A 57,671-nucleotide genomic window follows, 5' to 3' on the forward strand; every position below is an offset into this window, starting at 1 on the left:
TTTTTTTTCACCCCCCCCCCCCCGGGGCCAAAAAAACGGGGGGGGGGGGGGGGGTTTTTTTTTAAACCCCCCGGGGGGGGGGGGCCCGCCCCCCCCCGCCCCCGGGCGCCCTCCGCCCGTTCAGCGGTTGCCGCTCACCCGCCCCTGGAGCAGCCGGGACAGCGCCGCGTGCACGTCGTCCAGCGAGCGCTCCGGCTGGAACGCCTGCCAGTCCAGCGCCGCCACCAGCACCATGCCGACCAGCGCGGCAGCCGTGAGCTGGATGTCGATCTCCGGACTGAACTCGCCCGCCGCGACGCCCTCCCGCAGCACGTTCTCCACCACGGCGACCGCCTCCTGGCGCACCACCATGAGCGTCGACTGCCAGGCGCGGTTGGTGCGCCACAGCTCGGCGACGTAGAGCTGGGTGAAGGCGGGGTAGCGGTCGATGAACTCCAGACCCGCCCGGATCATCGCGTCCAGCGCGTCCACCCCGGTGCCGCCCCCGTCCGCCGTCCGCTCCGCCGCCTCCCGCAGCGAGGCGGTCAGCAGCCCGACACCGTGCCGCAGCAGCTCCTCGAAGAGGACCGACTTGCTCGCGAAGTTGTAGTAGACCGTGCCCTTCGCGACCCCGGCCCGCTCCGCGATCTCGTCCACCGTGGTGGCGGAGAAACCCTGCTCGGCGATGAGCGTGACGGCCGCCTCGTAGAGCTTCTGCCGGGTGGCCTCGCGGCGCGTGCTGCCGCCGGACGTGGCGCTGGTGCTTTCCATGGACCCGATTCTCACAGGTAAGCGCGTGTGCCGGACCGTTCCGGGGAGCTGGGCGATCACAGGCTCAGCTCCGGGTGCAGCCGGTCCAGCGTCCACACCTGGCGGCGCCGGGCGGCGACCGCGGTGAGCGCGAGGGCTCCGGCGGTGAACGCGAGCAGCACCGCGCACGCCTGCCACACCGGTCCGAGCCCGCCGCCCGTGATCAGCCGGCGCAGCGCCGCGACCACGTAACTCATCGGCAGGAACGGGTGGATGGCGTTGAAGAAGCCCGGACTGGTCTGCACCGGGTAGGTGCCGCCCGCCGAGGTGAGCTGGAGCATCAGCAGCGCGAGGACGAGGATGCGGCCCGCCGCGCCGAAGCGGGCGTTCAGCCACTGCACGATCGCCGCAAAACACGCCGTGACCAGGAACAGGAACCCGATCGTCCCGGCCGGACGCGCCATCCGCAGCCCGATCCCCCAGTGCAGCACCGCCATCAGCGCCAGCACCTGGAGCACCCCGATGGCGACCACCGGCAGCCACCCGGCCGGGGCGATCCGCCGCGCCGGGGCACCGGCGGCGAGGGCGCGCCGGTTGAGCGGCGGCATCAGCATGTAGGCGACCATGGCGCCGACCCACAGGGACAGCGGGATGAAGTACGGCGCGAAACCGGTGCCGTAGTTGGGCGCCTGGTGCAGATCGTGCGAGGCGAGGCGCACCGGGTCGGCCATCACGCCGGTGCGCTCGTCGCGGTCGTGCTTGTCGTAGTCGGGGATCTTGCGCGCCCCGGAGTGCAGCCCGCCCGCGAGCTTCCCGGAGCCGTCGGAGAGCCGGTACAGACCGCCGTCCAGGGTGCGGGCGCCCGATTCCGCCCTGCCGATGCCCTTGTGCAGGGTGGCGGCGCCGGACTCGGCGGTCCCGAGACCGGTGTGCAGCTTCTTGGCGCCCGCGGCGACCTTGGCCGCGCCGTCGTTCAGCTTGTTGATCCGGCTCACCGCGTCGGACAGGTCCTCGTGCAGATGCGGGGCGCGCTCGGCGAGGGCGCGGGACTGCGTCTGCAGCGTCCTGAGGTTCTTCCGCATGGTCGTCAGATTGTCGTCCTGGTCGGCGATCACGGTGTTGAGGTCGTCGGCCACCTTCGCCACGTCCTCGGCCGCCTGCTGCGCCTTCTTCAGGTCCGGGCACGCGGGGTCGGGCAGCGGGGCGGTCTCGCAGCGGGTGCGGTGGATCCGGGCGAGTACGTCGGCGGAGGCGTGGGCGGTCTTCGCCGCGCCGGGGGCGAGCCGGACCAGGGTGTCGAGGTTGTCGTCCACCGCACCGGCCGAGTCGGCCACCAGGCGCGCGGTGTCCCCGATCGTCTTCTCGTTGTCCTTGAGGAACGGACCGGCTTTTGCGTAGACGCCGTTGACCTTGTCGGCGAGGGTCTGCGTGCCGTCCGCGACCTGCCGAGAGCCGTCGGCCAGGTCGGCCGAGCCCTTGGTCAGCTTGGTCAGACCGGTCGCGAGCCTGCCGCTGCCGCTGTCGGCGTCCTTCAGCCCTGCGGTGAGCTTCCTGGCACCCTTCTCCGCCTTGCCGAGCCCCTGTTGGAGCGTGTCGGCACCGTTGGCGGCGGTCACCGTCTTGTCGTGGATCGTGGAGAACGACACGAAGATCTTGTCCAGGAAGGACCGGGACGCCTTGGTGGAGGCGGCGGAGCGGACCTCCGCGAAGACGGTCCGGGATATCTGCCCGACGATGTAGTTGTTCGCGTCGTTCGTGCGCACCTGGAGCGCGCCCGTCTCCGGCGAGTCGCCCGAACTGGACGCGATCCGCGCGCTGAAGTCGGCGGGCATCCTCAGGGAGAGGTAGTAGGTGCCGTCCTCCACGCCCTGGCGCGCCTCGGCGTCGCTCACCTCGTGCCACTCGAAGGTGTCGCTGCCGCGCAGCCCGCGCACCAGGTCGTCCCCGGCGTCGAGGTGCTTCCCGGCGACGGTCGCGCCCTTGTCGTCGTTGACGAGGGCTACGGGGACGCGGTCCAGGCGGCCGTACGGGTTCCAGAACGACCACAGGTACAGGGCGCCGTAGAGCAGGGGCAGCAGGAGCAGCGCGACGAGGGCGGCGCGGGGGAGACGCCCCCGCCCGAACCGCCTCAGCTCAAGCGCGGCGAGCCGGGGTGAGCGCATCGGGGTCCGCCTCCTTCGGGGTCTGTGCCTCGGTGTCGGTGTCGGGCTCGGGGTCGGGGTCGGGGTCGGACTGGGCAGCGGTGTCTGCCTCCGCCTCCGCCTTGGTCTCGCTCTCGGTCTCGGTCGAGACGACCACGCAGTCCTCCGGCGCGGTACGGCACACCGCGAGGACGGTCGTGCCGGTGCGGGTGAGGGAGCGCAGCAGGGTCCACACCTCGGCGCGCTCCTCCGCCGAGAGCCGCACCTCCGCGTCGTCCACCGCGAGCAGCCCGGGCCGGCCGACGAGGGCGAGGGCGACGGAGAGCCGCAGCGCCTCAAGGCGTTCCAGGTCCCGTACGGGCGTGCGCGAGCCCTTGGGCAGCGTGTCCGGGTCGAGCCCGGCGGCGGCCAGGGCGGCGTCGGCACGCAGCCGCGCCTCGTGCACACGGTCCGGGCGCGGACGCAGCGCCTCGCGCAGGGAGTCCCCGAACCGCCGTTGCAGCAGCGCCCGTTCGCGCAGATGCTCGGCGACGGTGAGCGCGGGCTCCAGATCGGTGACCCCGGCCATGTTGGCCACGGCGCTGATCTTCCGTACGGCCGCCATCCGCCGGGGCAGCGCGAGCCCGCCCACGACCGCCGTCCCCGCGCTCGGCTTCATCCGCCCCGTGAGCGCGAGCAGCAGACTGGTCCGCCCGGAGCCGGACGGTCCCTCGACCGCGACGAGCGAACCCGCCTCCGCGCTGAACCCGACCCCCCGAAAGGCCCACCCCCGCGGTCCCTTGACCCCGAAGTCCTCGGCCGTGACGTCCACGCCGTCCACAGGCCCCCCTACGTTTTTGAACTGACTGGTCAGTTCAAAAGTATGCCGGACGACGGAACGGGGGGAAACAGCGGGGGTGTTCGGTCTCCGTGTACCCGGCAATGAACCCGGCTCTCCTCGCCGGACCCCCGGAATCGCGCGTCTAGGCTGGCGCGGTGACTGATGAGCGGGAGCAGGAGCACATGCGGCCGTCGGGAGTGTGGGCCACGGCGGTGGGGGTGGCCCGGGTGCGGGCGCTGGAGACCGAGCGGGAGAACGCGCTGTTCCGCGACCCGCTGGCACGGGCCTTCGCCGCGGCGGGCGGTCTGTGGCCCTCCTCGCCGCCACCCGCCGACGAGGCCGCGCGCCGTCGCCGCCTCGGCGTGGCGTTCTCCATCGTCATCAGGACGAAGTTCCTCGACGACCTGCTGCGGGACGCCGTCGCGTCCGGGATTCGGCAGGTCGTGCTGCTCGGCGCCGGCATGGACAGCCGGGCGTTCCGGACGGACTGGCCCGAGGGCACCCGGCTGTTCGAGGTCGACACCGCCGCGCCCCTGGACTTCAAGGCTTCGGTGCTCCGCCAGGAGGGGGCCCTCGCCCGCTGCGAGCGGATCACCGTCCCGGTGGACCTGCGGGAGGACTGGCCACGCGCGCTGGCCGCCGCGGGACACGACCCGGCGGCACCTACCGTCTGGATCGCCGAGGGGCTGCTGATCTATCTGCCCGAGGACGCGGTGGAACTGCTGCTGACCCGCATCGGCGCGCAATCGGCGCCAGGCAGCCGGATGGGGCTGACGCTGGGCTCGCGCGGCGTGATCGAGCGCTTCGGCGCGGACGCCGCGCCGGGATCGGCGGCGTCCCTGTGGGTCTCGGAGATGCCCGACGACCCGGTGGACTGGCTGGCCGGGCACGGCTGGGAGGCGAGCAGCCACACCCTGCGCGAGCGCGCCGCCGCCTACGGCCGCCCGGTCGCCACCCCGCCGCGGGGCGAGGAGGGACCCGGCGGGCTGATCTCGGCGGTCCGGCGGTAGGACGACCGCTGCCCGTCCCGCGAGGGTCCGGTGATGCCCGTCCCGTGAGGGGGCCGGTGACGCGTCGCGACCGGCCCTCTCCGTATGCCCGGCATCGGTGTGAAAGCGCAGGTCGGGACGGATTGTCAGTGGCAGGGGTCACGATGGGCGCAGATGGCATCCGTGCCGTCACCGACGACAGGAGGTTCGTCATGGCCAGTTCGTCCGCGGCTGCCGCCCGGCGACGCACTGCCACCGGCTCCGTCCCGTCACGGACCGGCCCGGCGGCCGATGTGCACCCGGTGGTCCGCCGGGCCACCGCGCCGCCCGCCGCCGTCGCCCTGCTCGCCCAGGCCCGCGGCGCCCTGGCGGAAGCGGTCGCCGAGGAGGCGCCCAACGAGCGCTACGCGACGGCCCACCTCGCCGCCCTGCGCACCGCCGCCGCCGTGCTCGCCGCGCGCGGGCGCCCCGACCCCACGCCCCGGCGCCGCGCCCGCATCCGCAGCGCCTGGGAGGTGCTGCCCGAGATAGCGCCCGAACTGACCGAGTGGAGCGCCCTGTTCGCCTCCGGCGCGGCCCGCCGCGCCCGCGCCGAGGCGGGCATCCGGGGCGCGGCGACCACCCGTGACGCCGACGATCTGATACGCGACGTCGCGATGTTCATCCGGCTGGTCGAGCGGATGCTGCTCCCGCAGCCGGTGCTGCCCCGCGCCCGGGAGGAGGACGCGCGGGGCTGAGGCACGGGGGCCGTGTCCACCTCGCGAGACGCGTTCCCGCGCAGGCCGTCGGGGGTGACCCGGTCGAGGCCGCAGGCAATAGGGTGGACGTGCCTGCTGCCTCCACCCCGCCGGGACGGGCCGGGGAGGCAACCCCTTTCGCGCCGCCGGGCAACGGGCGGTGCCGCGCCGAGGAGTCAACTGCCGTGCCGGACCCGATGCCCCGCGCCTCCCTCCGTACCGCCGTGGTGTGGGACGTCCTGCGGGACGCCCTCGACCGCCAGGTGAAGGCTTCGGGACGGGACGCGCTGGACGTGCTCGACACCGGCGGCGGCAGCGGCCGCTTCGCGGTGCCGGTCGCCCGGCTCGGCCACCACGTCACCGTCGTCGACCCCAGCCCCAACGCCCTCTTCGCCCTGGAGCGCCGGGCCGCCGAGGCGGGCGTCGCCGACCGGGTGCGCGGCGTCCAGGGCGACGCCCACGGTCTCTTCGACGTGGTCGACCGCGGCGGCTACGACGCGGTGCTGTGCCACGGCGTCCTGGAGTACGTCGACGACCCCGCCGAGGGCGTCCGCAACACCGTCGCCGCGCTGCGCCCCGGCGGTGTGCTCAGCCTGCTCGCCGCCGGGCTCGGGGGCGCCGTCCTCGCCCGCGCCCTGGCCGGTCACTTCACCGAGGCTCGGCAGGCTCTGCGCGACCCCGACGGCCGCTGGGGCGACGCCGACCCGGTCCCGCACCGCTTCACCGCCGAGCAGCTCACCGCGCTGGTCGAGGGCGCGGGCCTGAGGGCCGCCTCGGTGCACGGCGTGCGGGTCTTCGCGGACCTCGTGCCCGGCGTCCTGGTGGACACCGAGCCCGGCGCGCTCGACGCCCTGCTCCGCCTGGAGGCGGCCGCGGCCGAGCTGCCCGCCTTCCACTCCGTGGCCACGCAGATCCATGTGCTCGGTGAGACTCCCGGGGCGTCGCGGGCCTGAGGGTGCCGGGTGACCCGCCGCTGATCAGGGGCTTGTCGGCAGATGGAGTACGCCACAAGCCCTCCGATCGAGGGGTTTGCGCCGTATGATCGAGGTACACCGAACCGGCATGACGGGTCGGCCGTTGGGGAATGGAAGCTTCAGCGGGCCGGGACGCCGTGGCGGCTCCGGTTGGTCAGAAGGCGCAGAGGGGCGGGTTTCACGGGGGCGATTCCCTGCCTATCCTGAAAAGACCCCCCGGGTCGCCCCGGCGACTGCACGATGAGGAGGACTCCGTGCCGCTCTCGGAGCACGAGCAGCGAATGCTCGAGCAAATGGAGCGAGCGCTGTACGCCGAAGATCCCAAGTTCGCGTCGGCGCTTGAGGGAAACGGGCTGCGGACGTACACCCGTCGGCGGGTCTACCAGTCCGTCGCGGGTTTCCTCGTGGGTATCGCGCTCCTCATGGCCGGGATGGTCGCGCAGATCATCTGGATCAGTGTGGTGGGCTTCCTCGTCATGCTGGGCTGTGCCGTCCTCGCCGTCACCGGCTGGCGCAAGACGCCCAAGCCGGGCGAGCGCCACGGTCCGGCGGCCAGGCGCCGCCGCCCGGTGCGCCGCAGACGCACCATGATGGAGCGGATCGAGGCCCGCTGGCAGCGCCGCCGAGACGAACAGGGCCACTGACCGCCCGCACACCGACAGACACCGCCCGAGGGGTGACCACCGACTGGTGGCCACCCCTCAGGCATGTCCGCGACCTGGGGCGACGTCCGGGCCCGACACCCCACCGATCCGGCGTCCTGTCGGGGCCAGGACCCAGCGAGACCGGGGGCCAGCCGTGCCCGAGCGTCCCGCCTGGGTTGGGGGACCTTCCCGGGCAGGATCGCGCGACCGCCCGGCGGACATCAGCCGTCGCGCCCCGGCGCCCCAGCCGGGCCGGGCGGGCCCGCGGCGCCGCGACACCGGCCGGAGCACCGCCGACGGGACCGCCGCGCCGTCCAGCGGTCCGTCGTCGCCGGTGACCCCGCGCCCTGCCCCGACCCCGCGCCCTGCCCCGACCCCGCGCCGTGCCCCGACCCCGCGCCCGGCGCCGGTTCTACGAGCCGCCCCGGCCCGCTGCCTCGCCGCCAGGCACTGGACGCACCGGTCGCAGCGCCGCCGCCCTGGCCCGCAGCGCCGTCCAGCGGTCCGTCGCCGTCCACAGGGCGCGAACGGCGGAGCGGGGGGCGAACAGGGCGCGCAGGCGGGTGGACCGGCTCGCGGCGGCGTCCAGGCCCGTGAGCGCACGGCGTACGTCCGCCGCCACTCCGGTGGCCGAACGGGGCCGGGGTGCGTACAGCACCTGCTCCACCGCGTCCGCCACCCGGTGCACCGCCGCCGCGGACTCCTCGTCCAGACGGCCCAGCCGCACGATCCGCTCCGCCGCCGCGCGCGGGGTCAGCGACTCGTCCGGCACGATCCCGTGGTCCCAGGCGCTGTCGGTCAGCTCCCGCCACGCCGCGAGCGTGTGCTCCGCCGCGCCCTCGTCGGTCCTGGGGTGCGCGCCCAGCCGCCGCGAGCGTGCCCGCAGCCGCCACAGCAGCGGCGCCAGCGGCAGCGCGAGGAGCGCCAGCGCGCCCACCACGAGCAGCGCCGCCCACAGCCCGCCCGGAGTGCCTCCGCCCCCGCCCGGCGACGCCACCGCCGAGGACGGTCCGGGACACACCGCCGCGGCGGCCGCACCTGCCGCGCAGCTCTCGCTCGCCGACGCCCGCGCCGACGGCGCCGCCGACGAGCCGCGCGAGGGCAGCGCCGGGTCCGGCAGCGCGCTGCTCGGGGTCTGCCGCTGGGTGTACGCCGGTGTCGTGCCCCGGCTCGGCGTCGGCTCGAAGCGGGTCCAGCCCACGCCCTCGAAGTACAGCTCCGGCCAGGCGTGGGCGTCCTTCAGGCTCACCGACACCGAACCGTCCGCCTGCGGGGTGCCCGGCGCGAAGCCGACCGCCACCCGGGCCGGAATCCCCAGCGTGCGGGCCATCGCGGCCATCGCGAAGGAGAAGTGCACGCAGAAGCCCTGCTTGTCGCGCAGGAAGTTCGCTATGGCGTTCGGACCGCGCCCCACCTGCACCTGGGTGTCGTACCGGAAGCCGCCGTCCAGCGCGAACCAGTCCTGGAGCTTCACCGCCTCCTCGTAGTGGTTCGCCGCGCCGGAGGTCACCTTCTTCGCCGTCCGCGCCACCACCTTCGGCAGCCCCGGCGGCACATCGGTGTACTGCCGCGCCAGCGCGGCAGGCGGCTTCGGCGCGGTGGCCAGTTGCCGCGCCGTCGGCTCCACGTCCAGGCTGGTCACCACGTACGTCGCGCCACGCGTCGTCTGCCCGTGGTCGCCGACCAGGGTCATGCCGACCGGTTCGTACCGCCAGTTGCCGCCGATCCGCACACCGGTCGGCGGATACGGCATCGGCAGCCAGTCCTGCGCGTACCACCCGGCCGCCGAGACGGTCGTGCGCACCGTGGTCCGGCGGACGTCGGGACCGAGCCCGACCGGGGTCGGAAAGCCGTCCGGCACGGCGACGATGTGCCGCTGGGCCGGTTTCCAGGTCGTGCCGTCGAAGTCGTCCAGGGACACGATCCGCACGTACATGTCCGACACGTCGTCGGCGTTGGTCCGCAGGGACAGCACCTGGCGGTCGCTGTCCACGTTCAGCGAGTCGCGCAGCGACACCAGCGGGTTGACGGCGGAGATCATGCCGCCGGTCCCGCTGCCCGCGCCGCCCGCGCCCGTGCCGCCCAGCAGACCGCCCCGCATCGCGGGCAGCGCCAGCGGCACCAGCAGCGCCACGCCCAGCGCCATCGCGCCGATCCGCCGCCCGGTGCGCACCGGAGCCGCCAGAGTGCCCTCACCGGCGCCCGGCGCGCGGGCCGTCGCCCCGAAGACCCGCCCCCACCGGGTCACCCGCTCACGACCCTCCGCGAGCAGCAGCAACAGATAACCGGCCGCCGCGAGCAGGAACCACAGCCAGTCGGCACTGCCCCCGGACAGCCCCGCCGCCACCGAGTACAGCGCGAGCAGCGGCAGCCCGGCCGGCGCCGCCGCGCGGAAGGTCACCGCCAGCGTGTCCACCAGGAGATGCACGATCAGCACCCCACCGATCAGCATCAGCCGGATGCCGTCGGTCAGCGGCGCCGGAGGCGCGTACCGGCTGACGTCCTCCGAACCCTGCCGCAACAGCTCCGAGAAATGCCCGAACGCCTCCGGACCCGGGAACAGCCCGGCGAACCCCTGCTGCCGTGCGAACACCAGGGTGAGCAGCAACAGCGTCACCACGAGCTGCGCCAGCACGGTCAGCGGCCGTGCCAGCGGCACCCGCCGCGCCACCGCGCCCACGCCCGTCTGCACCCCGATGAGCAGCGCCGCCACCACCAGCCAGACGGGACCGTCCACCAGCGGCAGCAGTGAACACGCCGTCATCAGCGTGGCAGCCGCCGCGCACCCCGCGAGCCGCGCCCGCCCGCTCATCCCCCCGCCCTTCCGCTCGGCGTGACCAGACCGGAGCGCTCCCGGTCGGCCCGCCGCCACAACTCGTCCAGCGAGGCACCGCGCGGCACACCCAGCGCCGTCCAGCCCGCCTCGCGCAGCACCCGCAGCCGCTCCTCGCACGGGTCGCCCGGACCCGCCGCCGCGGCCGGATCGCGCGTCCACACCCCCGGGTCCATGACGAAGGCCAGCGCCGCCCCGCTGCGCCGCCGCATCCGCGCCACCGTGCGCACCTGCTCCTCGTCGAGATCGCCGAGCAGCGCGACCAGCAGCCCCTCGTCCCCGGCGCGCAGCGCGTCGTACGCCCGTGTCAGGCCCGTGCCCTCCGAGTGGTCGACCACCGCGAGGGTGTCCATCATCAGCCCCGAGGACGCCGCCGTCTCCTGACCCGTGCCCGGGAACCCGCCGCCGCCCTCGCCGGGCACCGTCGCCCCCGTGTCCAGGAGCAGCCGCACCGAGAAACCGCGCTCCATCATGTGCGCGAGGACCGACGCGGCGGCGGAGACCGCCCACTCGAAGGCCGAACCGGGGCCCGCGTCCTCGTAGCCGACGGCGCGGGTGTCCAGCAGCACCGTGCAGCGGGCCCGCCGGGGCTGCTCCTCACGACGCACCATCAGTTCGCCGTGGCGCGCGGTGGACCGCCAGTGCACCCGGCGCAGATCGTCGCCGTAGCGGTAGCCGCGCGGGATCACGTCGTCGTCCCCGGCGACCGCCAGCGAACGCCGCCGCCCGTCGCCGTACCCCTGCGCCTCGCCGCCCAGGCGCACCGGCGCCAGCGGCTCCACGCGCGGGACGACCGTCAGCGTGTCGTGCGCCGGGAAGGAGCGGGTCAGCTCGCACATGCCGAAAGGATCGCTCAGCCGCAACTGCAGCGGCCCCAGCGGATAACGCCCGCGCAGATCCGAACGGACCCGGTAGGACACCTCGCGGCGCCCGCCCGGCTCGATCCGGTCCAGGACGAAGCGAGGCCGGGGCCCGAGCACGTACGGCACCCGGTCCTGGAGCATCAGCAGCCCGGTCGGCAACCGGGAGACGTTGTCCACGGCGAGGCTCACCCGCGCCTCGGCGCCCGCCGGGACGCGCCCGGGGGAGAGGTGGCGCTCGGACGCCACCCGGTGCCTGGTGCGGTGCACCACGCCCGCGCAGATCAGCGGCAGCGCGGCGAGCAGCAGCCCGACCCGCAGCAGATCGCTCTGCCCGAGCACGTACGCGCACACCGAGGCGGCGATGCCCGCCGCCAGGAAGGAGCGGCCCCGGGTGGTCAGCCCCGCCAGGGCCGTACGGAGCCCGGCCGCCGGGCCCGGCGTCCGCTCCGGCCCCCCGGCGGACATCACAGACCCCGCGGAGGCTGCTGGGGATAGGCGGGCACGGACCGGCCGAGACCGCCGAAGGCTCTCTCCCGCTGCGCGGCCGAGGGCACGGCGGTGTGCCGCAGGATCTCCAGCACGACCTGCTCGGCCGTACGACCGCTCATCTGCGCCTCGGTGGTGGGCAGCAGCCGGTGCGCGAGCACGGCCACGGCCAGCTCCTGCACGTCGTCCGGCAGCGCGTACTCCCGGCCGGACAGGGCCGCCGACGCCTTCGCCGCGCGCAGCAGATGCAGCGTCGCGCGCGGGGAGGCGCCGAGTCTGAGGTCGGGGTGGGAGCGGGTGGCGGAGACCAGCTCCACCGCGTACCGCCGGACGGCGTCCGAGACGTGGACCTCGCGGACCGCCTCGATCAGCTTCACGATGTCGTGCGCGTGCGCCACCGGCTCCAGGTCCTCCAGCGGGGAGACCCCGCCGTGCACGTCCAGCATCCGCAGCTCGGCCTCGATGCTCGGATAGCCCACCGACACCCGCGCCATGAACCGGTCGCGCTGCGCCTCGGGCAGCGGATACGTGCCCTCCATCTCGACCGGGTTCTGCGTCGCCACCACCATGAAGGGGCGCGGCAGTTCGTAGCTCTGCCCGTCGATGGTGACCTGGCGCTCCTCCAGCGACTCGAGCAGCGCCGACTGGGTCTTGGGCGAGGCGCGGTTGATCTCGTCGCCGATCACGATCTGCGCGAAGATCGCACCCGGCTTGAACTCGAAGTCACGGCGCTGCTGGTCCCAGATCGACACCCCGGTGATGTCCGAGGGGAGCAGATCGGGCGTGAACTGGATACGCCGCACGGTGCAGTCGATGGACCGCGCCAGCGCCTTGGCCAGCATGGTCTTGCCCACGCCCGGGACGTCCTCGATCAGCAGATGCCCCTCGGCGAGCAGTACGGTCAGCGAAAGCCGTACGACCTCGGGCTTGCCCTCGATCACGTCCTCCACCGAACGGCGCACCCGCTCCACCGTCGCCGTCAGATCACTGAGGCTCGCTCGATCGTCATAGGTCGTCACCCGGCCCTCCTCGGCCCGTTCTCACAAGGGCCGGGGCCCGCGACACCTCGCGACGCGGCTCCGGCCCACCCCGAAACACGGACACCGTGCGGAAACCAGATCCGCGCGCCGTCACACCCGCATTCTTGCCGCCGTTATCGATTCGTGTCACGGCCTGTGGACAACTGCCCGGCACGGGCCTGTGGACAACGCCCTGCCCGATGCCGGTCTTGCACCCTTTGGCCACGCCATACGGGACCGGTCATCCGCCGCCGGGTGGGCTGCCCGTCGCCGGGTGGGCTGCCCGCCGCCGGATCGGTCATCCGTCGCCTGCCCGGACACTTGCTGCCGGTCCTGGCTGCCCGCGACGGACCGGCTGCCCGTCGTCGGATCCGCCGTCCGTCACCGGACCTGGTCACCCGCCGCCCGCGCGGCCACTTGCTGCGGGCGTGGCCACCGGCCGCTGGATCGGCCGACCGCCGTCGGATCGGCCGCCCGCCGCCTGACCGGCCCACTCGCTGCCGAGCGTGGCCACCCGGTGCCGGATCGGCGATCCGGTGCCGGGCTGGTCGCCAGCCGTCGGATCGGCCGCCCGTCGCCGGACCAGCCGCCCGTCGTCGTATCGGCCATCCGTCACCTGACCGGCCACCAGTCGCCGGATCCGATCGCCTGCCGCCGGGTAAACCACCCGCCGCCTGACCGGCCACCCGTTGCCCGAGCAGCCACTCCGCGCCAGTCCGGCCAGCCACCCGCCCCCTCCCCCTGATGGAGAGGAGTGGGGCGGCGGGCAGCGGTCGGCAGACCTCAGGCAGACCTCAGGCGGACGCCGAGTCGGAGGCTCGCTCATCCGTCGGGTCGATCTCGCGGAGCAGCCCGCTGCGTACGTCGAAGACGAAGCCGCGTACGTCGTCGGTGTGCGGCAGGAACGGTGAGGTGCGTACCCGCTGCATCGACTGGCGCACGTCCTGGTCCACGTCACGGAACGCCTCCACCGCCCAGGCCGGGCGCTGGCCCACCTCCATCTCCAGCTCGTGCCGGAACTCCTCGGTGAGGGACTCCAGACCGCAGTTGGTGTGGTGGATGAGCACGACGCTCTGCGTGCCGAGCGCCCGCTGACTGATGGTCAGGGAGCGGATCACGTCGTCGGTGACGACGCCGCCCGCGTTGCGAATGGTGTGGCAGTCGCCCAGCTCCAGACCGAGCGCCGCGTGCAGATCGAGGCGGGCGTCCATACAGGCCACCACGGCCACGCGCAGCACGGGGCGCGCGTCCATGCCGGGATCGCTGAAGCCCGCGGCGTACTGCTCGTTGGCGTCGACCAGGCGGTCCGTCACGCTGCCGTCGCCCTTTATGGCGCCCTCGGGTCCGGTGGGAACTGCTGCGGAAGTCGTCATGGTCTCGACGTTACTGGTCACCCGCCTCCCCGGCCTGCTGTGAGAGGGGACAAAGAACGCCATCGTGGCTTGTTGTGAGCTAACCCACACGGAGCGCCAACCTCGGCCGGACGGGTGAGGCCGAGCCGATCACCGCTCCGGCGTCGAAGCCGTACGCGACGCGCAGGCCGGTTGATTGACCGCGACACAGGGTGGACTAAAGTGACGCGAAGCGGGAGGCCCGGCTCTTCCCGCTGGTGAAACCACAAGGAGACGGCACGGCACCCACCCGGACCGCTCTCCCCGCGTGCGCGGCGCGTACGTACGGCTCGGCCCCCTCCCGCTCCCGGTCGGCTGACGCCTCCGGCGCAGGCCGGTCTCCCCTACATGGAGCAGCGGGCGGGGACCCGGCGGTGCGTGCGCCCGCCAGAACTGAGAGGCTCCCTTGACCGAGAGTCGACACGTCCCGGTGATGCTCCAGCGGTGCCTGGATCTGCTGGCACCCGCGCTGGAGCGACCGGGAGCGGTGGTCGTCGACTGCACCCTCGGCCTCGGGGGCCACAGCGAGGCACTGCTGACCCGCTTCCCCGAGGCCCGGCTGATCGGCCTCGACCGGGACAAGGAGGCGCTGCGCCTCTCCGGTGAACGCCTCGCCCCCTTCGGCGACCGCGCCACCCTCGTGCACGCCGTCTACGACGAACTCCCCGAGGTGCTCGACCGCCTCGGCATCCCGGACGTCCAGGGCGTCCTCTTCGACCTCGGCGTCTCCTCCATGCAACTGGACGAGGCCGACCGGGGCTTCGCCTACGCCCAGGACGCGCCCCTGGACATGCGCATGGACCAGACGACCGGCATCAGCGCCGCCGAGGTCCTCAACACCTACCCCGCCGGTGAACTGGTGCGCATCCTGCGCGCGTACGGCGAGGAGAAGCAGGCCAAGCGGATCGTCTCGGCCGTCGTCCGCGAGCGCGAGAAGGAGCCGTTCACCAACAGCGCCCGCCTGGTCGAACTCATCCGCGACGCCCTGCCGCAGGCCGCCAAGCGCACCGGCGGCAACCCGGCCAAGCGCACCTTCCAGGCGCTGCGCATCGAGGTCAACGGCGAACTCTCCGTCCTGGAGCGGGCGATCCCGGCGGCCGTGAAGGCCATCGGCGTCGGCGGACGCGTCGCCGTCCTCTCGTACCACTCGCTGGAGGACCGGCTGGTCAAGCAGGTCTTCGCGGCCGGAGCGGCCAACACCGCGCCCCCCGGGCTGCCCGTCGTGCCCGAGCGCTACCAGCCCCGGCTCAAGCTGCTCACGCGCGGCGCCGAACTCCCCACCGAGGAGGAGATCGCCGAGAACCGCCGGGCAGCTCCCGCCCGGCTGCGCGGTGTCGAGCGGATCAGGGAGGACGCCGAGTGAGCGGACGGGGCCGACCGGGCGCGGGGACCCTGCGGAGGGCCCGTGGGCGCTGAATCCGAACTGCGAGGGCGGGCCGCACGGCTCGCCCGGCTCTTCCCGACGGGCCGTGCCCGCGCCGCCCGTACCCCCTTCGTGTTCCTCGTCGTGCTGCTCCTCGGCGGCGGTCTGCTCTGCCTGCTGATGCTCAACTCCGCGCTCAGTGAGGGGTCGTTCCAGCTCGACGACCTCCAGAAGCGCACCAAGAACCTCACCGACGAGGAGCAGGCGCTCCAGCGGGACATCGACTCCTACTCCTCCCCGGACGCCCTTCAGCGCCGGGCCCGTGAACTCGGCATGGTCCCCGGCGGCGACCCCGCCTTCCTCGGCCCCGACGGCAGCGTCAAGGGCGTCCCGAGCGCCGCCCCCACCCCCGCCGTGCTGAGCGGCCCGCGCGCGCCCGAGGCGATGACCTCGGGCACCGCCCCGAGCGGCAGCCCCACCGGCAGCCCGCCCCCGACCACCTCCGCACCGGCGTCCGCCTCGACGCCCGCTCCCAAGGCGACCCCCGCTCCCAAGGCGACTCCCGCCCCCAAGGCGGGCGCGACTCCCCGAGCGACCCCCGCCCCCAGGGCGACCCTGTCCGCGCAGAACCGGACCCGCACCACCCAGCCCGCCTCCACTCCGACCCACGGCAGGTGACGGAAGTGTCCGACAGGCAAACGCCGCGTCGCCGCGTGCCCGGGGCCGCCGGACCGCCCCGCCCCCGCGGCGCCGCCACCCGGCGCCAGCCGGGGCGCCCCGGCCCCGGCGCCCGCCCGGCCCGCCGCCCGTCCGGACCCCGGACCCCGTCCCGCCCCGCCTTCCGGCTCGGCAGCCCGCGCCCCCGGCTGCGCCTGGTCGGTCTCGCCTTCACCCTGGTGCTGTCCGCGTTCGTGGTCCGGCTGCTCCAGGTCCAGGCGGTGGACGCCAGCACCTACACCGCCAAGGCCGAGCAGAACCGCTACGTCGTGCACACCCTGGCCGCCGAGCGCGGCCGGATCACCGACCGCTCCGGGGTGGCCCTCGCCGTCAGCGAGGACGCCTACGACATCACCGCCGACCCCATGATGTTCCAGCCCGAGCAGCTCAAGGTCTCCGACGGACCCGAGCAGGCAGCCGCCCTGCTCGCCCCGATCCTGAACGAGGATCAGGCCACGCTCGTCAAGAAGCTCCGCCCCGCCGACAAGGAGTCGCGCTACGCCCGGCTCGCCACCCGGCAGACCCCGCAGGTCTGGAAGCAGATCAAGGACCTCAAAGCAGCCCTCGCCAAGAAGTCCGGCATCGCCAACGTGCTCGCGGGCGTCTTCGCCGACCCCAGCAGCCAGCGCGTGTACCCCAACGGCGACCTCGCCGCCGGGATACTGGGCTGGGTCAACAGCGAGGGCAAGGGCGGCGGCGGCATCGAGCAGCAGTTGAACAAGCAGCTCACCGGCAAGGACGGCAAGATCCGCTACGCCCAGTCCGGCGGTCGCGAGGTGCCCACCGCGGGCTCCACCGAGACCCCCGCCGTCTCCGGCAGCGACATCGAGCTGACCATCGACCGCGACATCCAGTGGGCGGCGCAGAACGCCATCTCCCAGCAGGTCAGGAAGTCCAAGGCGGACCGGGGTTACGTCGTCGTCCAGGACACCCGCACCGGTCAGATCCTCGCCATGGCCAACTCGCCCGGCTTCGACCCCAACGACCTGTCCAAGGCGAACTCCGCCGCCATGGGCAACGCGGCCCTCCAGGACGCCTACGAACCCGGCTCGACTGCCAAGGTGATGTCCATGGCCGCCGTCCTGGAGGAGAACGCGGCCACCCCGCTCACCCATGTCGTCGTACCCAACCGGCTGCACCGCGGCGACCGGCTCTTCCAGGACGACGTGGACCACGCCACCTGGCACCTCACCCTCAACGGCGTGCTCGCCAAGTCCAGCAACATCGGCACCATCCTCGCCACCGGACAGCTCGGCAAGACCCAGCGCGCGGCCAACGACACGCTCTACTCGTACCTGCGCAAGTTCGGCATCGGCCGCTCCACCGGACTCGGCTTCCCCGGCGAGACCCCGGGCATCCTGGCGCCCGCCGCCAAGTGGTCCACCTCGCAGCAGTACACGATCCCTTTCGGCCAGGGCTTCTCCATCAACGCCGTCCAGGCGGCGTCCGTGTACTCGACCATCGCCAACGGGGGAGTGCGCGTCGCGCCCACCCTGGTGCGCGGCACCAAGGGCGCCGACGGGCGCTTCACCCCCGCGCCGCAGCCCGGGAAGACCCGGGTGGTCAGCGACAAGACCGCCCGCACCGTCGCCCAGATGCTGGAGTCCGTGGTCGACGACGAACAGGGCACCGGCATCAAGGCGCGCATCCCCGGCTACCGCGTCGCGGGCAAGACCGGTACCGCCAACCGCGTGGATCCGGCCACCGGGAGGTACCACGGATACACCTCCTCCTTCGCCGGATTCGCCCCCGCCGACAAGCCCCGCGTCACGGTCTACTGCGCCATCCAGAACGCCACCTCCGGCAGTTACTTCGGCGGACAGATCTGCGGACCCGTCTACAAGCAGGTGATGGAGTTCGCGCTGAAGACCCTCCAGGTCCCGCCGACCGGCGCGAAGCCCGCGAACCTGCCCGTCACCTACCAGCCCTGACCGGCCGCGACAGCCCACCGGGCCCCCACCACCAGGAACGAGCCGTGACAACGATCACCCCCGACGACGGGAACCGAACAGGCCCCCGCCCCTCGCTTCGCCCCGAGGCGGGTACTCCCGGTACGCTCACCGCCGTGCCACACGCTGATCAGTCCCAAACCACCCAGAAGGGCGCTTCCGTGACCTACCCGGGACCGCCACGACCGGTTCGGATCTCCGCCACCCCCCTCGCGGAACTCGCCGATCAGTTGGGGATCGCCGCACCGGCCGGCTCCGCCGAGGTCACGGGCATCACCCACGACTCGCGCGCCGTCCGCCCCGGCGACATCTACGCCGCACTGCCCGGCGCCCGCCTGCACGGCGCCGACTTCGTCACCCAGGCCGCGAGCCTCGGCGCCGTCGCCGTGCTCACCGACCCCACCGGCGCCGAGCGCGCCGGAGCGACCGGACTGCCGGTCCTCGTCGTGGACGACCCGCGCGCGCAGATGGGCGAACTGGCCGCCACGGTCTACGGACACCCGGGCCGCGAGCTGCTCCAGATCGGCATCACCGGCACCTCCGGCAAGACCACCACCGCCTACCTCGTCGAGGGCGGTCTCAAGGCCGTACGCGCCACCGGGCTCATCGGCACCGTCGAGATGCGCATCGGCGAGGAGCGCATCAAGTCCGAGCGCACCACCCCCGAAGCCACCGACCTCCAGGCCCTGTTCGCCGTCATGCGCGAACGCGGCACCGAGGCGGTCGCCATGGAGGTCTCCAGTCACGCGCTGGTGCTGGGCCGGGTGGACGGCTGCGTCTTCGACATCGCCGTCTTCAACAACCTGAGCCCGGAACACATGGAGTTCCACTCCGGCATGGAGGACTACTTCCAGGCGAAGGCCCAGCTCTTCACGCCCGAGCGCAGCAGATTCGGCGTGGTCAACGCCGACGACGAGTACGGTCGCAGGCTCGCCCGGGAGGCGGGCGTCCCGGTCGTCACCTTCTCCGCCGAGGGCGACCCGGACGCCGACTGGCGCGCCGAGGACGTCCAGATCGGGCCCATGGACTCGACGTTCACCGCGATCGGCCCGAACGGCGAGCGCGTGCACGCCCGCTCGCCGCTGCCCGGCCCCTTCAACGTGGCCAACACCCTCGCCGCCCTCGTCGCCCTCGCCTCGGCCGGGATCGACCCGCAGACCGCCGCCGACGGCATCGCCGCCGTGCCCGGCGTCCCCGGCCGCCTGGAGCGCGTCGACGCCGGACAGCCCTACCTCGCGGTCGTGGACTACGCCCACAAGACCGACGCGGTCGAATCGGTGCTCAAGGCGCTGCGCAAGGTCACCAAGGGCCGGCTGCACATCGTGCTCGGCTGCGGCGGCGACCGCGACAGGACCAAGCGCGCCCCGATGGGCGCCGCCGCCGCCCGGTACGCCGACATCGCCGTACTGACCTCAGACAACCCCCGCTCCGAGGACCCCCTCGCGATCCTCGCGACCATGCTCGAAGGCGCCGCCTCCGTCCCCGCGCACGAGCGCGGCGAGGTGCTGCTCTTCGAGGAGCGTGCCGCCGCCATCGCCGCCGCCGTGGGCCGCGCGACCGCGGGCGACACCGTGCTGGTCGCGGGCAAGGGCCACGAGCAGGGCCAGGACATCGCCGGCGTGGTCCGTCCCTTCGACGACCGCCAGGTGCTCCGCGAAGCTATCCAGAACACCCAGGGATGAACTTGTGATCGCCCTCTCCCTCGCCGAGATCGCAGCAGTCGTCGGCGGGCAGACACACGACATACCGGATACGTCCGTCACCGTCACGGGACCGGTCGTCCGGGACTCCCGCGAGGTGGTGCCCGGCGCCCTCTTCGTCGCGTTCAGCGGTGAGCGGGCCGACGGCCACGACTTCGCCGAGGCGGTCGTCGAGGCGGGCGCCGTCGCCGTCCTGGCGACGCGCCCCGTCGGCGTGCCCGCCGTCGTCGTGGACGACGTGCAGAGCGCCCTCGGCGCCCTCGCCCGCCACGTGGTGGAGCGCCTCGGCGCCACCCTCGTCGCGCTCACCGGCTCGGCGGGCAAGACCAGCACCAAGGACCTCATCGCCCAGGTCCTCGGCGGCAAGGCGCCCACCGTCTTCACGCCCGGCTCGCTCAACAACGAGATCGGGCTGCCCCTGACCGCCCTGTCCGCCACCGAGGAGACGAAGTTCCTCGTGCTTGAGATGGGCGCCCGCGGCATCGGGCACATCCGCTACCTCGCCGGTCTCACCCCGCCGAAGGTCGGACTCGTGCTCAACGTCGGCAGCGCCCACATCGGCGAGTTCGGCGGACGCGAGCAGATCGCCCAGGCCAAGGGCGAGTTGGTGGAGGCACTGCCCCCGGCCGAGGAGGGCGGCATCGCCGTCCTCAACGCCGACGACCCGCTGGTGCGCGCCATGGCCTCCCGTACCCGCGCGAAGGTGGTCCTTTTCGGAGAGTCGGCCGAAGCGGACGTACGCGCCGAGAACGTGCGACTCACGGACAGCGGACAGCCTGCCTTCAGCCTTCACACACCCTCCGGTGCAAGCGATGTGACCATGCGCCTGTACGGTGAGCACCACGTGTCGAACGCGCTCGCCGCGGCCGCCGTCGCCCATGAGCTGGGCATGTCCGCAACCGAGATCGCCACCGCGCTCTCCGAGGCGGGCTCCCTCTCCCGCTGGCGCATGGAGGTCACCGAGCGCCCGGACGGCGTGACCATCGTCAACGACGCCTACAACGCCAACCCCGAGTCCATGCGTGCCGCCCTCAGGGCGCTCGCGGCCATGGGCAAGGGGCGCCGCACGTGGGCGGTGCTCGGCAAGATGGCCGAGCTGGGGGACGAGGCGCTCGCCGAGCACGACGCGGTCGGACGGCTCGCCGTCCGGCTCAACGTCAGCAAGCTCGTCGCGGTCGGGGGGATCGAAGCCTCCTGGCTGCAACTGGGCGCATACAACGAGGGTTCGTGGGGTGAGGAGTCGGTGCACGTGTCCGACGCACAGGCGGCGATCGACCTGTTGCGCAGCGAGCTGCGCCCGGGGGACGTCGTGCTGGTGAAGGCGTCCCGTTCCGTGGGTCTGGAGAGCGTCGCCCAGACGCTCGCCTCCGCCGGGACCGAGGGCGAGGTCGCCGCCCGATGATGAATCAGGTCCTGTTCTCAGGCGTCATCGGCCTCTTCCTGACGCTGATCGGCACCCCGCTGCTGATCAAGCTCCTCGCCCGCAAGGGTTACGGCCAGTTCATCCGCGACGACGGCCCGCGCGAGCACGCCAGCAAGCGCGGTACGCCGACCATGGGCGGCATCGCCTTCATCCTGTCCACGATCGCCGCGTACTTCCTCAGCAAGGTGATCACCGGCAAGCCCCCGACGTACTCGGGTCTGCTGGTCCTCGGCCTGATGTTCGGCATGGGTCTGGTCGGCTTCCTCGACGACTACATCAAGATCGTCAAGCGCCGTTCGCTGGGTCTGCGGGCCAAGGCGAAGATGGCGGGACAGCTCATCGTCGGCATCGGCTTCGCGGCCCTCGCGCTGCAGTTCCCGGACAACCGGGGCAACACCCCGGCGTCGACCAAGCTGTCGTTCATCACGGACTTCGGCTGGAACATCGGCCCGGTGCTGTTCGTGGTCTGGGCGCTGTTCATGATCCTCGCGATGTCGAACGGCGTGAACCTCACCGACGGTCTCGACGGTCTCGCCACCGGCGCCTCCGTCCTGGTCTTCGGCGCCTACACGTTCATCGGCGTCTGGCAGTTCCAGGAGTCCTGCGCCAACGCGATGACCCTGACCAACCCGGCCGCCTGCTACGAGGTCCGCGATCCGCTCGACCTCGCGGTGGTCGCCTCCGCCCTGATGGGTTCCTGCCTGGGCTTCCTGTGGTGGAACACCTCCCCGGCGAAGATCTTCATGGGCGACACCGGTTCGCTCGCCCTCGGCGGTGTCCTCACCGGTCTGGCCATCCTCTCCCGCACGGAGCTGCTGGTGGCCATCATGGGCGGTCTGTTCGTCCTCATCACCATGTCGGTCGTCATCCAGGTCGGCTCCTTCCGGCTCACCGGCAAGCGCGTCTTCCGGATGGCACCACTCCAGCACCACTTCGAACTCAAGGGCTGGTCCGAAGTCCTGGTGGTGGTCCGTTTCTGGATCATCCAGGGCATCTGTGTCATCGTCGGACTGGGCCTCTTCTACGCGGGATGGGCAGCGGACAAGTGACCACCTCGGTGCCTTCGGGGCAGAGCGAATTCCAGGACAGGCGCGTCACGGTCGCCGGACTCGGCGTCTCGGGCGTCCCGGCCGCCAGGGCGCTGCGCGAGCGCGGCGCGATCGTCACGGTCGTCAACGACGGCGACGACGAGCGGGCACGGGCGCAGGCCGCCGAACTGGAAGCGCTCGGCGTCACCGTCCGCCTCGGCGACGGCGCGGCGCTCCCCGAGGGCACCGAGCTGATCGTCACCGCCCCCGGCTGGCAGCCCGGCAAGCCGCTCTTCCAGGCGGCCGAGCGGGCGGGCGTGCCGATCTGGGGCGACGTGGAGCTGGCCTGGCGCCTCAGGGGTCCTGACGCGGCACCCTGGCTCGCCGTCACCGGCACCAACGGCAAGACCACCACCGTGCAGATGCTCGCCTCCATCCTCAAGGCGGCGGGTCTGCGCACGGCGGCGGTCGGCAACATCGGCGTCTCCCTGCTGGACGCCGTCCTCGGCGAGGAGGAGTACGACGTCCTCGCCGTCGAGCTGTCCAGCTACCAGCTCCACTGGGCGCCCTCGCTGCGCGCCTACTCGGGCGCGGTGCTCAACCTCGCCCCGGACCACCTCGACTGGCACGGCTCCATGGACGCGTACGCCGCCGACAAGGGCCGTATCTACGAGGGCAACAAGGTCGCCTGCGTCTACAACGTGGCCGACCCGCGCACCGAGGACCTGGTCCGCGAGGCGGACGTGGAGGAGGGCTGCCGGGCCGTCGGGTTCACCCTCGGCACCCCGGCCGTCTCCCAACTCGGCGTCGTGGACGGCATCCTGATCGACCGTGCCTTCGTCGAGAACCGGCACAAGAACGCGCAGGAGCTGGCCGAGGTCTCCGACGTCGAGCCGCCCGCCCTGCACAACATCGCCAACGCGCTGGCGGCAGCCGCCCTCGCCCGCTCCTTCGGAGTGCCGGCCCAGGCGGTGCGCGACGGACTGCGCGCCTTCCGCCCCGACGCCCACCGCATCCAGCACGTCGCCGACCTCGACGGCGTGGCGTACGTGGACGACTCCAAGGCGACCAACACCCATGCCGCGGAAGCCTCGTTGGCCGCCTACGAGCCCATCGTGTGGATCGCGGGCGGACTCGCCAAGGGCGCCGAGTTCGACGAGCTGGTCGCCAACTCCGCCAAGCGCCTTCGCGGCGCAGTCCTGATCGGCGCCGACCGCGCGCTGATCCGCGAGGCCCTCGCGCGACACGCCCCGGAAGTACCCGTCGTGGACCTCGACCGGACCGACACTGGGGCGATGCTCCAGGCGGTGACGGAGGCGAAGCGACTGGCCCGGCCGGGTGACACGGTCCTGCTGGCCCCCGCCTGTGCCTCCATGGACATGTTCACCAACTACAACCAGCGCGGTGACGCGTTCGCGGCGGCCGTCCGCGAGCTCGGCGCCTGACCCCGGCCGCCCGCCGGGCGGAACTTGGGAGGGACGCGTGGGACGTTCGGTGCTCAGGGGAGGCGTGGATGGCCGCTAGCCGTACCGGACGACCGCCCGTGCAGCGGGCGGTCCGCCGCCCCGCACCCCGGCCGAGCGTGCCCGACAACCCCCTCCGCAGACTGCGCACCCGCGCCCGCAAGGCGTGGGACCGCCCGCTGACCGCGTACTACCTGATCCTCGGCGGCAGCCTGCTGATCATCGTGCTCGGTCTGGTCATGGTCTACTCGGCCTCCCAGATCACCGCGCTCCAGCTCTCGCTGCCCGGCTCGTTCTTCTTCCGCAAGCAGTTCCTCGCCGCGCTCATCGGCGGCGCGCTGCTCTTCGCCGCCTCCCGGATGCCGGTACGGCTGCACCGGGCGCTTGCCTACCCCATCCTCGCCGTCGCCGTCTTCGCGATGGCGCTGGTGCAGGTGCCGGGGATAGGGATGTCGGTCAACGGCAACCGGAACTGGATCTCGCTCGGCGGCTCCTTCCAGATCCAGCCCAGCGAGTTCGGCAAGCTCGCCCTCGTCCTGTGGGGCGCGGACCTGATCGCCCGCAAGCAGGACAAGAAGCTGCTGACCCAGTGGAAGCACATGCTGGTCCCGCTGGTCCCGGTCGCCTTCATGCTGCTCGGTCTGATCATGCTCGGCGGCGACATGGGCACCGCGATCATCCTCACCGCGATCCTGTTCGGTCTGCTCTGGCTCGCCGGGGCTCCGACCAGGCTGTTCGCCGGGGTGCTCTCGGTCGCGGCGCTGATCGGTGTGATCCTCATCAAGACCAGCCCCAACCGGATGGCCCGGCTCGCCTGCATCGGCGCGACCGAGCCCAAGGCGGGCGGCGCCGACTGCTGGCAGGCCGTGCACGGGATCTACGCCCTCGCCTCCGGCGGAATCTTCGGTTCCGGTCTTGGCGCGAGTGTGGAGAAATGGGGTCAACTCCCCGAAGCCCACACCGACTTCATCTTCGCCGTCACCGGTGAGGAACTGGGTCTGGCGGGGACGCTGTCGGTGCTCGCCCTGTTCGCCGCTCTAGGCTATGCGGGTATCCGCGTGGCCGGACGCACGGAGGACCCCTTCGTGAGGTACGCCGCGGGAGGCGTGACCACCTGGATCACCGCGCAGGCGGTGATCAACATCGGTGCGGTGCTCGGCCTGCTGCCGATCGCCGGTGTCCCCCTCCCGCTGTTCTCCTACGGAGGGTCCGCCCTGCTGCCGACCATGTTCGCCATCGGGCTGCTGATCGCCTTCGCGCGTGACGATCCCGCTGCGCGGGCGGCGCTGGCGATGCGGCAACCCCGCTTTGGTAGAAAGCGGGCGGGCGGCTCCCGTGCCGAGCGGGTGCCCCGGAGATGGAACACGATGCGACGGCGTGCCTCGGCGGCGCGTTCGTCCGGAGAGCGGTGAATTTCGGTGCATGTCGTACTCGCCGGCGGGGGTACCGCGGGCCACATCGAGCCCGCGCTCGCCCTCGCGGACGCCCTGCGCAGGCAGGACCCCACCGTGGGGATCACGGCCCTGGGCACGGAACGCGGCCTTGAGACGCGGCTCGTTCCCGAGCGCGGCTACGAGCTGGCGCTGATCCCGGCGGTCCCGCTGCCGCGCAAGCCCACGCCCGAGCTGATCACGGTCCCGGGACGGCTGCGCGGCACGATCAAGGCCACGGAGCAGATCCTGGAGCGCACCAAGGCGGACGCCGTGGTCGGCTTCGGCGGCTACGTCGCGCTGCCCGCGTATCTGGCCGCCAAGCGCCTCGGCGTGCCGATCGTGGTCCACGAGGCCAACGCCCGCCCCGGTCTGGCCAACAAGATCGGCTCGCGCTACGCGGCCCGGGTGGCCGTCTCCACGCCCGACAGCAAGCTCCGGGACGCCCGCTACATCGGCATCCCGCTGCGCCGCTCCATCGCCACCCTGGACCGCGCCGCCCTGCGCCCCGAGGCTCGCCACTACTTCGGTCTGAGCCCCAACCTGCCGACCCTGCTGGTCTCCGGCGGCTCGCAGGGCGCCCGGCGCCTGAACGAGGTCGTCCAGCAGGTCGCGCCCTGGCTCCAGCAGGCAGGCATCCAGATCCTGCACGCGGTCGGCCCGAAGAACGAACTGCCGCAGGTGCAGCAGATGCCGGGGATGCCCCCGTACCTCCCGGTAAGTTACCTGGACCGGATGGACCTCGCGTACGCCGCGGCCGACCTGATGCTCTGCCGCGCGGGCGCGATGACCGTCGCCGAACTCTCCGCCGTCGGGCTCCCGGCCGCCTACGTCCCGCTGCCCATCGGCAACGGCGAACAGCGGCTCAACGCCCAGCCGGTGGTCAAGGCGGGCGGCGGACTCCTCGTGGACGACGCGGACCTGACGCCGGAGTGGATCCAGCAGAACGTGCTGCCGGTCCTGGCCGACCCGCACCGCCTCTACGAGATGTCCCGCGCCGCCGGTGAGTTCGGCCGCCGCGACGCCGACGACCTCCTCGTCGGCATGGTCTACGAGGCGATCGCCGCGGGCCGGTAGGACCGTCGAACGAAGGGACAGTGAGCGTGGCCGGACCCACCGTCGCCGAGCGCGACGCACGCCGACCGGAGGTGTCCGGCCCGCCGCTCGTCCCCGGGCTGCGACGACCGCGGCTTCGTACGATCATCGCCCTGGCGGTGCTGCTCGTCCTCCTCGGAGCCGGTTCCGTCTGGGTGTTGTACGGCTCCGAGTGGCTGCGGGTGCGTCAGGTCGCGGTCTCCGGCACCCGCGTGCTGACCCCGACCGAGGTCCGCAGGGCCGCCGCCGTCCCGGTCGGCGCCCCGCTGGTCTCGGTGGACACCGGCGCCATCGAGGCGCGCCTGCGGCGGGAGTTGCCCCGGATCGACTCCGTCGAGGCGGACCGCTCCTGGCCGCACGGCATCGCCCTGAAGGTCACCGAACGCACCCCGTCCCTGCTCGTCCGCAAGGGCTCGGAATACACCGAAGTCGACGCCCAGGGCGTCCGGTTCGCGACCGTGCCGCAGGCACCGCGCGGGGTGCCGCTGCTCGAACTCACCGTCTCCCACGAGGACTCGGGCGCCGCGAGCCTGCGCCGCTTCGGCACCGACCGCCTGGCGCGCGAGGCGGTACGCGTCGCCGCCGCGCTGCCCGCACCCGTCAGGAAGGACACCCGGGCGGTCCAAGTCCGGTCCTACGACGCCATCTCACTGCGGCTGAAGGACGGCCGCACGGTGGCATGGGGCAGCTCGGAGAACGGCGCCGCCAAGGCGCGGGCCCTCACCGCTCTCATGAAAGCAGCTCCCGACGCCCGGCACTTCGATGTCAGCGTGCCCACCGCCCCTGCGTCAGCCGGGAGTTGACGTACATCAGCGCAGGCCAGCACCCTGGTTGGGCACTGCTACGGCTGATCACATAGGGTGAAAAGAAAAACGGGAGGTTCGGCGTGTTCGTTGAACGGGCGCGGCTTGTCGACTTAGTGTCCTGTTCAGAAGACTCCAGGGAACAGACACACTGGTAACCCTAAACTTCAGGGTTAGGGTTCGGGTCGGCGTTCGGACCGTCCCAATTCGGCATCCGTCGTCCCGGTCGGGAACCGCCCGGCGCGACAACGTAATTCGAGGCGAGAGGCCTTCGACGTGGCAGCACCGCAGAACTACCTCGCAGTCATCAAGGTCATCGGTGTCGGCGGCGGTGGTGTCAATGCCATCAACCGGATGATCGAGGTCGGCCTCAAGGGCGTCGAGTTCATCGCCATCAACACCGACGCGCAGGCGCTGTTGATGAGCGACGCCGACGTCAAGCTGGACGTCGGCCGTGAACTCACCCGCGGACTCGGCGCCGGCGCCAACCCGGCCGTCGGCCGCAAGGCCGCCGAGGACCACCGCGAGGAGATCGAGGAGGTCCTCAAGGGGGCCGACATGGTCTTCGTGACGGCCGGCGAGGGCGGCGGCACCGGCACCGGCGGCGCCCCCGTCGTGGCCAACATCGCGCGCTCGCTCGGCGCGCTCACCATCGGCGTGGTCACGCGCCCGTTCACCTTCGAGGGACGGCGCCGCGCCAACCAGGCCGAGGACGGCATCGCAGAGCTGCGCGAAGAGGTCGACACCCTCATCGTGATCCCCAACGACCGGCTGCTGTCCATCTCGGACCGTCAGGTCTCGGTCCTGGACGCCTTCAAGTCGGCGGACCAGGTCCTGCTCTCCGGTGTCCAGGGCATCACCGACCTCATCACCACCCCCGGTCTGATCAACCTCGACTTCGCCGACGTCAAGTCGGTCATGTCCGAGGCCGGTTCGGCCCTCATGGGCATCGGCTCGGCCCGCGGCGACGACCGCGCGGTGGCCGCGGCCGAGATGGCGATCTCCTCGCCGCTCCTGGAGGCGTCCATCGACGGCGCCCGGGGCGTCCTGCTCTCCATCTCCGGCGGCTCCGACCTCGGTCTCTTCGAGATCAACGAGGCCGCCCAGTTGGTCAGCGAGGCCGCCCACCCGGAGGCCAACATCATCTTCGGCGCGGTCATCGACGACGCCCTCGGCGACGAGGTGCGGGTCACCGTGATCGCGGCCGGCTTCGACGGGGGGCAGCCCCCGGCCCGCCGGGACAACGTGCTCGGCTCGGCGTCGTCCTCCGGCTCCCCGGCCCAGCGCCGCGAGGAGCAGCCGACTCCGCCCCGTCAGCAGACCGAGTCCCGGCCGTCGTTCGGCTCGCTCGGCAGCGTGACGCCGAAGGAGGAGCCGGAGCCGGCGCCCGAGCCGGTGGTCGAGGTCCCGGTCGCACCGCCGGTGCCCCAGTCCCGGTCCTACGAGGACATCGTCGAGCTGGATGTGCCGGACTTCCTGAAGTGATAGGACAGCGCGAAAGCGTGAGCGGCGCGCACTTCGCCTTCACCGACAGGTGGGGCGGGGTGAGCGCCGCTCCGTATGAGGAGCTCAACCTCGGCGGCGCGGTCGGCGACGACCCCGGCGCCGTCCTGGCCAACCGTGAACTGACCGCGAAGGCGCTGGGACTTGACCCGGCGTCGGTGGTCTGGATGAACCAGGTGCACGGCGCCGACGTGGTCGTCGTGGACGAACCCTGGGGGGAGCGTCCCGTTCCCGAGGTGGACGCGATCGTCACCACCCGGCGCGGACTCGCCCTCGCCGTACTCACCGCCGACTGCGTGCCGGTGCTGCTCGCCGACCCGGTCGCGGGTGTGGTCGCGGCCGCGCACGCCGGACGACCCGGCGTGGTCGCCGGAGTCGTCCCCGCGGCGATCCGCGCCATGACCGCACTCGGCGCCGAGCCGGACCGGATCGTCGCCCGCACCGGCCCCTGTGTGTGCGGCCGTTGTTACGAGGTGCCCGAAGCGCTGCGCGCCGCGGTCGCCGAAGTCGAGCCGACGGCGCACGCGGTGACGAGCTGGGGCACTCCCGCCGTCGACGTGAGCGCCGGAGTGCACGCGCAGCTCGCCCGGCTCGGGGTGTGCGACCGGGCGCAGTCCCCGGTGTGCACGCTGGAGTCGGGGGATCACTTCTCCTACCGGCGCGACCGCACCACCGGTCGGCTCGCCGGGTATGTGTGGCTGGACTGAGTGGACATGACGGACCGTAGGACCGAACTCGCCGGAAATCTGGCGAAGGTGGAGGAACGCATCGCGGCCGCGTGCGCGGCGGCGGGGCGTCCCCGTGACGAGGTGACCCTCATCGTGGTCACCAAGACGTATCCGGCGAGCGACGTGAGGATCCTCTCGGAACTGGGTGTGCGTCAGGTCGGCGAGAACCGCGACCAGGACGCCGCCCCGAAGGCCGCCGCCTGTGCGGATCTGCCCCTGGAATGGCACTTCATCGGTCAGTTGCAGACCAACAAGGTGCGTTCTGTGGTCGGTTACGCCGATTTCGTGCAGTCGGTCGACCGGGACCGGCTCGTCACCGCCCTCTCCCGGGAGGCGGTGCGGGCCGGGCGCGAGGTGGGGTGCCTGCTCCAGGTCGCACTCGACGCCGGAGCGAGCGGCCGGGGTGAGCGCGGCGGCGTCGCGCCCGCCGGAATCGAAGAGTTGGCCGGTCTCGTCGCCGACGCGCCCGGACTGCGGCTCGACGGACTGATGACCGTCGCCCCGCTCACCGGTGAGTACGCGGGACGCGAACAGGCGGCGTTCGAACGGCTCGTGGATTTGTCGACGGACCTGCGCCGAACCCATCCTGCTGCAACCATGGTGTCGGCAGGGATGAGTGCGGACCTCGAGCAGGCCGTTGCGGCCGGGGCGACACATGTGCGCGTCGGCAGCGCGGTACTCGGAGTCCGCCCCCGCCTCGGGTAACGTCGCGAAGAAGTCGGACCACAGCAGAAAATATGGTCAATGCCGCCGAAGGCGGTACAAAGGCCACGTGGATCGCGGGCACTTGGCAGTCGTCAGCCGATCCACCACAGAGCGGAGGACTCAGAGCATGGCCGGCGCGATGCGCAAGATGGCGGTCTACCTCGGCCTCGTGGAGGACGATGGGTACGACGGCCGGGGATTCGACCCCGACGACGACTTCGAGCCCGAACTGGACCCGGAGCCCGAGCGGGACCACCGACGGCACGAACCGTCACACCAGTCGCACAACGCACATTCACCCCAAAGGGATGAATCTGTGCGAGTGGTGCAGCCGCCGGCACCGCGCGAGCCGGTCTCGCACGCCGTGGCGCCGACCGCGGATTCGGGGCGTCCGGCGCGGATCGCGCCCGTGGCGTCCATCACACAAGAACGTCACTCCCTGGAGAAGAACGCGCCGGTGATCATGCCCAAGGTCGTGTCGGAACGAGAGCCGTACCGGATCACCACCCTGCATCCCCGGACCTACAACGAGGCCCGTACCATCGGGGAACACTTCCGTGAGGGCACCCCGGTGATCATGAATCTCACGGAGATGGACGACACTGACGCGAAGCGACTTGTCGACTTCGCCGCAGGTTTGGTGTTTGGACTTCACGGCAGTATCGAACGGGTGACGCAGAAGGTCTTCCTGTTGTCTCCTGCTAACGTCGATGTCACGGCGGAGGACAAGGCCCGCATCGCAGAGGGCGGGTTCTTCAACCAGAGCTGAGAAGCACCACCGGGAAGATGCACGGCACAGGGGAGAGGGAAGCGCAGCCATGAGCGTGTTCGCGCAGGTGATCTACATCGCGCTGATGGTCTTCCTTGTCGTGCTGATCTTCCGGCTGGTCATGGACTATGTCTTCCAGTTCGCCCGCTCGTGGCAACCCGGCAAGGCGATGGTGGTCGTACTGGAGGCCACCTACACTGTCACCGATCCACCGTTGAAGCTGCTGCGGCGGTTCATCCCGCCGTTGCGTCTCGGGGGCGTGGCACTCGACCTGTCCTTCTTCGTACTGATGATCATCGTCTGGATTCTCATCTCGGTGGCGGGGAGCTTCGCGCGATGAGAGTGGACGATACGGTCTTGCCGACTGCCGATGACTACGTTGAGGTGAAGAGATGCCGTTGACCCCCGAGGACGTGCGGAACAAGCAGTTCACGACCGTCCGCCTCCGAGAAGGCTATGACGAGGACGAGGTCGATGCCTTCCTCGACGAGGTCGAAGCCGAACTGACCCGTCTGCTCCGCGAGAACGAGGACCTGCGCGCCAAACTGGCCGCTGCCACGCGGGCCGCTGCGCAGAACCAGCAGAACATGCGCAAGGGCCCGGAGCAGCCGGACCAGCAGCAGGGCGGCATGCAGCAAGGGGGCATGCAGCAGGGCGGTATGCAGCAGGGCGGTATGCCGCAGGGTGGCATGCGAGGACCCGGCGCTCCGGTGCCCGCCGGCATATCGGGCCCGCCGCAGCAGCAGATGGGTGGCCCCATGGGTGGTCCGCCCCAGTTGCCCAGCGGTGCCCCGCAGTTGCCCGCCGGCCCCGGTGGCCAGGGCGGCCCGCAGGGTCCCGGCCCCATGGGTCAGGGTCCGGGCCAGATGGGCCAGGGTCCCGGTCCGATGGGTCAGGGTCCGGGTCCGATGGGCCAGGGTCCCGGCCAGATGGGGCAGGGTCCCGGTCCGATGGGCCAGGGTCCGATGGGCGGTCAGCCGCCCATGCCGCAGCAGATGGGCGGCCCCATGGGCGGTCCCCCGATGGGTGGCCCCGGCCTGCCCGGTCAGGGTGGCCCCGGCGGCGACAGCGCCGCGCGTGTCCTCTCGCTGGCCCAGCAGACCGCCGACCAGGCGATCGCGGAGGCCCGTTCCGAGGCCAACAAGATCGTCGGCGAGGCCCGCAGCCGTGCCGAGGGTCTGGAGCGCGACGCCCGTGCCAAGGCCGACGCCCTGGAGCGGGACGCGCAGGAGAAGCACCGCGTCGCCATGGGCTCCCTGGAGTCCGCGCGCGCCACGCTGGAGCGCAAGGTCGAGGACCTGCGAGGCTTTGAGCGCGAGTACCGCACGCGCCTGAAGTCCTACCTGGAGTCCCAGCTCCGTCAGTTGGAGACCCAGGCGGACGACTCGCTGGCCCCGCCGCGCACCCCGGCCGCCGCGTCCCTGCCGCCGTCCCCGGCGCCCTCGATGGCACCGGCCGGCGCGAGCGCCCCGTCCTTCGGCGGCAACCAGGGCATGGGCGGTCCGCCCTCCCCGGCGGCCCCGTCGTACGGCGGCCAGCAGCAGATGACGCCGGCCATGACCCAGCCGATGGCTCCGGTCCGGCCGCAGGGCCCCGGCCCGATGGGCCAGGCGCCCTCGCCGATGCGCGGGTTCCTGATCGACGAGGACGACAACTGACGGCCGCGCATGGCCAGTAGTACGCCATAGGCGTCGGCAGCGTTCAGGGCGGGCCCCGGACTTCGGTCCGGGGCCCGCCCTGTTTTACGCGAGTTGACAGCGTCAGGCGTGAGTTGTTCCCAGATGGCCTGACCACAGCCCCCCAAGGGGCGCGGGGACCTGCGCGACCGGCCCTGGACGGTCCGCAGGCCCGACGCGAACGGCACATGGCAGGACCGACCGCCCCCGCCGAGACCGCAGATCGTGCCGACGGCGCTCACCCACCCCAGGGGCGCGGGGAACTGCGCGACCGGCCCTGGACGGTCCGCAGGCTCGACGCGAACGGCACATGGCAGGACCGACCGCCCCCGCCGAGACCGCAGATCGTGCCGACGGCGCTCACCCATCCCAGGGGCGCGGGGAACTGCGCGACCGGCCCAGGGCGGCCCGCAGCCCGACGCACACCGCACACGGCAGAACGAACCGCCCCGGACACGACAACGGCGGCTGCCCCGCAGCAAGATGCCGCAGGACAGCCGCCGTTCGAACCGCCGGAGGCTTACGCCTTGCGGAGGCGGAACGTCAGCGACAGCCCCTCGTCCGTGAAGGTGGAGCCGTACGTCGCGTCCGCCTCGCCCTGGGCGAAGTCCGTGGACAGGACCTCTTCCGCGATGAGACCCGCGTGCTCGGACAGCGCCGCCACGACCGCGGGGTCACTCGCGCTCCAGCGCAGGGCGATACGGTCCGCCACGTCCAGCCCGCTGTTCTTGCGGGCCTCCTGGATCAGGCGGATCGCGTCACGGGCGAGTCCCGCCCGGCGCAGCTCCTCGGTGATCTCCAGGTCCAGCGCCACCGTGGCACCGGAGTCGGACGCCACCGACCAGCCCTCGCGCGGGGTCTCGGTGATGATCACCTCGTCCGGGGCGAGCGTGACGACCTCGCCGTCCAGCTCCACCGACGCGTTGCCCTCGCGCAGCGCGAGCGACAGCGCGGCGGCGTCGGCGGCGGCGACCGCCTTCGCCACGTCCTGCACCCGCTTGCCGAACCGCTTGCCCAGCGCGCGGAAGTTGGCCTTGGCCGTGGTGTCCACCAGCGAGCCGCCCACCTCGGAGAGCGAGGCCAGCGCGGCCACGTTCAGCTCCTCGGTGATCTGCGTGTGCAGCTCCGGGTCCAGCGCGTCGAAGCCCGCGGCGCCGACCAGCGCGCGCGAGAGCGGCTGACGCGTCTTGACGCCCGACTCCGCACGCGTGGCGCGACCCAGCTCCACCAGGCGCCGTACCAGCACCATCTGCTTCGACAGCTCCGGGTCGATCGCGCTGAGGTCCGCCTCCGGCCAGGAGGACAGGTGCACGGACTCCGGCGCACCCGGGGCCACCGGCACGACCAGGTCCTGCCACACCCGCTCGGTGATGAACGGGGTGATCGGCGCCATCAGCCGGGTGACCGTCTCCAGCACCTCGTGCAGCGTGCGCAGCGCGGCCTTGTCGCCCTGCCAGAACCGGCGGCGCGAGCGGCGCACGTACCAGTTGGACAGGTCGTCCACGAACGCGGAGAGCAGCTTGCCCGCGCGCTGGGTGTCGTACGCCTCCAGCGCCTGGGTCACCTGGTCGGTGAGCGCGTGGAGTTCGGACAGCAGCCAGCGGTCGAGGACCGGGCGGTCGGCCGGAGCCGGGTCCGCCTCGCTCGGCGCCCAGTCGGAGGTGCGGGCGTACAGCGCCTGGAAGGCGACCGTGTTCCAGTACGTCAGGAGGGTCTTGCGGACGACCTCCTGGATGGTGCCGTGGCCGACCCGGCGGGCCGCCCACGGGGAACCGCCGGCCGCCATGAACCAGCGCACCGCGTCCGCGCCGTGCTGGTCCATCAGCGGGATCGGCTGCAGGATGTTGCCCAGGTGCTTGGACATCTTGCGGCCGTCCTCGGCGAGGATGTGACCGAGGCAGACCACGTTCTCGTACGACGACTCGTCGAAGACCAGGGTGCCGATGGCCATCAGCGTGTAGAACCAGCCGCGGGTCTGGTCGATCGCCTCGGAGATGAACTGGGCCGGGTAGCGGCTCTCGAACAGCTCCTTGTTCTTGTACGGGTAGCCCCACTGCGCGAACGGCATCGAACCCGAGTCGTACCAGGCGTCGATGACCTCCGGCACGCGCATGGCCGTGTCGCCGCACTCGGGGCAGGGGAAGGTCACGTCGTCGATGAACGGACGGTGCGGGTCGAGGGAGGACTGGTCGGTGCCGGTCAGCTCGCTCAGCTCGGCGCGGGAGCCGACCACGGTCAGGTGGTCGTTGTCGCAGCGCCAGATGGGCAGCGGGGTGCCCCAGTAGCGGTTGCGGGAGAGCGCCCAGTCGATGTTGTTGCTCAGCCAGTCGCCGAAGCGGCCGTGCTTGACCGTCTCCGGGTACCAGTTGGTCTTCTCGTTCTCCGCGATCATCCGGTCCTTGACGGCGGTGGTGCGGATGTACCAGGACGGCTGGGCGTAGTAGAGCAGCGCGGTGTGGCAGCGCCAGCAGTGCGGGTAGCTGTGCTCGTAGGGCAGGTGGCGGAAGAGCAGACCGCGCGCGCCGAGGTCCTCGGTGAGCTTCTCGTCGGCCTTCTTGAAGAAGACGCCGCCGACCAGGGGGACGTCCTCCTCGAAGGTGCCGTCGGGGCGGACCGGGTTGACCACGGGCAGACCGTAGGCGCGGCAGACCTTGAGGTCGTCCTCACCGAAGGCGGGGGACTGGTGGACCAGACCGGTGCCGTCCTCGGTGGTGACGTACTCCGCGTTCACCACGAAGTGCGCGGGCTCGGGGAACTCCACGAGTTCGAAGGGGCGCTGGTAGGTCCAGCGCTCCATCTCGGCGCCGGTGAAGGACTGACCGGTGGTCTCCCAGCCCTCGCCGAGCGCCTTTTCGACCAGCGGCTCGGCGACGACGACCTTCTCCTCGCCGTCGGTGGCGACGACGTAGGTGACGTCCGGGTGCGCGGCGACCGCGGTGTTGGACACCAGGGTCCACGGGGTCGTCGTCCACACCAGCAGGGACGCCTCGCCCGCCAGCGGGCCGGAGGTGAGCGGGAAGCGGACGTAGACCGAGGGGTCCACGACCGTCTCGTACCCCTGCGCCAGCTCGTGGTCCGAGAGACCGGTGCCGCAGCGCGGGCACCAGGGGGCGACGCGGTGGTCCTGGACCAGCAGACCCTTGTCGAAGATCTGCTTCAGGGACCACCACACCGATTCGATGTACTCGGGGTCCATGGTGCGGTACGCGTCGTCGAGGTCGACCCAGTAGCCCATGCGGTTGGTCAGCTCGGCGAAGGCGTCGGTGTGCCGGGTCACCGACTCGCGGCACTTGGCGTTGAACTCGGCGATGCCGTACGCCTCGATGTCCTGCTTGCCGGAGAAGCCCAGCTCCTTCTCGACCGCCAGCTCGACCGGCAGACCGTGGCAGTCCCAGCCCGCCTTGCGGCCGACGTGGTAGCCGCGCATGGTGCGGAAGCGGGGGAAGACGTCCTTGAAGACGCGGGCCTCGATGTGGTGGGCGCCCGGCATGCCGTTCGCGGTGGGCGGGCCCTCGTAGAAGACCCACTCGGGGCGGCCCTCGGACTGCTCCAGGCTCTTGGCGAAGATCTTCTGGTCGCGCCAGAAGTCGAGCACGGCGTGCTCAAGCGCGGGCAGGTCGACCTGGGCGGGCACCTGGCGGTACGTCGGCGCTGTCATCTGCGAGCATCCTCCAACGGAACTTGCTGCCTTCCGTCGGAGGGACGAGAGCGTTCTTCCTGTTCACGCCGTGTGCGGCGCGCTCCCGCGGTACCACCCTCCTTGGCCCGCCGCCGGTGTCCGTCCGGTGGTGAGCCCCCTCATTGGGGTCGCGAAGCCGGTTCTACTCGCCCTCGCGGGCTTTCCTCCGGCGGCTCCGGGGTGATCTTCACATCGCGCTCGCCACCGGGCTCCCACCGTCCCCGGCTCGCTCTGGGCTGCTGACGACGCTACTCGTCCCCATCCACGCTTCTCGCTCCGCCCAGTGTACGGCGCCGGGCGGACAGCGGCCGACCGGTTTTCCGGCGGGGGCGGGGTGGGGGTGGCGGAGTGGGGCGGTGACCCGAATGGCCAGTGGGCCGGGACGCGCGTCAGGGCGCCGCCCTCCTGGCGGATTACCCGCACGCGAGCTGGGCACAACGGATGCAGGTCTGCTGCGCGGGGGGTGCGGGGCGGGCGAATCGGGCGGCGTGCCCCGTTGCCGCGGGACTCAAGTCGATTTATCGTCCCAGCACGATTCGCGTGCAAGATCACAATATGTGAAGGGGCCGCGGCCATGGTGGCGAAGAAGACCGCCGGTACCTCCGGTGGCTCAGCGGGAACCCTTGCCGGTGTCGGGCCGCCGGGGCAGGACGGGCGGCGGCTGCGGGCGGCCTCGGGAGGCGGCGGGACGGCGAAGAAGGCGTCCACCGGGAAAGCCGCCGGGAAGAAGGCTGCCGGGAAGGACGCCTCCGGGGCGAGAGCCGGGGAGACGGTCTCCCGGGAGAAGTCGAGCGGGAAGACTGCCGCCGGGAAGGCGGCTGCCGACGAGGCGGCCACTGGGAAGGCGGTCACCGGGAAGTCGGCTGCCGACAAGACGGCGGCGCGGGAGAAGTCCGCCGAGAAGGCGGCTGCCGACAAGAGGGCGGCGCGGAAGACGGCTACCGGGAAGGCGGCTCCCGGGATGGCTCCCGCCGACCAGACCCCTGCGGAGCAGGCTCCGACGCGGCAGGCTTCGGCGGAAAAGTCCGCCACCAGAAAGTCCGCCACCAAGAAGTCCGCCAGCAAGAAAGCCGCTGCCGAGAAGGTCGCTGCCAAGGCGACCGCCCCCGAGCAGACCGCCACCAAGGCGGCCGCCACCAAGAAAGCTTCCGCGAAGAAGGTCCCCACCAAGAGCGCTCCGGCGAGGAAATCCGCGAAGAAGCGGGAAGACGCCGGGGAGAAGACCAGTACTGCCAAGCGCACCACTGCCAGGAAGACCACCACGGGCCACAAGAGGACGGGCGGCGAGACGGTGACTGCTGAGAAGACGGCCGCCATGGCGACAGCCACCGAGGCGGCGCCCCCCGAGGGCACCCCGGCCGCGAAGGCCACCAGGAAGACCGCCGGTGCGGCGGGGAACAAGAAGACAGCCGAGAAGGCGGTCGGCAAGACGGCGGCGAAGAAGACCGCCGCCAAGAAGACCGCCGCCAAGAAGACCGCGGCCAAGAAGACCAGTGCGGCGCGTGCCGCCGGGCAGACGGGAGCCACGAGGGTGGTTGCGAAGAAGACTCCTGGCACGGCAACGGCGGAGCAGACCGCCGTACCCAAGGCGCGGCCCGCCGCCGAACCCGGCGAGCTGGCGGTACGCCCCGGCGAGGACCCCTGGACCCCGGAGGAGGTCGACGAAGCCCGCGCGGAGCTGACCGGCGACGCCGACCGGCTCCGTGACGAGATCGACTCCTCCGCGGCCGCGCTCGCGGGTCTGATGCGTGACAGCGCGGACGGCGCGGGCGACGACGAGGCCGACACCGGCACCAAGAACATCACCCGCGAGCACGAGATGGCGCTCGCCGCCAACGCGCGCGAGATGCTCACCCAGACCGAACGCGCCCTGGAACGGCTGGACGCGGGCACCTACGGTCTGTGCGAGAGCTGCGGCAATCCCATCGGCAAGGCGCGGATGCAGGCGTTCCCGAGGGCCACCCTGTGCGTCGAGTGCAAGCAGAAGCAGGAACGGCGCTCCTGAGCGAGGGCGTACGCCGGGGCGTGCCGTAGTCTCGTCGTCAGTCAGGCACCTAGGTTGAGGGACTCACGTGGCAGAGGCGGAGCGCATCATCGGTACGCCGGACACCCCGGAAGACGGCGGCGAGCGGCCTGAGACCGCCGCCGCGCCCGCCGGGCCCGGTGCGGACGGACAGGACGCCGCCCGGCGGACCGGGCGCGGGCGCCGGATCGCCGTGCTGTTCGCGGTGGCCGCCTTCGCCTACGCCCTCGACCTGGGCAGCAAACTGCTCGTCGTCGCCAAGCTGGAGCACCGCGCCCCGATCCAGTTGATCGGCGACCTCCTCGAGCTGCACGCCATCCGCAACCCCGGTGCCGCCTTCGGCTTCGGCGCCGCCTTCACGATCATCTTCACCGTGATCGCGGCGGTCGTCATCGGTGTGATCATCCGGCTGGCCCGCAAGCTCTACAGCACCCCCTGGGCCATCGCGCTCGGTCTGCTGCTCGGCGGCGCCCTCGGCAACCTCACCGACCGCATCTTCCGGGCTCCCGGCATCTTCGAGGGCGAGGTCGTCGACTTCATCGCGCCCAAGGGGTTCGCGGTGTTCAACCTGGCCGACTCGGCGATCGTGTGCGGCGGCATCCTGATCGTGCTGCTGTCCTTCCGGGGTCTGGACCCGGACGGCACCGTCCACAAGGACTGAACGGCACCGTCCACAAGGACTGACGGCAGGGGCGCCGCCCCCGGGTTTTCCACAGGCTCGTTCGGTGCCCTCCCACCCGTCCGGCATACTCGACGGGTGAGCACGATTCCCGAGATCCGAACCCTGCCCGTGCCCGACGGCCTGGAGGGCGAGCGTGTCGACGCCGCCATCTCCCGGATGTTCGGCTTCTCCCGCACCAAGGCGGCGGAGCTGGCGGCGGCCGGCAAGGTCCAGGTCGACGGCGCCGTGGTCGGCAAGTCCGAGCGGGTGCACGGCGGTGCCTGGCTGGAGGTCGAGATGCCGCAGGCACCCGCCCCCGTCCAGATCGTCGCGGAGCCCGTCGAGGGCATGGAGATCGTGTACGACGACGACGACGTGGTCGTCATCGTCAAGCCGGTCGGCGTGGCCGCGCACCCCTCGCCCGGCTGGACCGGCCCGACCGTCATCGGCGGTCTCGCCGCCGCCGGGTACCGGATCTCCACCTCCGGCGCCGCCGAGCGCCAGGGCATCGTGCACCGGCTCGACGTGGGCACCTCCGGACTGATGGTCGTCGCCAAGTCGGAGCGGGCGTACACCTCGCTCAAGCGCCAGTTCAAGGAGCGCACGGTCGACAAGCGCTACCACACGCTGGTCCAGGGCCACCCCGACCCCATGAGCGGCACGATCGACGCCCCCGTCGGCCGCCACCCCCAGCACGACTACAAGTGGGCGGTCACCGCCGAGGGCAAGCCCTCCGTGACGCACTACGACCTCATCGAGGCGTTCCGCGCCGCCTCCCTGCTGGACGTGAAGCTGGAGACCGGTCGCACCCACCAGATCCGCGTCCACATGTCGGCCCACCGCCACCCCTGCGTCGGCGACCTGACCTACGGCGCCGACCCCACCCTCGCCAAGCGGCTCAAGCTGCAGCGCCAGTGGCTGCACGCGGTCCGGCTCGGCTTCGAGCACCCGGCGGACGGCCAGTGGGTCGAGTTCGCGAGCGAGTACCCCGAGGACCTGCAGCGGGCCCTCGACCTGGTGCGGGAGGAGACCTACGCGTGAGCGCGCCGTACACGGTCCGGGTCGCGGACGGACCGGACGACCGCGAGGCGTGCTTCGCGGTCCGCAAGGAGGTCTTCGTCGTCGAACAGGGCGTCCCCGAGGACATCGAGTACGACGCCCATGACGCGGACGCCGTGCACGTGCTCGCGCTCGGCGCCGACGGCACCCCGCTCGGCGCCGGACGCCTGCTGCACGGCGCGGCGGCCACCGGGTACACCGGCGCGGACGCCTCGGTGGGCTCGCTCGGGCGGCTGGCCGTCACGCGCGCCGCGCGCGGACTCGGCGTCGGCGCTGCCCTGGTGCGCGCCGTGGAGGACGCGGCCCGCGCGCTCGGACTGACCGCCGTGGACCTGCACGCCCAGACCCACGCCCTCGGCTTCTACGAGCGCCTGGGATACACGCAGTACGGTCCGGAGTTCCCGGACGCCGGAATACCGCACCGGGCGATGCGCCGCGCCCTGTAGCCGTCGCCCCGCCCGTCGCCGTCGCCCCGCCCGCCGGGTCGGACCCCGGGTCCCGCCGGGCGGCGTGGCAGTCTTGAGCTTTGCGGTGTGATCGCGGACTCCCGGAGCGCTCGACGTGGATCAGTTGGCCCTGCTGTTCGTGATGTTGCTCGCGGCCCTGGTGAGCGTCCCGGTGGGGGAGTGGTTCGGGCTCCCGGCGCCGGTGCTGATGACGGTGTTCGGCGGGATCCTCGCGGTGCTCGACTTCGTGCCGAACGTCGACATCCCGCCGGACCTCATCCTGCCCGCGCTGCTGCCCCCGCTGCTCTACGCGGCCGTACGCCGCACCTCCTGGCGGCAGTTCACGGCCAACAAACGCCCGATCTTCCTGCTCGCCGTCGCCCTGGTCTTCGTGACGACGGTGTGCGTGGCGGCCGTCGCTCACGCGATCGTGCCCGGACTGCCGGTCGCCGCCGCCGTCGCGCTGGGCGCGCTGATCGCCCCGCCCGACCCGGTGGCGGCGACCGCCGTCGCCGGACAGCTCGGGCTGCCCCGCCGCCTGGTGTCGATCCTGGAGGGCGAGGGGCTCTTCAACGACGTCACGGCGATCGTGCTCTACCACGTGGCCATCGCCGCCGCCGTGAGCGGGGAGTTCTCCCCCTGGGGCGCCGGGCTCGACCTGGTGCTGTCCGCCGTGGTCGCCGTCGTCGTCGGACTGGTCCTCGGCTGGGGCGCCAACAAGCTGATGGACCTGCTCGGCGACGCCACCCTCCAGATCGGGCTCACCCTGCTGGTGCCGTACGCCTCCTACGTGCTCGCCGAGGGGCTGCACGGCTCCGGGGTGCTCGCGGTGCTCACCACCGCGCTGTTCCTCGCCGAGTACGCCACCGACGCCGACGACGTGATGACCCGGCTCGCCGGGCACACCTTCTGGGACATCATCGACACGCTCGTGACCGGCGTGGCCTTCGGGCTGATCGGTCTCGAACTGCACAACGCGATCCGTACCGCCTCCGGGCGCTGGGGCGAGCTGCTCGGCTGGGCGGCTGCCGTCGCGGCCACCGTGGTCCTCGTCCGGCTGCTGTGGCTGATGCCCGCGACCTGGCTGACCAAGCGGCTGCACGCCCGGCGCGACTACGACGAGGACATCCCGGTCGGCTGGCGCGAGACCGTCGTGATGTGGTGGTCCGGGATGCGCGGGGTGGCCTCGGTGGCGCTGGCGCTCGCCATCCCGCTGAGCACCAAGGCCGGTGCGCCCTTCCCGGACCGGGACATCATCATCTTCATCGCCTTCGGGGTGATCATCGCCACCCTGGTGCTCCAGGGGCTCACCCTGCCCTGGCTGGTGCGCAGGCTCGGGGTGCGGGCGGACTCCGAGCGGGAGAAGGAGTTCGAGACGGAGCTGGCGGTGCGCGCGACCAGGGCGGCGCGGCGGCGGCTGCGGGAGATCGAACAGGTCGAGGAGCTGCCCGAGGAACTCTCCGAGCAGATGCTGCGGCGCGCCTTCGACATCGGCATCCGGATCAGCCCCGACATGGGCGAGGAGGAGCGCCGCGAGGCGCACAAGCAGCGGGCGCGGCGGCTGCGGCGGGTGCGCAAGATCCAGGCGGAGATGATGAGCGCTGCCCGCCACGAGGTGCTCGCCGCGCGCAGCGAACCGGGCGCCGACCCGGAGATCGTCGACCGGGTGCTGAGGCACCTGGACGTGCGCAGCCTGCGCTGATCCGGCACCCCGGCACCCGGTCGCGACGGGGACTCTGGACGGGGTCTCTAACCGCGCCCCGTGCGCGGGAACTCGTAGGCGTGGCGCAGGGTCTTGCGGTCCGGGGACGGGATCTGGTCCGGGGCGGGCACCGCGTCGGAGGTGTTGACGCGGGGGAGCGCGTAGGGGTGCTCGGTGCGCAGCCAGGCGATCATCTGCTCGCGGACCGCGACCCGTACCGTCCAGATGTCGTCCGCGTCCTTCGCGGTCACCAGGGCGCGCACCTCGATGGTGTTCGGGGCGGTGTCCGTCACCACCAGGCTGTGCGCGCGGCCGTCCCAGGCAGGGCAGGCGCGCAGGATGTCCCGCAGCCGCTCGCGCATCGCCTCGATCGGCGCGCTGTGGTCGAGCTGCCAGAAGACGGTGCCGGTCATCTGCGGGGTGCCGCGCGACCAGTTCTCGAACGGGTTGGAGGTGAAGTACGAGACCGGCATGGTGATCCGGCGCTCGTCCCAGGTCCGCACGGTCAGGAACGTCAGCGTGATCTCCTCCACGGTGCCCCACTCGCCGTCCACGACGACCGTGTCCCCGATGCGCACCATGTCGCCGAAGGCGATCTGGAGCCCGGCGAACATGTTGGCCAGCGTCGCCTGCGCGGCCACACCGGCGACGATGCCGAGCACACCCGCCGACGCCAGCAGCGAGGCACCCGCCGCGCGCATCTCCGGGAACGTCAGCAGCATCGCGGCGACCGCGACCACTCCGACGATCGCCGACACCACCCGCATGATCAGCGTCACCTGGGTGCGCACCCGGCGCACCCTCGCCTGGTCGCGGTGGGCGCGGGCATAGCGGCTGTACGAGGTCTCGACGACGGCCGCCGCGATGCCGATCACCAGCCAGGCGGTCGAGCCGATCAGCACCAGGGTCAGCGTCTGCCCGATGCCCACCCGGTGGTCCCGCAGCGCGGGCACCTGGCCGAAGGAACCTCTCAGCAGGGCGACCAGCAGCACCAGTTGATAGGGGATGCGGCAGCGGCGCAGCAGACCCCACAGCGGGGTCTCGCCGTGTTGTTCGTCGGCCTTGCGCAGCAGCACGTCGGTGCCCCAGCCGATCAGTACGGTGAGCACGACGGAGCCGCCGAGCACGATCAGGGGACGGATGTCGTTCTCCATCCGGTGCGCCTAACCGCGAGAAGCCGTGATGAACCTGAGTGTTCGCTCACCCAGCGGGTAGGAGGCCGTGCCGGTCCGGCGGTCCGGGGACCCGGCTGGCACCATGGGGCCATGAACATCATGCTCTTTCACTCCGTCCTCGGGCTGACCTCCGAGGTGCGCGACGCCGCCGACCGGCTGCGCGCGGCCGGTCACGAGGTGTGGACGCCGGACCTCTTCGAGGGGCGCACCTTCGACTCGTTCGAGGAGGGCATGGAGTTCAAGGAGGAGATCGGCAAGGACGAGCTGCTGAAGCGGGCGGTGCTCGCCGCCGCGCCCTACTCCGAGCGCCAACTGGTCTACGCCGGGTTCTCGCTCGGCGCCTCGATCGCCCAGACGCTGGCCCTCGGCGACGAGAAGGCGCGTGGGCTGCTGCTCCTCCAGGGCACCTCGGACATCGCGCCGTCCGCGCACGTGGACGAACTCCCCGTGCAGTTGCACGTGGCGGAGCCGGACCCGTTCGAGACGGACGACTGGCTGAGCGCCTGGTACCTCCAGATGGGCCGCGCGGGTGCCGACGTCGAGGTCTACCGCTACCCCGGCGCCGGCCACCTCTACATGTTCCAGGACACCCCGGACTACGACGCCGAGGCCACCGAGGCCACCTGGCGGGTGGCGCTCGGCTTTCTCGACAGCCTGTAGCGGCTCAGGGCGACCCGGCGCCCGCCGGAGCGGGCGTTCAGCCGGGGAAGCACTCCTTGGGCGGGTGCACCAGCGACTCGAAGTGCCCGGAGTACACCCAGCCCGTGGGCTGGGAGTCGTAGATCCTGAACCACCGGGCGCCCGAGGGCGTCTTGGTGGTCGAGCACTGGATGCGCAGCGTCGCCCCGGCCCGCTCCACGCGGTAGCGCGTGGAGGAGCTGGTCGGCTGGCTGTACACGGGGGCGCCGCCCTGGTCCAGCACCGTCAGATTGACGAACGCCGGTGCCGCCGAGGCTTCCTGCGCCTGGCCGACGAAGGCGAACCCGGCTACGGCCATGGCGGCCGCGAGAGTGGCGGTCTTCTTCAAGGCACCTTGGGGGGTGGCCATGTGTCTCCCATCGTGGTCGAGGTGACGACGTGTCACCTGCCTCCTCAGATGAAGAGATCGTCGTACCGGTTGCCTGCCGGTGCCGGGTTCCTCGCGACGCGCCGTGACGGACCGCTACACCGGGTCGTAGGTCCGCTCGACCTTCTGCGTGCCGCTGCGGGTGCGGTACGAACGTGCCCACGCCGAGGTCGCGTCGGGGTTCGCGCGGTCGGAGATCACGTAGTAGTCCATCTGCGCGCGGTCGGCGGTGATGTCCAGGACGCCGTAGCCGTGGCGGTCGGTGTCGACCCAGTGGACGTGCCGGTTGGCGGCCTGGATGACCGGCGCGGCGACCGCCGAGACCGTGCCCTCGGGGACCTTCACGATGTCGTCGAGGTTGTCCGAGGTGAGCGAGGTGACCACGAACTCGGTCGCGGCGGACGCCGAGAGCGGATAGGTGCCCGCGTCGTAGGGCACGTCGTTGGCCCACGCCATGTGGATGTCGCCGGTCAGGAACACGGTGTTGCCGATGGCGTTGGTCCGCAGATGGGCGAGGAGTTCGCGGCGGTCGTCGGTGTAGCCGTCCCACTGGTCGGTGTTGAGGGCGATGCCCTCCTGCGGCAGCCCGAGCAATTTGGCCAGCGGCTTCAGCAGGTCGGCGGAGAGCGAGCCCACCGAGAACGGCGAGATCATCACCGAGTTGCCGACCAGACGCCACCTGGTGTCCGACGCCTTGAGCCCCGCCTTCAGCCAGTCCAACTGGGCGCGCCCGGTGATCGTGCGGTCCGGGTCGTCCACCGCGCCGCTCGCGGTGGACGCCTGCTGGGAGCGGAAGGAACGCAGGTCCAGCAGGGAGAGGTCGGCGAGCTTGCCGAAGCGCAGCCTGCGGTAGGTGGTGCCCGCGACGGCCGGGCGGACCGGCATCCACTCGAAGTACGCCTGCTTGGCGGCGGCCTGACGCGCCGACCAGGTGCCCTCGGCGCCCTCGGTGTGGTTGGTCGCGCCGCCCGACCAGGCGTTGTCCGCGAACTCGTGGTCGTCCCAGATCGCGACGACCGGCGCCTTCAGATGCAGCGCCTGCAGGTCGGGGTCGGTCTTGTACTTCGCGTGCCGGACGCGGTAGTCGGCCAGGGTGAGGATCTCGTGCGTGGGGGCGTGCGGGCGGACGACCTTGTCACGGGTGCCGTACTCGCCGCTGCCGTACTCGTAGATGTAGTCGCCCAGGTGCAGCCAGGCGTCCAGGTCGCCGCGGGCCGCGAGGTGGCGGTAGGAACTGAAGTAACCCGCCTCCCAGTTGGCGCAGGAGACCACGCCGAAGCGCAGACCCGCGACGTTCGCGTCGGCGGCCGGGGCGGTGCGGGTGCGGGCCACGGGGGAGTCGGTGCCGCCGGAGGAGAAGCGGAACCAGTAGTCGGTGGCGGGCGCGAGACCCCTGATGTCGGCCTTCACGGTGTGGTCGGCGGCGGCCGTCGCGGTGGCCGAGCCGGAGGCGACGACCGAGGTGAGCGCCTTGTCCCGGGCGACGGTCCAGCTCACCTCGGTGTCGGGACCGACGCCGGAGCCGGGCAGCGCCTCGGGCACGGGCGTCACCCGGGTCCACAGCAGCACCCCGTCGGGCAGCGGGTCCCCGGAGGCCACGCCGTGCGCGAAGACGGGGGCGGCGGTGGCGGCACGCGCGGGCAGCGCGGCGGCGAGCGGCCCGGCGAGCGCGGCGGTGGCGGCAGCGGCTTTGACGACGCTGCGGCGGCTGGGCGCAAGGGAGTTGAGGGCCTGGGCGGCAGCGAGAGGTCTCGATGGTCTGGTCACGGCCGATCAGGCTACTGATCGGTAAGCGAAAGAGCGGGCGAACTCCGAAAGTTCGCCCGCTCTTCACCCGGTGAAGGGGATCGCCGGGGGATCAGCCCTTGAGAGCCGCGCCCACCACCCGGTCGAAGTCGGCCACCGTCAGCAGGGGGCTGCCGTTGTTGAGCTGCTTGCCGTCCATGACGAAGCCCGGGGTGCCGCTCACGCCGTCCTTGTTGTCGTCGAAGGTCTTCGACATGCGCATCGCCCAGGCGTCGTAGGTGCCCTTCTTCACCGCGTTCTGGAACCCGGTGTTGTTCTTCAGCGCCGGGACGGTGTCGGCGACCTTGATGAGGTAGGCGTCGTCCTTGAACTTGTCGGTCGTCTCGTCCGGGTGCCACTTCGTCGAGTACAGCGCGGACTTGTACTGGAGGAACGCCTCGGGGCTGACGTTCAGCGCGGCGCCGAGCGCGCTCAGCGCGTTCTTGGAGCCCTCGCCGTTGTCGTGGCTGTCGATGAAGGTGGCGCCGATGTACTGGAACTTGAACGTGCCGTCGTCGATGTCCTTCTTGACGGTCGTGCCGACCTTCTGCTCGAACTCGGCGCACACCGGGCAGCGCGGGTCCTCGTAGATCTTGAGGGTCTTCTTGGCGCTGTCCTTGCCGATGACGACCGTGGTGCCGTCCTTGCCCGAGGTGTTGGCCGGGGCGACGACCTTGGCGGTCTTGGCCGCCTCCCAGGCGCTCGGCTTGTTGGCCTGGACGACGGCGTAGCCTATGCCGCCCGCCGCGGCGAGGACGGCTATCGCCGAGACGCCGACGACGATCTGCCGCTTGACCTTGGCGCGCTTGGCCTCGCGCTCGCGCTCCTGGCGCAGCCGCTCGCGCGCCGCCGTCTTCGCTGCCTGGGTGTTCCGGTTGCTCATGGTGGTGATCTCCATAGGGGACGCGCACACGACGTGCTCGGGGCACAGGTACGCGGGGATACGTATGGGCAGCCGAGCCGTGCTCGGCGCCGCCCCTCAGGGGCAGGCGAGGGCGGGCGGGCACGGAGGGCCGCGTCGTCCCAGGGAGTGCGAGAGAAGCAGACCGCGCGCGCGAGCCGGGCGCGACCGGGGGCGCGGGAGACGGCGGGCGGGAGCCGGGCGGACCGCCACGGCGGCCACCGCGAGCAGCAGCGGGCGGAACGTGGTCGCGGTCACCGCGCGCAGCAGCGCGGCCAGCGCCCGCTCGCCCCGGCGCAGCCACGCGGCCGCCAGCAGCCCCACCGCGATGTGCGCGGCGAGCAGCAGCCAGGCGGTCGCCGGTGCCGGGTGGGCGAGCGGTACGGCCGCCCGCGCGGGCACCCCGGACAGCCGGGCCAGCGGGGTGCCCACCGCGCCGCCCCGGCACAGCAGGTCGAGACCGAGGGAGTGCAGCGGGCCCGCCACCGGGCCGCCCGCGCGGCCGTAGCAGGCGTGCTGCCCGGTGGTGAAGACCGTGTCCGCCGCCAGCTCCAGCGGGACCAGGAGCGCCGCGATGCGGCCGAAGCCGCGCTCGCGCCCCGCCAGCGCGTACGCCGCGAGGAACACCCCGCAGGCGACCGCGAGCACGGTCACCGGCGGCAGCGGGGTCCGGGACAGCAGGACGTGCGACGCGGCGGCGAGCGTCACGGTGAAGGCCGTGAACAGCGCCGCGCGCACGGCCCTGAGCTGAGTCCCGGATATGTCCATGGTGAGAGGAGAGTGTGTCACGTACGCGGTGAAGGGGACCTCAAAGGTCCCGGGGGAGCCGGGAAGGTCACAGCCCCGGAATCCGGCCGTTGCGGAACAGGTCGAGGAAGATCTGGTGGTCGCCGCGGGCGCGGGCGCCGTAGCTGTGGGCGAAGTCGACCAGCAGGGGCGCGAAGCTCTCCTCGTCGGCGGCGAGGGCCGCGTCGATGGCGCGCTCGGTGGAGAACGGCACCAGGGACTCGCCGGACTGGTCGTCGGCGGCGGCGTGCATGGTGGCCGTGGCCCGGCCGAGGTCGGCGACGACGGTCGCGATCTCCTCCGGGTCGTCGATGTCGCCCCAGTCAAGGTCGACCGCGTACGGCGAGATCTCGGCCACGAGCTGACCCGCGCCGTCCAGCTCGGTCCAGCCGAGCCACGGGTCGGCGTGCGCCTGGAGGGCGCGCTGGGAGATCACCGTGCGGTGGCCCTCGTGCTGGAAGTAGTCACGGATCGCCGGGTCGGTGATGTGCCGGGAGACGGCCGGGGTCTGCGCCTGCTTGATGTAGATCACCACGTCGTTCTCCAGGGCGTCGGTGGCGCCCTCCAGGAGGACGTTGTACGACGGCAGCCCGGCCGAGCCGATGCCGACGCCCCGGCGCCCCACGACGTCCTTCACCCGGTACGACTCCGGGCGGACCAGGCTGCTCTCCGGCAGCGTCTCCAGGTAGCCGTCGAAGGCGGCCAGCACCTTGTACCGGGTGGCGGCGTCCAGCTCGATGGAGCCGCCGCCCGGCGCGAAGCGGCGCTCGAAGTCGCGGATCTCGGTCATCGACTCAAGGAGCCCGAACCGGGTCAGCGAGCGGGCGTCCCGCAGCGCGTCCAGGAGCGGACCTTCGGCGGTGTCCAGGGTGAACGGCGGCACCTCGTCGTCCTTGGCGCCGGTGGCGAGGGCGTGGACGCGCTCGCGGTAGGCGGCCGCGTAGACCGTGACCAGCTCGGTGATCTGCTCGTCGCTGAGCGCCTTCGCGTATCCGATCAGCGCGATGGAGGCGGCGAAGCGCTTGAGGTCCCAGGTGAAGGGGCCGACGTACGCCTCGTCGAAGTCGTTGACGTTGAAGACCAGGCGGCCGTTGGAGTCCATGTACGTGCCGAAGTTCTCGGCGTGCAGATCGCCGTGTATCCACACCCGCGAGGTGCGCTCGTCCAGGTACGGACCGCCCCGCTTCTCCGCATCGAGGTCGTGGTAGAAGAGGCAGGCGGTGCCCCGGTAGAACGCGAAGGCGCTCGCGGCCATCTTGCGGAACTTCACCCGGAACGCGGCCGGGTCGGCGGCCAGGAGCCGGCCGAAGGCGGTGTCGAAGACGGCGAGGATCTCCTCGCCGCGCTGCTCGTCGCTGAGCTGGGGAACCGACATCGCGGGGTGCCTCCTGGTGCTGGTGCGGTGCGTGTGAAAAAGAGGGAGCGGCCGCGGCGCGCTTCCCCCGTCTCCAACGGGCGACGCGGCGCGGGAGTGCCCGGTTCCCGATGAAGGTACGCGGACGGAGCCCGTGAGTGTCAGTGCCGGGGCATAGACTTCTTCGCTGTCCCCCTGCTTGTTCACCTGGAGGCCAAACCGTGTCGAAGCCGCCCTTCACGCACCTGCACGTCCACACCCAGTACTCGCTGCTGGACGGTGCCGCGCGGCTCAAGGACATGTTCAATGCCTGCAATGAGATGGGCATGACACACATCGCCATGTCCGACCACGGCAACCTCCACGGCGCGTACGACTTCTTCCACACCGCGAAGAAAGCCGGAATCACCCCGATCATCGGCATCGAGGCGTATGTCGCCCCCGAGTCCCGGCGCAACAAGCGCAAGATCCAGTGGGGTCAGCCGCACCAGAAGCGGGACGACGTCTCCGGCTCGGGCGGTTACACCCACAAGACGATGTGGGCGGTGAACAAGACCGGTCTGCACAACATCTTCCGGCTGTCCTCCGACGCGTACGCCGAGGGCTGGCTGCAGAAGTGGCCGCGGATGGACAAGGAGACCATCTCGCAGTGGTCCGAGGGCATCGTCGCCTCCACCGGCTGCCCCTCGGGCGAGGTGCAGACGCGGCTGCGGCTCGGCCAGTTCGACGAGGCGCTCAAGGCCGCCTCCGACTACCAGGACATCTTCGGCAAGGACCGGTACTTCCTGGAGCTGATGGACCACGGCATCGACATCGAGCACCGGGTCCGCGACGGTCTCCTGGAGATCGGCAAGAAGCTCGGCATCCCGCCGCTGGTCACCAACGACTCGCACTACACGTACGCGCACGAGGCGACCGCCCACGACGCCCTGCTGTGCATCCAGACCGGCAAGAACCTCTCCGACCCCGACCGCTTCAAGTTCGACGGCACCGGCTACTACCTCAAGTCCACGGACGAGATGTACGCCATCGACTCCTCCGACGCCTGGCAGGAGGGCTGCGCCAACACCCTCCTGGTCGCCGAGATGGTCGACACCACGGGCATGTTCGAGGCCAAGAACCTCATGCCCAAGTTCGACATCCCGGACGGCTACACCGAGGTCACCTGGTTCAAGGAGGAGGTCCGCCGCGGCATGGAGCGCCGCTTCCCCGGCGGCATCCCCGAGGACCGGCAGAAGCAGGCCGAGTACGAGATGGACGTCATCATCTCGATGGGCTTCCCCGGCTACTTCCTCGTCGTCGCCGACTTCATCATGTGGGCCAAGAACAACGGCATCGCGGTCGGTCCCGGCCGAGGCTCCGCGGCCGGTTCGATCGTCGCGTACGCCATGGGCATCACCGACCTCGACCCCATCCCGCACGGTCTGATCTTCGAGCGGTTCCTCAACCCCGAGCGCATCTCGATGCCCGACGTCGACATCGACTTCGACGAGCGCAGGCGCGTCGAGGTGATCCGGTACGTGACCGAGAAGTACGGCGCCGACAAGGTCGCCATGATCGGCACCTACGGCACCATCAAGGCCAAGAACGCGATCAAGGACTCCGCGCGCGTCCTCGGCTACCCGTACGCCATGGGCGACCGCATCACCAAGGCCATGCCCGCCGACGTCCTCGGCAAGGGCATCCCGCTCTCCGGCATCACCGACCCGAGCCACCCCCGCTACTCGGAGGCGGGCGAGGTCCGGGGGATGTACGAGAACGAGCCGGACGTGAAGAAGGTCATCGACACCGCGCGCGGTGTGGAGGGTCTGGTCCGGCAGATGGGTGTGCACGCCGCCGGCGTGATCATGTCCAGCGAGACCATCACCGAGCACGTCCCGGTCTGGGTGCGGCACACCGACGGTGTGACCATCACGCAGTGGGACTACCCGAGCTGTGAGTCGCTCGGTCTGCTGAAGATGGACTTCCTGGGTCTGCGCAACCTCACGATCATGGACGACGCCGTCAAGATGGTGAAGGCGAACAAGGGGATCGACATCGATCTCCTGAGCCTCCCGCTCGACGACCCCAAGACCTTCGAACTGCTCCAGCGCGGCGACACCCTCGGCGTCTTCCAGTTCGACGGCGGACCCATGCGCTCGCTGCTGCGCCTGATGAAGCCGGACAACTTCGAAGACATCTCCGCCGTCTCCGCCCTGTACCGCCCGGGTCCGATGGGCATGAACTCCCACACGAACTACGCGCTGCGCAAGAACGGGCAGCAGGAGATCACGCCGATCCACCCGGAGCTGGAGGAGCCGCTCCGGGAGGTCCTGGACGTCACCCACGGCCTGATCGTCTACCAGGAGCAGGTGCAGAAGGCCGCCCAGATCATCGCGGGCTACTCGCTCGGCGAGGCCGACATCCTCCGCCGCGTGATGGGCAAGAAGAAGCCCGAGGAACTGGCGAAGAACTTCGTCCTGTTCCAGAAGGGCGCCCGCGACAAGGGCTTCAGCGACGAGGCGATCCAGGCGCTGTGGGACGTGCTGGTCCCCTTCGCCGGATACGCGTTCAACAAGGCGCACTCCGCCGCGTACGGTCTGGTGTCCTACTGGACCGCCTACCTCAAGGCCAACTACCCGGCCGAGTACATGGCGGGACTGCTGACCTCGGTCAAGGACGACAAGGACAAGTCGGCGGTCTACCTCAACGAGTGTCGCCGCATGGGCATCAAGGTGCTCCCGCCGAACGTCAACGAGTCGGAGTCCAACTTCGCCGCCCAGGGCGACGACGTGATCCTCTTCGGGCTCTCCGCGGTGCGCAACGTCGGCACCAACGTGGTCGAGGCGATCATCCGGGGCCGCAAGACCAAGGGGAAGTACCTCTCCTTCCCGGACTACCTCGACAAGGTCGAGGCGGTCGCCTGCAACAAGCGCACCACCGAGTCGCTGATCAAGGCAGGCGCCTTCGACTCGATGAACCACACCCGCAAGGGACTCACCGCGCAGTACGAGCCGATGATCGACAACGTGGTCGCGGTCAAGCGCAAGGAGGCCGAGGGACAGTTCGACCTCTTCGGCGGCATGGGCGAGGACGCGGGCGACGAACCCGGCTTCGGACTCGACGTCCAGTTCACCGACGAGGAGTGGGAGAAGACCTATCTCCTCGCCCAGGAGCGGGAGATGCTCGGTCTCTACGTCTCCGACCACCCGCTCTTCGGTCTGGAGCACGTGCTCTCCGACAAGGCGGACGCGGGCATCTCCCAGTTGACCGGTGGCGAGCACTCCGACGGCGCGGTGGTGACCATCGGCGGCATCATCTCCGGTCTCCAGCGCAAGATGACCAAGCAGGGCAACGCCTGGGCGATCGCCACCGTGGAGGACCTCGCGGGCTCCATCGAGTGCATGTTCTTCCCGGCGACCTACCAGCTCGTCTCGACCCAACTCGTCGAGGACGCCGTGGTGTTCGTCAAGGGGCGGCTCGACAAGCGCGAGGACGTGCCCCGGCTGGTGGCCATGGAGCTCCAGGTGCCCGACCTGTCCAACGCGGGCACCAACGCGCCGGTGATCCTCACCATCCCGGCCACCCGCGTCACCCCGCCCATGGTCAGCCGCCTCGGCGAGATCCTCAGCCACCACAAGGGCGACAGCGAGGTCCGCATCAAGCTCCAAGGACCGCACAAGACCACGGTCCTGCGCCTGGACCGGCACCGGGTCAAGCCCGACCCGGCGCTCTACGGCGACCTCAAGGTGCTCCTCGGCCCGTCCTGCCTGGCGGGCTGAACACACCGGGCACGGCAGTGAAAACACGGAAGTGAGAAGGGGCGCACCCCGCGGGAGTGCGCCCCTTCTTCATACGCTCGCCGGGCTCATACGCCCTTCAAAAGCACTCAGTTGTGTCCGAAGCGCTTGTTCTGCTTGCGGGCGTAGTCCGAGGCGCCGCCCGCGCCCTGCGCGGCGGGCTCGTGCGCCTCGGCGGCCTGCCGCTGCGAGTTCTCCGGGGCCTGCTCGGCCTGGGACGAGCGGTTCTTCGGGCCGGTCTGCTTGCGGTTCTTGTTCTTGGCCATGGGGATCTGCCTCCTGAAGGGGGTCTAGGGGCCAGGGCCGACATCAGATTCACATACGCTGACATCAATCGCATGTCGGATAATTACCGTCTGTGACAGGGGTGGTGGGGGCGCGGACGCCGGAAACGCCACGCCGAAGATCGAGTTCGGGCCGTTAACCCCCGGGCGGTCGGGCAGACTCGAAGGAAGTCCGAAGCAAAACCTCCGGGGAAGAGGGTGAGTCGCGTGGACCGCTGCATCGTCCTGGTGGACGCCGGGTATCTGCTGGGTGCCGCCGCCAGCCTCCTCGCCGGTGAACCCTCGCGGTCCCGGATCACCGTCGACCACCCCGCGCTGATCCACGCCCTGCGCGAGCGCGCCGAGGCGGAGACCGGGCGCCCGCTGCTGCGCATCTACTGGTTCGACGGCGCCCCCGACCGGGTCCCGCAGCCCGAGCACCGCAGACTCCGCGTGATGCCCCGCGTCACCGTCCGGCTCGGCGCCCTGACCCGTACCGACGGGCGCTGGGCGCAGAAGGGCGTCGACGCGGCCATGCACGCCGAGCTGACCGAGCTGGCCCGCAACCGCGCCTGCTCCGACATCGTCCTGGTCACCGGCGACGGCGATCTGCTGCCCGGCATGATGGCCGCCAAGGAGCACGGCGTCGCCGTCCACCTGTGGGCCGTGCAGGCCGCCGACGGCGACTACAACCAGTCCGAGGACCTGGTCGCCGAGGCCGACGAGCGGCGCGTCCTGGACCGTGCCTGGATCATCCAGGCCGTCCGCGCCAAGGAACTCACCGGCGTCTGCGCCACCCCGCCCCCGCCCCGCCCCGACATCGCCGCGATCCTCTCCGCCCCGCTGCCCGAGTCCGCGCTCGCCCCCGCCGGGGAACGCGCCGACGAGGAGACCGCCCACCCCCACCCGGCGTCGGGACCCGCCCGCAACGGCACCGAGGAGCGCCCCAGCACCACCAAGGGCGTCCCCACCCCCAAGGACCTCGCCGCGCTGCGCGCACCCGGCGCCGCCGCCCCGCACGCCGCGCAGCACCCCTCCAGCGCCACCCTGCGCTGGTCCTCCGACAAGGGCTGGGTGGACCGCCCCGGCACCCCCGCCGAGCCGCCCGAGGTCGCCGCCATGCCGACCCTCGCCCAGCTCACCACCGCCGAGCAGCGCTGGGCGGACCGCGAGGAGGACATCACCACCGTCGGCGGCGACCCCTACGAGGTCGGCCAGGTCTTCGCCCGCCGCTGGATGTCCCGCCTCGGCGACCAGGGTCATCTGCACCGGCTGTCCGCGATGTACCCGCGCATCCCGCACCGCATCGACGGCGAGCTGCTGCGCTACGCCGCCCGCTTCGGTCTGCTCGCCCACAAGGACGACCAGATCGACGAGCACGACCGTTACGCCATCCGGGCGGGCTTCTGGCGGGAGTTCGACGTCCCCGCGGCGGCCACCGACACCCCGCCCGGGGAGTGACCAGGGGCTGAACCGGGACCGCGGCGGGGCGGAACCGGGGGATGCCGAGATGAGGTGCCCCAAAGACGAGTAAAGGGTCCGCACCCCGTACGCTCCTCCCTTGTGAGTACGCGCGCGGGACAGGCACTTCGGTACGACGAAGCCGTACGCGTGCGCGGACTCAGCAAGACCTACCCGCCCGTCAAGGGACGGCGCGGAACCCCCGGCACGTCCGAGGTACGGGCCACCGACCAGGTGAACCTCCAGGTGCGCGGCGGCGAGGTCTTCGGGCTGCTCGGTCCGAACGGCGCCGGCAAGTCCACCCTCGTCCGCCAGCTCACCGGGCTGCTGCGCCCCGACTCCGGCAGCGTCGAGATCCTCGGCCACGACATCGTGCGCCACCCCGAGCGCGCCGCCCGCATCCTCGCCTACCTCGGCCAGGAGTCCTCCGCCCTGGACGAGCTGACCGTCGCCCTCGCCGTCGAGACCACCGCGCGGCTGCGCGGTCTGGACGCCCGGCAGGCGCGCGACGAGCGCGACGCCGTCCTGGACGAGCTGGAACTCGGTCCCCTCGCCGGACGCCCGCTGACCAGGCTGTCCGGCGGACAGCGGCGGCTCGCCTGCGTGGCCGCCGCGCTCGTCGGGGACCGCCCGCTGCTCGTGCTCGACGAGCCCACCACCGGCATGGACCCGGTGGCCCGGCGCGCGGTCTGGAGCGCTGTGGACCGGCGGCGCGCCGAGCGCGGCACGACCGTGCTGCTCGTCACCCACAACGTCATCGAGGCCGAGACCGTCCTCGACCGGGTCGCCGTCCTCGACCGGGGGCGGGTGATCGCCTGCGACACCCCCTCCGGACTCAAGGAACGCGTCTCCGGCGAGGTGCGGGTGGAACTGGTGTGGCGGGAGCGGGCGCCCCTGGAGGTGCCCGAGGTCGCCGTCCTGCGGGAGCGGGCCACCGAGTCCGGCCGCCGCTGGACGCTGCGGCTCGCCCCCGAGGAGGCGCGGGCAGCCGTCGCCACCGTCACCGGCGGCGCCGCGTTTGCCGCGCTGGACGACTTCACCCTCGCCACCCCGAGCCTGGAGGACGTCTACCTCGCGCTCGGCGGCGCGGCCCGGCAGGGGCTGGTGAGGGGATGAGCAAGGGGCTCGCCGTACCCGCGCTGAGCGCGGCACCCGCCGTGTCCGTATGGTCCCAGTGGACGCCGTGGTCCCTGGCAGACGGCGCCCCCGCCGCCGTCGGGAAGAGGAGCAGCTCGTCGTGAGTGTCGTATCCGCGGAGGTCGCCACCGGTGCCGTGCGGACCGTGCCCGAGCAGGCCCGGCGCGCGGTCGAACTGGGCCCGCCCGCGCGGTTCGGGCCGTCGCTGGCCGCCGTCTACCGGGCGCAGCTCTCCCGCGCCCGGGTGGCGCGCATCCCGCTGCTGTTCGTGGCCGTCTTCCAGTCCGTCGGCATCGCCGTGATGATGCGCGGGGTCGTCGACGGCGGTCCCGAGGCGTGGTCGGTGGTGGCCGGGTCCTCCGTGCTGGTCGTCGCCTACGTGGCGCTGAACCTGCTCTCGCAGTACTTCGGCCAGTTGCGCGCGAGCGGCGGACTCGACCACTACGCCACCCTGCCGGTGCCGCCCGCCGCCGTGGTGCTGGGCGCGGCGGCGGCGTACGCCTCCTTCACCGTGCCCGGCACCCTGGTCACCGCGCTGTTCGGCTGCGCGCTGTTCGGGCTGCCGGTGTCCAACCTGTGGGTGCTGCTGGCGGTGATCCCGCTCGCCGGGGCAGCCCTGTCCGGTGTCGGCGCCGCCTGCGGACTGCTCGCCCCGCGCCCCGAACTGGCCACCCTGCTCGGCCAGCTCGGCATGTCGGCGGCGCTGCTGCTCGGTGTGCTGCCCGCCGACCGGATGCCGGGGATCGTCCGCCTCGCCCGCGACCTGCTGCCCTCGACCTACGGCGTCGAGGCGTACGCCCGCACCTTCGGTCCGCACCCCGACTGGGCCGTGGTCCTCGCTGACCTGGGGGTGTGCGCGGGCGTCGGCGTGATCTCGCTGGCGGTGGCCACCCGCGCCTATCGCCGAGCCGCCGTCCGGTGACGCGGCCCACAGCACGACCTGGCACGATGTCAGGGTGACCGCACCGCTGACTCCCCCTCCGCCGCCGCACGAAGACTCCGCGCACCCGGTCCGGCAGGGACCGCCCGACGGTGAGCCGGCCGCGGAACGGTACGAACAGGACGGCCCCGGAATGAAGACCGAAGTGCGGGAGGCCGCCGTGATCGCGGCGGTGGTGGCGCTGAGCGGGGTGCTGCTCGGCGTGCTGTGGTGGCAGCTCGCCCCGCACGTGCCGCTCGTCGGCGACTCGGCGGACCACAGTTGGGTGGTGTACCTCAAGGACAGCGAGGGCGAGCAGGCGGTCGGGGTGGACGGCACGTTCACCCTGCTGGGTCTCGCCTTCGGCGTTCTCAGCGCGCTCGGCGTGTTCCTGGTGCGCCGTCGCGGGGGCGTGCCGCTCGCGGTCGGTCTCGGGGTCGGCGGGCTGCTGGCCTCGCTGGTGGCCTGGCGGCTCGGGGTGTGGCTCGGACCCGCCGAGGACGTCATCGCCCGCGCGAAGGCGGTCGGCGCCGGGGTCACCTTCGCGGCGCCGCTGCGCCTGGGCGCCAAGGGCGCGCTGCTCGCCTGGCCGTTCGCCGCGCTCCTGGTCCATCTGGGGCTGACGGCGCTCTTCGGTCCCCGCGACCCGGAGGAGCACGAGGACTACGTCCCGGGCGAGTACGGCCCGCCGCCGCAGCAGTAGGTCAGCCGCCCCGGCAGAAGCTCAAGTGCGTTCCGAGGGCCCCGATCCGGGGCCCTCACGCATGTCCGCCGCCCTTACGCGCGGGCGATCGGCGCCAGCACCGCCGAGGTCAGCTCTGCCAGCGCCTTGGGCGCCAGCTCGACCTCCAGACCCCGGCGGCCCGCCGAGACGCAGATCGTGGTGTGGTCCTCCGCCGAGGCGTCCAGGACCGTGGGCAGGCGCTTGCGCTGGCCGAGCGGGGAGATGCCGCCCCGGACATAGCCGGTCGTGCGCTCCGCGAGCGCCGGGTCGGCCATCGCGGCCCGCTTGCCGCCCACCGCCGACGCCAGCGCCTTGAGGTCGAGCGAGCCGGAGACGGGGACCACCGCCACCGTCAGCGCGCCGTCCACCTCGGCCACCAGCGTCTTGAAGACGCGCTCGGGGGAGACGCCCATCGCCTCGGCCGCCTCCTCGCCGTAGGAGGGGTGGGACGGGTCGTGGTTGTAGGAGTGGACCGTGTGTTCCACACCGGCGGAGGTGAGCGCCACCGTCGCCGGGGTTCCGCCGGACTGCTGCTTCTTGGACTTCTTCGCCATCGGGGGTGTGTGCCTCGGTTCGGGTCAGTTCAGGCTGGTGCGCGCCCGGGTCAGTTCGAACGCGGGCAGCGACGGCAGGCTACGGATGATGGCGGTCTCCGAGCGAAGGAGTTTCAGCTCGTCGCGCAGCCGGGAGGCGGTGTCCGGTGCCTGGAGGAGGCGCTGCTTGGTCGGGGTGTCCAGGACCATGGCCGCCGCGACCAGGTAGGAGGCGACGCC

49 protein-coding genes (1 of these 49 running past the window's edge) are annotated in these 57,671 nt (G+C 71.9%); 31 read left to right on the top strand and 18 right to left on the bottom strand.

The window, feature by feature from the left end; all coding sequences use genetic code 11:
* Positions 1 to 120: 120 nt before the first annotated feature.
* The 3 genes from IF655_RS28315 to IF655_RS28325 are packed head-to-tail and all read right to left on the bottom strand — an operon-like array spanning position 121 to position 3,690.
* Positions 121 to 750: a TetR/AcrR family transcriptional regulator gene (locus tag IF655_RS28315; protein ID WP_199587991.1), complete on the bottom strand. Its 630-nt coding sequence runs from the start codon at positions 748 to 750 to the stop codon at positions 121 to 123.
* Positions 751 to 806: 56 nt separating this feature from the next.
* Positions 807 to 2,891 (bottom strand): YhgE/Pip domain-containing protein, encoded by a 2,085-nt coding sequence (locus IF655_RS28320; RefSeq protein ID WP_199587992.1) that lies wholly within the window; start codon positions 2,889 to 2,891, stop codon positions 807 to 809.
* Positions 2,863 to 3,690 (bottom strand): ATP-binding cassette domain-containing protein, encoded by an 828-nt coding sequence (locus IF655_RS28325; protein WP_199587993.1) that lies wholly within the window; start codon positions 3,688 to 3,690, stop codon positions 2,863 to 2,865. The genes IF655_RS28320 and IF655_RS28325 overlap by 29 nt, the downstream gene beginning before the upstream one ends.
* A 197-nt stretch (positions 3,691 to 3,887) precedes the next feature.
* Between IF655_RS28325 and IF655_RS28330 the strand changes: the two genes are divergently transcribed.
* From IF655_RS28330 to IF655_RS28345, 4 genes are all read left to right on the top strand, one after another.
* A complete protein-coding gene (locus IF655_RS28330) occupies positions 3,888 to 4,700 on the top strand; it encodes a class I SAM-dependent methyltransferase (protein WP_307815093.1) in 813 nt (270 codons plus the stop codon).
* Positions 4,701 to 4,891: 191 nt separating this feature from the next.
* Positions 4,892 to 5,416 (top strand): SAV_6107 family HEPN domain-containing protein, encoded by a 525-nt coding sequence (locus tag IF655_RS28335; protein ID WP_199587994.1) that lies wholly within the window; start codon positions 4,892 to 4,894, stop codon positions 5,414 to 5,416.
* Between the two features lie 185 nt (positions 5,417 to 5,601).
* Positions 5,602 to 6,369, top strand: coding sequence for a bifunctional 2-polyprenyl-6-hydroxyphenol methylase/3-demethylubiquinol 3-O-methyltransferase UbiG (locus tag IF655_RS28340; RefSeq protein ID WP_199587995.1), 768 nt, complete (start codon positions 5,602 to 5,604; stop codon positions 6,367 to 6,369).
* Positions 6,370 to 6,644: 275 nt separating this feature from the next.
* Positions 6,645 to 7,034: a DUF3040 domain-containing protein gene (locus tag IF655_RS28345; protein ID WP_199587996.1), complete on the top strand. Its 390-nt coding sequence runs from the start codon at positions 6,645 to 6,647 to the stop codon at positions 7,032 to 7,034.
* A 412-nt stretch (positions 7,035 to 7,446) separates the two neighbouring features.
* Here IF655_RS28345 and IF655_RS28350 read toward each other — a convergent pair whose 3' ends face one another.
* The 5 genes from IF655_RS28350 to IF655_RS28370 all read right to left on the bottom strand — a co-directional run bounded on the left by IF655_RS28350 (position 7,447) and on the right by IF655_RS28370 (position 13,608).
* On the bottom strand, positions 7,447 to 9,846 hold the full coding sequence (locus tag IF655_RS28350; RefSeq protein WP_199587997.1) for a DUF3488 and transglutaminase-like domain-containing protein: 2,400 nt from the start codon (positions 9,844 to 9,846) through the stop codon (positions 7,447 to 7,449).
* Positions 9,843 to 11,195 carry a DUF58 domain-containing protein gene (locus IF655_RS28355; RefSeq protein WP_199587998.1) on the bottom strand — a complete coding sequence of 451 codons (1,353 nt, stop codon included), beginning with the start codon at positions 11,193 to 11,195 and terminating at the stop codon, positions 9,843 to 9,845. Before IF655_RS28355 ends, IF655_RS28350 begins: the two co-directional genes overlap by 4 nt.
* Entirely contained in the window at positions 11,195 to 12,235 is a 1,041-nt protein-coding gene (locus tag IF655_RS28360; RefSeq protein WP_199587999.1) for a MoxR family ATPase, read from the bottom strand. Before IF655_RS28360 ends, IF655_RS28355 begins: the two co-directional genes overlap by 1 nt.
* 394 nt (positions 12,236 to 12,629) lie before the next feature.
* Positions 12,630 to 12,851 carry a hypothetical protein gene (locus tag IF655_RS28365; RefSeq protein WP_199588000.1) on the bottom strand — a complete coding sequence of 74 codons (222 nt, stop codon included), beginning with the start codon at positions 12,849 to 12,851 and terminating at the stop codon, positions 12,630 to 12,632.
* 178 nt (positions 12,852 to 13,029) lie between these two features.
* Positions 13,030 to 13,608, bottom strand: a complete 579-nt coding sequence (locus IF655_RS28370) for a carbonic anhydrase (protein ID WP_199588001.1) — start codon at positions 13,606 to 13,608, stop codon at positions 13,030 to 13,032.
* 424 nt (positions 13,609 to 14,032) lie between these two features.
* Between IF655_RS28370 and rsmH the strand changes: the two genes are divergently transcribed.
* The 16 genes from rsmH (at position 14,033) to IF655_RS28450 (ending at position 31,960) form a co-directional block, all read left to right on the top strand.
* Positions 14,033 to 14,989 (top strand): 16S rRNA (cytosine(1402)-N(4))-methyltransferase RsmH, encoded by a 957-nt coding sequence (gene rsmH, locus IF655_RS28375; RefSeq protein ID WP_199588002.1) that lies wholly within the window; start codon positions 14,033 to 14,035, stop codon positions 14,987 to 14,989.
* 42 nt (positions 14,990 to 15,031) lie between these two features.
* Positions 15,032 to 15,667, top strand: coding sequence for a septum formation initiator family protein (locus IF655_RS28380; protein ID WP_199588003.1), 636 nt, complete (start codon positions 15,032 to 15,034; stop codon positions 15,665 to 15,667).
* A gap of 5 nt (positions 15,668 to 15,672) precedes the next feature.
* Positions 15,673 to 17,637 (top strand): penicillin-binding protein 2, encoded by a 1,965-nt coding sequence (locus IF655_RS28385; protein ID WP_307815092.1) that lies wholly within the window; start codon positions 15,673 to 15,675, stop codon positions 17,635 to 17,637.
* Positions 17,638 to 17,681: 44 nt separating this feature from the next.
* Complete coding sequence (locus IF655_RS28390; protein ID WP_199588005.1) at positions 17,682 to 19,337, top strand: UDP-N-acetylmuramoyl-L-alanyl-D-glutamate--2,6-diaminopimelate ligase; 1,656 nt, start codon at positions 17,682 to 17,684, stop codon at positions 19,335 to 19,337.
* A gap of 4 nt (positions 19,338 to 19,341) precedes the next feature.
* Positions 19,342 to 20,757, top strand: a complete 1,416-nt coding sequence (murF, locus tag IF655_RS28395) for a UDP-N-acetylmuramoyl-tripeptide--D-alanyl-D-alanine ligase (protein ID WP_199588006.1) — start codon at positions 19,342 to 19,344, stop codon at positions 20,755 to 20,757.
* On the top strand, positions 20,754 to 21,827 hold the full coding sequence (mraY, locus tag IF655_RS28400; protein ID WP_199588007.1) for a phospho-N-acetylmuramoyl-pentapeptide-transferase: 1,074 nt from the start codon (positions 20,754 to 20,756) through the stop codon (positions 21,825 to 21,827). The genes murF and mraY overlap by 4 nt, the downstream gene beginning before the upstream one ends.
* On the top strand, positions 21,809 to 23,251 hold the full coding sequence (gene murD, locus IF655_RS28405; RefSeq protein WP_199588008.1) for a UDP-N-acetylmuramoyl-L-alanine--D-glutamate ligase: 1,443 nt from the start codon (positions 21,809 to 21,811) through the stop codon (positions 23,249 to 23,251). The genes mraY and murD overlap by 19 nt, the downstream gene beginning before the upstream one ends.
* Positions 23,252 to 23,319: 68 nt before the next feature.
* The gene (gene ftsW / locus IF655_RS28410) at positions 23,320 to 24,681 is read left to right on the top strand and encodes a putative lipid II flippase FtsW (RefSeq protein WP_199588009.1); all 1,362 of its coding nucleotides are present in this window, start codon (positions 23,320 to 23,322) and stop codon (positions 24,679 to 24,681) included.
* Positions 24,682 to 24,687: 6 nt separating this feature from the next.
* A complete protein-coding gene (gene murG / locus IF655_RS28415) occupies positions 24,688 to 25,776 on the top strand; it encodes an undecaprenyldiphospho-muramoylpentapeptide beta-N-acetylglucosaminyltransferase (RefSeq protein WP_199588010.1) in 1,089 nt (362 codons plus the stop codon).
* 26 nt (positions 25,777 to 25,802) lie between these two features.
* Entirely contained in the window at positions 25,803 to 26,597 is a 795-nt protein-coding gene (locus tag IF655_RS28420) for an FtsQ-type POTRA domain-containing protein (protein ID WP_199588011.1), read from the top strand.
* Between the two features lie 276 nt (positions 26,598 to 26,873).
* A complete protein-coding gene (gene ftsZ, locus IF655_RS28425; protein ID WP_199588012.1) occupies positions 26,874 to 28,082 on the top strand; it encodes a cell division protein FtsZ in 1,209 nt (402 codons plus the stop codon).
* Positions 28,079 to 28,807, top strand: a complete 729-nt coding sequence (gene pgeF, locus IF655_RS28430) for a peptidoglycan editing factor PgeF (protein ID WP_199588013.1) — start codon at positions 28,079 to 28,081, stop codon at positions 28,805 to 28,807. Before ftsZ ends, pgeF begins: the two co-directional genes overlap by 4 nt.
* A gap of 6 nt (positions 28,808 to 28,813) precedes the next feature.
* The gene (locus tag IF655_RS28435) at positions 28,814 to 29,533 is read left to right on the top strand and encodes a YggS family pyridoxal phosphate-dependent enzyme (RefSeq protein ID WP_199588014.1); all 720 of its coding nucleotides are present in this window, start codon (positions 28,814 to 28,816) and stop codon (positions 29,531 to 29,533) included.
* Between the two features lie 127 nt (positions 29,534 to 29,660).
* A complete protein-coding gene (locus IF655_RS28440) occupies positions 29,661 to 30,302 on the top strand; it encodes a cell division protein SepF (protein ID WP_199588015.1) in 642 nt (213 codons plus the stop codon).
* 49 nt (positions 30,303 to 30,351) lie between these two features.
* Entirely contained in the window at positions 30,352 to 30,642 is a 291-nt protein-coding gene (locus tag IF655_RS28445) for a YggT family protein (RefSeq protein WP_018545609.1), read from the top strand.
* Between the two features lie 52 nt (positions 30,643 to 30,694).
* Complete coding sequence (locus IF655_RS28450) at positions 30,695 to 31,960, top strand: DivIVA domain-containing protein (RefSeq protein ID WP_199588016.1); 1,266 nt, start codon at positions 30,695 to 30,697, stop codon at positions 31,958 to 31,960.
* A gap of 538 nt (positions 31,961 to 32,498) precedes the next feature.
* On the opposite strand, the gene ileS is transcribed toward IF655_RS28450, so the two are convergent.
* On the bottom strand, positions 32,499 to 35,636 hold the full coding sequence (gene ileS, locus IF655_RS28455; RefSeq protein ID WP_199588017.1) for an isoleucine--tRNA ligase: 3,138 nt from the start codon (positions 35,634 to 35,636) through the stop codon (positions 32,499 to 32,501).
* A gap of 595 nt (positions 35,637 to 36,231) precedes the next feature.
* Here ileS and IF655_RS28460 point away from each other — a divergent pair.
* The 5 genes from IF655_RS28460 (at position 36,232) to IF655_RS28480 (ending at position 41,548) form a co-directional block, all read left to right on the top strand.
* Positions 36,232 to 37,662, top strand: coding sequence for a TraR/DksA family transcriptional regulator (locus IF655_RS28460; RefSeq protein ID WP_199588018.1), 1,431 nt, complete (start codon positions 36,232 to 36,234; stop codon positions 37,660 to 37,662).
* 67 nt (positions 37,663 to 37,729) lie between these two features.
* Positions 37,730 to 38,341, top strand: a complete 612-nt coding sequence (gene lspA / locus IF655_RS28465; RefSeq protein WP_199588019.1) for a signal peptidase II — start codon at positions 37,730 to 37,732, stop codon at positions 38,339 to 38,341.
* 96 nt (positions 38,342 to 38,437) lie between these two features.
* A complete protein-coding gene (locus IF655_RS28470) occupies positions 38,438 to 39,382 on the top strand; it encodes an RluA family pseudouridine synthase (protein WP_199588020.1) in 945 nt (314 codons plus the stop codon).
* On the top strand, positions 39,379 to 39,846 hold the full coding sequence (locus IF655_RS28475) for a GNAT family N-acetyltransferase (protein ID WP_199588021.1): 468 nt from the start codon (positions 39,379 to 39,381) through the stop codon (positions 39,844 to 39,846). The genes IF655_RS28470 and IF655_RS28475 overlap by 4 nt, the downstream gene beginning before the upstream one ends.
* 115 nt (positions 39,847 to 39,961) lie before the next feature.
* Positions 39,962 to 41,548, top strand: coding sequence for a Na+/H+ antiporter (locus IF655_RS28480; protein WP_199588022.1), 1,587 nt, complete (start codon positions 39,962 to 39,964; stop codon positions 41,546 to 41,548).
* A gap of 47 nt (positions 41,549 to 41,595) precedes the next feature.
* Here the strand turns inward: IF655_RS28480 and IF655_RS28485 are convergent, their stop codons facing one another.
* Positions 41,596 to 42,702: a mechanosensitive ion channel family protein gene (locus tag IF655_RS28485; protein ID WP_199588023.1), complete on the bottom strand. Its 1,107-nt coding sequence runs from the start codon at positions 42,700 to 42,702 to the stop codon at positions 41,596 to 41,598.
* Positions 42,703 to 42,813: 111 nt separating this feature from the next.
* On the opposite strand from IF655_RS28485, the gene IF655_RS28490 reads away from it, so the two are divergent.
* Positions 42,814 to 43,383, top strand: a complete 570-nt coding sequence (locus tag IF655_RS28490; protein ID WP_199588024.1) for a dienelactone hydrolase family protein — start codon at positions 42,814 to 42,816, stop codon at positions 43,381 to 43,383.
* A 37-nt stretch (positions 43,384 to 43,420) separates the two neighbouring features.
* Here IF655_RS28490 and IF655_RS28495 read toward each other — a convergent pair whose 3' ends face one another.
* From IF655_RS28495 to IF655_RS28515, 5 genes are all read right to left on the bottom strand, one after another.
* The gene (locus tag IF655_RS28495; RefSeq protein WP_199588025.1) at positions 43,421 to 43,771 is read right to left on the bottom strand and encodes an SH3 domain-containing protein; all 351 of its coding nucleotides are present in this window, start codon (positions 43,769 to 43,771) and stop codon (positions 43,421 to 43,423) included.
* A gap of 114 nt (positions 43,772 to 43,885) precedes the next feature.
* Positions 43,886 to 45,556, bottom strand: coding sequence for an alkaline phosphatase (locus IF655_RS28500; RefSeq protein WP_199588026.1), 1,671 nt, complete (start codon positions 45,554 to 45,556; stop codon positions 43,886 to 43,888).
* A 91-nt stretch (positions 45,557 to 45,647) separates the two neighbouring features.
* A complete protein-coding gene (locus IF655_RS28505; protein WP_199588027.1) occupies positions 45,648 to 46,457 on the bottom strand; it encodes a thioredoxin domain-containing protein in 810 nt (269 codons plus the stop codon).
* A 96-nt stretch (positions 46,458 to 46,553) separates the two neighbouring features.
* Entirely contained in the window at positions 46,554 to 47,243 is a 690-nt protein-coding gene (locus IF655_RS28510; protein ID WP_199588028.1) for a hypothetical protein, read from the bottom strand.
* A gap of 67 nt (positions 47,244 to 47,310) precedes the next feature.
* Positions 47,311 to 48,636: a DUF2252 domain-containing protein gene (locus IF655_RS28515; protein WP_199588029.1), complete on the bottom strand. Its 1,326-nt coding sequence runs from the start codon at positions 48,634 to 48,636 to the stop codon at positions 47,311 to 47,313.
* A gap of 200 nt (positions 48,637 to 48,836) precedes the next feature.
* On the opposite strand from IF655_RS28515, the gene dnaE reads away from it, so the two are divergent.
* Complete coding sequence (gene dnaE / locus IF655_RS28520) at positions 48,837 to 52,376, top strand: DNA polymerase III subunit alpha (protein WP_199588030.1); 3,540 nt, start codon at positions 48,837 to 48,839, stop codon at positions 52,374 to 52,376.
* Between the two features lie 107 nt (positions 52,377 to 52,483).
* Here the strand turns inward: dnaE and IF655_RS28525 are convergent, their stop codons facing one another.
* Positions 52,484 to 52,660: a hypothetical protein gene (locus tag IF655_RS28525; protein ID WP_199588031.1), complete on the bottom strand. Its 177-nt coding sequence runs from the start codon at positions 52,658 to 52,660 to the stop codon at positions 52,484 to 52,486.
* A 225-nt stretch (positions 52,661 to 52,885) separates the two neighbouring features.
* Here IF655_RS28525 and IF655_RS28530 point away from each other — a divergent pair, with 225 nt between their 5' ends.
* The 4 genes from IF655_RS28530 to IF655_RS28545 all read left to right on the top strand — a co-directional run bounded on the left by IF655_RS28530 (position 52,886) and on the right by IF655_RS28545 (position 56,877).
* Positions 52,886 to 54,118, top strand: coding sequence for an NYN domain-containing protein (locus tag IF655_RS28530; protein ID WP_199588032.1), 1,233 nt, complete (start codon positions 52,886 to 52,888; stop codon positions 54,116 to 54,118).
* 102 nt (positions 54,119 to 54,220) lie between these two features.
* Positions 54,221 to 55,234 carry an ABC transporter ATP-binding protein gene (locus tag IF655_RS28535; protein WP_199588033.1) on the top strand — a complete coding sequence of 338 codons (1,014 nt, stop codon included), beginning with the start codon at positions 54,221 to 54,223 and terminating at the stop codon, positions 55,232 to 55,234.
* A gap of 121 nt (positions 55,235 to 55,355) precedes the next feature.
* Positions 55,356 to 56,177, top strand: coding sequence for an ABC transporter permease (locus IF655_RS28540; RefSeq protein ID WP_199588034.1), 822 nt, complete (start codon positions 55,356 to 55,358; stop codon positions 56,175 to 56,177).
* A 34-nt stretch (positions 56,178 to 56,211) separates the two neighbouring features.
* Positions 56,212 to 56,877, top strand: a complete 666-nt coding sequence (locus IF655_RS28545) for a DUF2567 domain-containing protein (protein ID WP_199588035.1) — start codon at positions 56,212 to 56,214, stop codon at positions 56,875 to 56,877.
* Between the two features lie 74 nt (positions 56,878 to 56,951).
* On the opposite strand, the gene ybaK is transcribed toward IF655_RS28545, so the two are convergent.
* Together ybaK and IF655_RS28555 are read right to left on the bottom strand one after the other, a co-directional pair.
* The gene (gene ybaK / locus IF655_RS28550) at positions 56,952 to 57,452 is read right to left on the bottom strand and encodes a Cys-tRNA(Pro) deacylase (protein WP_199588036.1); all 501 of its coding nucleotides are present in this window, start codon (positions 57,450 to 57,452) and stop codon (positions 56,952 to 56,954) included.
* A 24-nt stretch (positions 57,453 to 57,476) separates the two neighbouring features.
* A protein-coding gene (locus tag IF655_RS28555) for an LON peptidase substrate-binding domain-containing protein (RefSeq protein WP_199588037.1) crosses the window boundary here: on the bottom strand, positions 57,477 to 57,671 show its 3' end. 543 nt of this gene lie beyond the right edge of the window; 195 of the gene's 738 nt are visible here — the last part of the coding sequence; the start codon falls outside the window, past its right edge; the stop codon is at positions 57,477 to 57,479.

This window comes from Streptomyces sp. DSM 110735, assembly GCF_016482685.1.
GTDB lineage: Bacteria > Actinomycetota > Actinomycetes > Streptomycetales > Streptomycetaceae > Streptomyces.

Excerpts from the sequence above, each read along its gene's own strand:
- IF655_RS28315 (WP_199587991.1), bottom strand. The coding sequence starts at position 750 with ATGGAAAGCACCAGCGCCACGTCCGGCGGCAGCACGCGCCGCGAGGCC.
- IF655_RS28320 (WP_199587992.1), bottom strand. The coding sequence starts at position 2,891 with ATGCGCTCACCCCGGCTCGCCGCGCTTGAGCTGAGGCGGTTCGGGCGG.
- IF655_RS28335 (WP_199587994.1), top strand. The coding sequence starts at position 4,892 with ATGGCCAGTTCGTCCGCGGCTGCCGCCCGGCGACGCACTGCCACCGGC.
- IF655_RS28350 (WP_199587997.1), bottom strand. The coding sequence starts at position 9,846 with ATGAGCGGGCGGGCGCGGCTCGCGGGGTGCGCGGCGGCTGCCACGCTG.
- IF655_RS28355 (WP_199587998.1), bottom strand. The coding sequence starts at position 11,195 with ATGTCCGCCGGGGGGCCGGAGCGGACGCCGGGCCCGGCGGCCGGGCTC.
- IF655_RS28370 (WP_199588001.1), bottom strand. The coding sequence starts at position 13,608 with ATGACGACTTCCGCAGCAGTTCCCACCGGACCCGAGGGCGCCATAAAG.
- mraY (WP_199588007.1), top strand. The coding sequence starts at position 20,754 with ATGATGAATCAGGTCCTGTTCTCAGGCGTCATCGGCCTCTTCCTGACG.
- murD (WP_199588008.1), top strand. The coding sequence starts at position 21,809 with ATGGGCAGCGGACAAGTGACCACCTCGGTGCCTTCGGGGCAGAGCGAA.
- ftsW (WP_199588009.1), top strand. The coding sequence starts at position 23,320 with ATGGCCGCTAGCCGTACCGGACGACCGCCCGTGCAGCGGGCGGTCCGC.
- IF655_RS28435 (WP_199588014.1), top strand. The coding sequence starts at position 28,814 with ATGACGGACCGTAGGACCGAACTCGCCGGAAATCTGGCGAAGGTGGAG.
- IF655_RS28440 (WP_199588015.1), top strand. The coding sequence starts at position 29,661 with ATGGCCGGCGCGATGCGCAAGATGGCGGTCTACCTCGGCCTCGTGGAG.
- IF655_RS28445 (WP_018545609.1), top strand. The coding sequence starts at position 30,352 with ATGAGCGTGTTCGCGCAGGTGATCTACATCGCGCTGATGGTCTTCCTT.
- IF655_RS28450 (WP_199588016.1), top strand. The coding sequence starts at position 30,695 with ATGCCGTTGACCCCCGAGGACGTGCGGAACAAGCAGTTCACGACCGTC.
- ileS (WP_199588017.1), bottom strand. The coding sequence starts at position 35,636 with ATGACAGCGCCGACGTACCGCCAGGTGCCCGCCCAGGTCGACCTGCCC.
- IF655_RS28460 (WP_199588018.1), top strand. The coding sequence starts at position 36,232 with ATGGTGGCGAAGAAGACCGCCGGTACCTCCGGTGGCTCAGCGGGAACC.
- IF655_RS28485 (WP_199588023.1), bottom strand. The coding sequence starts at position 42,702 with ATGGAGAACGACATCCGTCCCCTGATCGTGCTCGGCGGCTCCGTCGTG.
- IF655_RS28490 (WP_199588024.1), top strand. The coding sequence starts at position 42,814 with ATGAACATCATGCTCTTTCACTCCGTCCTCGGGCTGACCTCCGAGGTG.
- IF655_RS28495 (WP_199588025.1), bottom strand. The coding sequence starts at position 43,771 with ATGGCCACCCCCCAAGGTGCCTTGAAGAAGACCGCCACTCTCGCGGCC.
- IF655_RS28505 (WP_199588027.1), bottom strand. The coding sequence starts at position 46,457 with ATGAGCAACCGGAACACCCAGGCAGCGAAGACGGCGGCGCGCGAGCGG.
- IF655_RS28510 (WP_199588028.1), bottom strand. The coding sequence starts at position 47,243 with ATGGACATATCCGGGACTCAGCTCAGGGCCGTGCGCGCGGCGCTGTTC.
- IF655_RS28515 (WP_199588029.1), bottom strand. The coding sequence starts at position 48,636 with ATGTCGGTTCCCCAGCTCAGCGACGAGCAGCGCGGCGAGGAGATCCTC.
- IF655_RS28525 (WP_199588031.1), bottom strand. The coding sequence starts at position 52,660 with ATGGCCAAGAACAAGAACCGCAAGCAGACCGGCCCGAAGAACCGCTCG.
- ybaK (WP_199588036.1), bottom strand. The coding sequence starts at position 57,452 with ATGGCGAAGAAGTCCAAGAAGCAGCAGTCCGGCGGAACCCCGGCGACG.